Annotated in this window: 58 protein-coding genes and 2 riboswitches (2 of these 60 only partly in view); of the genes, 23 read left to right on the forward strand and 35 right to left on the reverse strand. The window is 64.9% G+C overall.

Translation table 11 applies throughout. From position 1 onward, the window contains the following. The 4 genes from gcvP to ABD791_RS07390 all read right to left on the reverse strand — a co-directional run. Positions 1-672, reverse strand: the 5' end (the start) of a protein-coding gene (gcvP, locus tag ABD791_RS07375; protein WP_345064029.1) for an aminomethyl-transferring glycine dehydrogenase. The gene continues 2,292 nt to the left of window position 1, outside the view; 672 of the gene's 2,964 nt are visible here — the first part of the coding sequence; the start codon lies at positions 670-672; its stop codon lies off the left edge, out of view. 58 nt (positions 673-730) lie between these two features. Next, positions 731-1,102, reverse strand: coding sequence for a glycine cleavage system protein GcvH (gene gcvH, locus ABD791_RS07380; RefSeq protein WP_345064032.1), 372 nt, complete (start codon positions 1,100-1,102; stop codon positions 731-733). A 63-nt stretch (positions 1,103-1,165) separates the two neighbouring features. Next, a complete protein-coding gene (gcvT, locus tag ABD791_RS07385) occupies positions 1,166-2,305 on the reverse strand; it encodes a glycine cleavage system aminomethyltransferase GcvT (protein ID WP_345064035.1) in 1,140 nt (379 codons plus the stop codon). Positions 2,306-2,375: 70 nt separating this feature from the next. After that, a riboswitch (glycine riboswitch) is annotated at positions 2,376-2,480 on the reverse strand. 1 nt (position 2,481) lies between these two features. Then, positions 2,482-2,579: riboswitch (glycine riboswitch) on the reverse strand. Positions 2,580-2,783: 204 nt separating this feature from the next. Beyond that, positions 2,784-3,719: an NADP-dependent oxidoreductase gene (locus ABD791_RS07390; RefSeq protein WP_345064038.1), complete on the reverse strand. Its 936-nt coding sequence runs from the start codon at positions 3,717-3,719 to the stop codon at positions 2,784-2,786. Positions 3,720-3,867: 148 nt separating this feature from the next. Here ABD791_RS07390 and ABD791_RS07395 point away from each other — a divergent pair, with 148 nt between their 5' ends. Further along, complete coding sequence (locus ABD791_RS07395; RefSeq protein WP_345064040.1) at positions 3,868-4,344, forward strand: MarR family winged helix-turn-helix transcriptional regulator; 477 nt, start codon at positions 3,868-3,870, stop codon at positions 4,342-4,344. A gap of 73 nt (positions 4,345-4,417) precedes the next feature. On the opposite strand, the gene ABD791_RS07400 is transcribed toward ABD791_RS07395, so the two are convergent. Together ABD791_RS07400 and ABD791_RS07405 are read right to left on the reverse strand one after the other, a co-directional pair. Then, complete coding sequence (locus tag ABD791_RS07400; RefSeq protein ID WP_345064043.1) at positions 4,418-4,858, reverse strand: SRPBCC family protein; 441 nt, start codon at positions 4,856-4,858, stop codon at positions 4,418-4,420. 114 nt (positions 4,859-4,972) lie between these two features. Beyond that, complete coding sequence (locus ABD791_RS07405) at positions 4,973-5,773, reverse strand: helix-turn-helix domain-containing protein (RefSeq protein ID WP_345064046.1); 801 nt, start codon at positions 5,771-5,773, stop codon at positions 4,973-4,975. 76 nt (positions 5,774-5,849) lie between these two features. Here ABD791_RS07405 and ABD791_RS07410 point away from each other — a divergent pair, with 76 nt between their 5' ends. Continuing rightward, positions 5,850-6,368, forward strand: a complete 519-nt coding sequence (locus ABD791_RS07410) for a VOC family protein (protein WP_345064049.1) — start codon at positions 5,850-5,852, stop codon at positions 6,366-6,368. Between the two features lie 91 nt (positions 6,369-6,459). Here ABD791_RS07410 and ABD791_RS07415 read toward each other — a convergent pair whose 3' ends face one another. After that, on the reverse strand, positions 6,460-6,672 hold the full coding sequence (locus ABD791_RS07415; protein WP_345064052.1) for a hypothetical protein: 213 nt from the start codon (positions 6,670-6,672) through the stop codon (positions 6,460-6,462). Further along, a complete protein-coding gene (locus ABD791_RS07420; protein WP_345064054.1) occupies positions 6,669-7,277 on the reverse strand; it encodes an ArsR/SmtB family transcription factor in 609 nt (202 codons plus the stop codon). The genes ABD791_RS07415 and ABD791_RS07420 overlap by 4 nt, the downstream gene beginning before the upstream one ends. A 302-nt stretch (positions 7,278-7,579) precedes the next feature. Between ABD791_RS07420 and ABD791_RS07425 the strand changes: the two genes are divergently transcribed. Continuing rightward, positions 7,580-8,710, forward strand: coding sequence for an N-formylglutamate amidohydrolase (locus ABD791_RS07425; RefSeq protein ID WP_345064056.1), 1,131 nt, complete (start codon positions 7,580-7,582; stop codon positions 8,708-8,710). Between the two features lie 150 nt (positions 8,711-8,860). Continuing rightward, positions 8,861-9,499, forward strand: a complete 639-nt coding sequence (locus ABD791_RS07430; protein WP_345064059.1) for a MepB family protein — start codon at positions 8,861-8,863, stop codon at positions 9,497-9,499. 111 nt (positions 9,500-9,610) lie between these two features. Here ABD791_RS07430 and ABD791_RS07435 read toward each other — a convergent pair whose 3' ends face one another. Then, positions 9,611-9,961 (reverse strand): metallopeptidase family protein, encoded by a 351-nt coding sequence (locus ABD791_RS07435; protein WP_345064060.1) that lies wholly within the window; start codon positions 9,959-9,961, stop codon positions 9,611-9,613. 380 nt (positions 9,962-10,341) lie between these two features. Between ABD791_RS07435 and ABD791_RS07440 the strand changes: the two genes are divergently transcribed. Further along, positions 10,342-10,689 (forward strand): helix-turn-helix domain-containing protein, encoded by a 348-nt coding sequence (locus ABD791_RS07440; RefSeq protein WP_345064062.1) that lies wholly within the window; start codon positions 10,342-10,344, stop codon positions 10,687-10,689. A 93-nt stretch (positions 10,690-10,782) separates the two neighbouring features. Here ABD791_RS07440 and ABD791_RS07445 read toward each other — a convergent pair whose 3' ends face one another. Together ABD791_RS07445 and ABD791_RS07450 are read right to left on the reverse strand one after the other, a co-directional pair. Further along, a complete protein-coding gene (locus ABD791_RS07445) occupies positions 10,783-12,447 on the reverse strand; it encodes an ABC-F family ATP-binding cassette domain-containing protein (protein WP_345064065.1) in 1,665 nt (554 codons plus the stop codon). 39 nt (positions 12,448-12,486) lie between these two features. Further along, positions 12,487-13,071 carry a helix-turn-helix domain-containing protein gene (locus ABD791_RS07450; RefSeq protein ID WP_345064068.1) on the reverse strand — a complete coding sequence of 195 codons (585 nt, stop codon included), beginning with the start codon at positions 13,069-13,071 and terminating at the stop codon, positions 12,487-12,489. Between the two features lie 77 nt (positions 13,072-13,148). On the opposite strand from ABD791_RS07450, the gene ABD791_RS07455 reads away from it, so the two are divergent. Together ABD791_RS07455 and ABD791_RS07460 are read left to right on the forward strand one after the other, a co-directional pair. Continuing rightward, on the forward strand, positions 13,149-14,159 hold the full coding sequence (locus ABD791_RS07455; RefSeq protein ID WP_345064071.1) for an NAD(P)/FAD-dependent oxidoreductase: 1,011 nt from the start codon (positions 13,149-13,151) through the stop codon (positions 14,157-14,159). 9 nt (positions 14,160-14,168) lie between these two features. After that, positions 14,169-14,441 carry a DUF2277 domain-containing protein gene (locus tag ABD791_RS07460; protein ID WP_345064073.1) on the forward strand — a complete coding sequence of 91 codons (273 nt, stop codon included), beginning with the start codon at positions 14,169-14,171 and terminating at the stop codon, positions 14,439-14,441. Between the two features lies 1 nt (position 14,442). Here the strand turns inward: ABD791_RS07460 and ABD791_RS07465 are convergent, their stop codons facing one another. The 3 genes from ABD791_RS07465 to ABD791_RS07475 all read right to left on the reverse strand — a co-directional run bounded on the left by ABD791_RS07465 (position 14,443) and on the right by ABD791_RS07475 (position 15,835). After that, entirely contained in the window at positions 14,443-14,685 is a 243-nt protein-coding gene (locus ABD791_RS07465; protein WP_345064076.1) for a helix-turn-helix domain-containing protein, read from the reverse strand. 243 nt (positions 14,686-14,928) lie between these two features. Continuing rightward, entirely contained in the window at positions 14,929-15,291 is a 363-nt protein-coding gene (locus ABD791_RS07470; RefSeq protein ID WP_345064079.1) for a zinc ribbon domain-containing protein YjdM, read from the reverse strand. Then, on the reverse strand, positions 15,284-15,835 hold the full coding sequence (locus ABD791_RS07475; RefSeq protein ID WP_345064081.1) for a GNAT family N-acetyltransferase: 552 nt from the start codon (positions 15,833-15,835) through the stop codon (positions 15,284-15,286). The genes ABD791_RS07470 and ABD791_RS07475 overlap by 8 nt, the downstream gene beginning before the upstream one ends. A gap of 271 nt (positions 15,836-16,106) precedes the next feature. Between ABD791_RS07475 and ABD791_RS07480 the strand changes: the two genes are divergently transcribed. From ABD791_RS07480 to ABD791_RS07490, 3 genes are all read left to right on the forward strand, one after another. After that, complete coding sequence (locus tag ABD791_RS07480) at positions 16,107-16,517, forward strand: GNAT family acetyltransferase (RefSeq protein ID WP_345064084.1); 411 nt, start codon at positions 16,107-16,109, stop codon at positions 16,515-16,517. A gap of 304 nt (positions 16,518-16,821) precedes the next feature. Then, positions 16,822-18,468, forward strand: a complete 1,647-nt coding sequence (locus ABD791_RS07485) for an HNH endonuclease signature motif containing protein (protein WP_345064087.1) — start codon at positions 16,822-16,824, stop codon at positions 18,466-18,468. A gap of 527 nt (positions 18,469-18,995) precedes the next feature. Then, positions 18,996-19,865, forward strand: a complete 870-nt coding sequence (locus ABD791_RS07490) for an alpha/beta hydrolase (RefSeq protein WP_345064090.1) — start codon at positions 18,996-18,998, stop codon at positions 19,863-19,865. An 85-nt stretch (positions 19,866-19,950) separates the two neighbouring features. Here the strand turns inward: ABD791_RS07490 and ABD791_RS07495 are convergent, their stop codons facing one another. Continuing rightward, positions 19,951-20,511 carry a dihydrofolate reductase family protein gene (locus ABD791_RS07495; RefSeq protein WP_345064093.1) on the reverse strand — a complete coding sequence of 187 codons (561 nt, stop codon included), beginning with the start codon at positions 20,509-20,511 and terminating at the stop codon, positions 19,951-19,953. Positions 20,512-20,673: 162 nt separating this feature from the next. Here ABD791_RS07495 and ABD791_RS07500 point away from each other — a divergent pair, with 162 nt between their 5' ends. Next, the gene (locus ABD791_RS07500; protein WP_345064095.1) at positions 20,674-21,012 is read left to right on the forward strand and encodes a metalloregulator ArsR/SmtB family transcription factor; all 339 of its coding nucleotides are present in this window, start codon (positions 20,674-20,676) and stop codon (positions 21,010-21,012) included. Between the two features lie 62 nt (positions 21,013-21,074). Beyond that, positions 21,075-22,043 carry a proline dehydrogenase family protein gene (locus ABD791_RS07505; RefSeq protein ID WP_345064098.1) on the forward strand — a complete coding sequence of 323 codons (969 nt, stop codon included), beginning with the start codon at positions 21,075-21,077 and terminating at the stop codon, positions 22,041-22,043. A 128-nt stretch (positions 22,044-22,171) separates the two neighbouring features. Here the strand turns inward: ABD791_RS07505 and ABD791_RS07510 are convergent, their stop codons facing one another. The 3 genes from ABD791_RS07510 to ABD791_RS07520 form a co-directional block, all read right to left on the reverse strand. Then, entirely contained in the window at positions 22,172-22,744 is a 573-nt protein-coding gene (locus ABD791_RS07510; RefSeq protein WP_345064100.1) for a hypothetical protein, read from the reverse strand. A gap of 66 nt (positions 22,745-22,810) precedes the next feature. After that, on the reverse strand, positions 22,811-23,605 hold the full coding sequence (locus tag ABD791_RS07515) for a Gmad2 immunoglobulin-like domain-containing protein (protein WP_345064105.1): 795 nt from the start codon (positions 23,603-23,605) through the stop codon (positions 22,811-22,813). 36 nt (positions 23,606-23,641) lie between these two features. Beyond that, a complete protein-coding gene (locus tag ABD791_RS07520) occupies positions 23,642-24,349 on the reverse strand; it encodes an esterase/lipase family protein (RefSeq protein ID WP_345064108.1) in 708 nt (235 codons plus the stop codon). A 204-nt stretch (positions 24,350-24,553) separates the two neighbouring features. On the opposite strand from ABD791_RS07520, the gene ABD791_RS07525 reads away from it, so the two are divergent. Next, positions 24,554-25,033 carry a methyltransferase family protein gene (locus ABD791_RS07525; protein ID WP_345064111.1) on the forward strand — a complete coding sequence of 160 codons (480 nt, stop codon included), beginning with the start codon at positions 24,554-24,556 and terminating at the stop codon, positions 25,031-25,033. A 72-nt stretch (positions 25,034-25,105) separates the two neighbouring features. Here ABD791_RS07525 and ABD791_RS07530 read toward each other — a convergent pair whose 3' ends face one another. From ABD791_RS07530 to ABD791_RS07540, 3 genes are all read right to left on the reverse strand, one after another. Further along, a complete protein-coding gene (locus ABD791_RS07530) occupies positions 25,106-26,548 on the reverse strand; it encodes a hypothetical protein (protein ID WP_345064113.1) in 1,443 nt (480 codons plus the stop codon). Between the two features lie 81 nt (positions 26,549-26,629). After that, positions 26,630-27,232: an RNA polymerase sigma factor gene (locus ABD791_RS07535; RefSeq protein WP_345064116.1), complete on the reverse strand. Its 603-nt coding sequence runs from the start codon at positions 27,230-27,232 to the stop codon at positions 26,630-26,632. A gap of 90 nt (positions 27,233-27,322) precedes the next feature. Beyond that, complete coding sequence (locus ABD791_RS07540; RefSeq protein ID WP_345064119.1) at positions 27,323-27,943, reverse strand: hypothetical protein; 621 nt, start codon at positions 27,941-27,943, stop codon at positions 27,323-27,325. A 91-nt stretch (positions 27,944-28,034) separates the two neighbouring features. Between ABD791_RS07540 and ABD791_RS07545 the strand changes: the two genes are divergently transcribed. The 4 genes from ABD791_RS07545 (at position 28,035) to ABD791_RS07560 (ending at position 33,118) form a co-directional block, all read left to right on the forward strand. Further along, positions 28,035-30,146 carry an FAD-dependent oxidoreductase gene (locus ABD791_RS07545; protein WP_345064122.1) on the forward strand — a complete coding sequence of 704 codons (2,112 nt, stop codon included), beginning with the start codon at positions 28,035-28,037 and terminating at the stop codon, positions 30,144-30,146. A gap of 167 nt (positions 30,147-30,313) precedes the next feature. Next, positions 30,314-31,354 (forward strand): LLM class flavin-dependent oxidoreductase, encoded by a 1,041-nt coding sequence (locus ABD791_RS07550; protein WP_345064125.1) that lies wholly within the window; start codon positions 30,314-30,316, stop codon positions 31,352-31,354. Positions 31,355-31,783: 429 nt separating this feature from the next. Continuing rightward, positions 31,784-32,611: a polysaccharide deacetylase family protein gene (locus tag ABD791_RS07555; RefSeq protein WP_345064128.1), complete on the forward strand. Its 828-nt coding sequence runs from the start codon at positions 31,784-31,786 to the stop codon at positions 32,609-32,611. A 111-nt stretch (positions 32,612-32,722) separates the two neighbouring features. Further along, positions 32,723-33,118 (forward strand): PNPOx family protein, encoded by a 396-nt coding sequence (locus ABD791_RS07560; protein ID WP_345064131.1) that lies wholly within the window; start codon positions 32,723-32,725, stop codon positions 33,116-33,118. Positions 33,119-33,258: 140 nt separating this feature from the next. Here ABD791_RS07560 and ABD791_RS07565 read toward each other — a convergent pair whose 3' ends face one another. From ABD791_RS07565 to ychF, 5 genes are all read right to left on the reverse strand, one after another. Continuing rightward, entirely contained in the window at positions 33,259-34,176 is a 918-nt protein-coding gene (locus ABD791_RS07565; RefSeq protein ID WP_345064134.1) for an alpha/beta hydrolase, read from the reverse strand. 25 nt (positions 34,177-34,201) lie between these two features. Next, positions 34,202-34,579: a type II toxin-antitoxin system VapC family toxin gene (locus ABD791_RS07570; RefSeq protein WP_345064137.1), complete on the reverse strand. Its 378-nt coding sequence runs from the start codon at positions 34,577-34,579 to the stop codon at positions 34,202-34,204. Continuing rightward, positions 34,576-34,773, reverse strand: a complete 198-nt coding sequence (locus ABD791_RS07575) for a type II toxin-antitoxin system VapB family antitoxin (protein WP_345064139.1) — start codon at positions 34,771-34,773, stop codon at positions 34,576-34,578. The genes ABD791_RS07570 and ABD791_RS07575 overlap by 4 nt, the downstream gene beginning before the upstream one ends. Before the next feature lie 215 nt (positions 34,774-34,988). Further along, positions 34,989-35,684: a hypothetical protein gene (locus ABD791_RS07580; protein ID WP_345064141.1), complete on the reverse strand. Its 696-nt coding sequence runs from the start codon at positions 35,682-35,684 to the stop codon at positions 34,989-34,991. An 89-nt stretch (positions 35,685-35,773) separates the two neighbouring features. Next, positions 35,774-36,847 carry a redox-regulated ATPase YchF gene (ychF, locus tag ABD791_RS07585; protein ID WP_345064143.1) on the reverse strand — a complete coding sequence of 358 codons (1,074 nt, stop codon included), beginning with the start codon at positions 36,845-36,847 and terminating at the stop codon, positions 35,774-35,776. Positions 36,848-36,979: 132 nt separating this feature from the next. Between ychF and ABD791_RS07590 the strand changes: the two genes are divergently transcribed. Both ABD791_RS07590 and ABD791_RS07595 read left to right on the forward strand, forming a co-directional pair. Beyond that, on the forward strand, positions 36,980-37,597 hold the full coding sequence (locus ABD791_RS07590) for an exonuclease domain-containing protein (RefSeq protein WP_345064146.1): 618 nt from the start codon (positions 36,980-36,982) through the stop codon (positions 37,595-37,597). A gap of 309 nt (positions 37,598-37,906) precedes the next feature. After that, entirely contained in the window at positions 37,907-39,280 is a 1,374-nt protein-coding gene (locus ABD791_RS07595) for a DNA recombination protein RmuC (RefSeq protein WP_345064151.1), read from the forward strand. 399 nt (positions 39,281-39,679) lie between these two features. Here ABD791_RS07595 and ABD791_RS07600 read toward each other — a convergent pair whose 3' ends face one another. From ABD791_RS07600 to ABD791_RS07620, 5 genes are all read right to left on the reverse strand, one after another. Beyond that, positions 39,680-41,452 (reverse strand): dipeptide ABC transporter ATP-binding protein, encoded by a 1,773-nt coding sequence (locus ABD791_RS07600; protein WP_345064154.1) that lies wholly within the window; start codon positions 41,450-41,452, stop codon positions 39,680-39,682. Beyond that, positions 41,449-42,246, reverse strand: coding sequence for an ABC transporter permease (locus ABD791_RS07605; protein ID WP_345064156.1), 798 nt, complete (start codon positions 42,244-42,246; stop codon positions 41,449-41,451). Before ABD791_RS07605 ends, ABD791_RS07600 begins: the two co-directional genes overlap by 4 nt. Continuing rightward, entirely contained in the window at positions 42,243-43,325 is a 1,083-nt protein-coding gene (locus ABD791_RS07610; RefSeq protein WP_345064159.1) for an ABC transporter permease, read from the reverse strand. The genes ABD791_RS07605 and ABD791_RS07610 overlap by 4 nt, the downstream gene beginning before the upstream one ends. 53 nt (positions 43,326-43,378) lie before the next feature. Beyond that, positions 43,379-44,962 (reverse strand): ABC transporter substrate-binding protein, encoded by a 1,584-nt coding sequence (locus ABD791_RS07615; protein ID WP_345064162.1) that lies wholly within the window; start codon positions 44,960-44,962, stop codon positions 43,379-43,381. Positions 44,963-45,054: 92 nt separating this feature from the next. Next, a complete protein-coding gene (locus tag ABD791_RS07620; RefSeq protein WP_345064164.1) occupies positions 45,055-46,290 on the reverse strand; it encodes an amidohydrolase family protein in 1,236 nt (411 codons plus the stop codon). Between the two features lie 532 nt (positions 46,291-46,822). On the opposite strand from ABD791_RS07620, the gene ABD791_RS07625 reads away from it, so the two are divergent. Beyond that, positions 46,823-47,284: a PPC domain-containing DNA-binding protein gene (locus tag ABD791_RS07625; protein WP_345064167.1), complete on the forward strand. Its 462-nt coding sequence runs from the start codon at positions 46,823-46,825 to the stop codon at positions 47,282-47,284. 33 nt (positions 47,285-47,317) lie between these two features. Here ABD791_RS07625 and ABD791_RS07630 read toward each other — a convergent pair whose 3' ends face one another. From ABD791_RS07630 to ABD791_RS07640, 3 genes are all read right to left on the reverse strand, one after another. Next, positions 47,318-48,868 (reverse strand): helix-turn-helix domain-containing protein, encoded by a 1,551-nt coding sequence (locus tag ABD791_RS07630; protein WP_345064170.1) that lies wholly within the window; start codon positions 48,866-48,868, stop codon positions 47,318-47,320. A 57-nt stretch (positions 48,869-48,925) separates the two neighbouring features. Next, complete coding sequence (gene glpX / locus ABD791_RS07635; protein ID WP_345064572.1) at positions 48,926-49,858, reverse strand: class II fructose-bisphosphatase; 933 nt, start codon at positions 49,856-49,858, stop codon at positions 48,926-48,928. Between the two features lie 141 nt (positions 49,859-49,999). Then, positions 50,000-50,959 (reverse strand): class II fructose-bisphosphatase family protein, encoded by a 960-nt coding sequence (locus ABD791_RS07640; protein ID WP_345064173.1) that lies wholly within the window; start codon positions 50,957-50,959, stop codon positions 50,000-50,002. A 112-nt stretch (positions 50,960-51,071) separates the two neighbouring features. Here ABD791_RS07640 and fbaA point away from each other — a divergent pair, with 112 nt between their 5' ends. Further along, positions 51,072-52,097, forward strand: coding sequence for a class II fructose-bisphosphate aldolase (fbaA, locus tag ABD791_RS07645; RefSeq protein WP_345064176.1), 1,026 nt, complete (start codon positions 51,072-51,074; stop codon positions 52,095-52,097). 14 nt (positions 52,098-52,111) lie between these two features. Next, positions 52,112-52,777, forward strand: coding sequence for a DUF6264 family protein (locus ABD791_RS07650; RefSeq protein WP_345064179.1), 666 nt, complete (start codon positions 52,112-52,114; stop codon positions 52,775-52,777). A 116-nt stretch (positions 52,778-52,893) separates the two neighbouring features. On the opposite strand, the gene ABD791_RS07655 is transcribed toward ABD791_RS07650, so the two are convergent. Further along, positions 52,894-53,955 carry a 4-hydroxy-3-methylbut-2-enyl diphosphate reductase gene (locus ABD791_RS07655; RefSeq protein ID WP_345064575.1) on the reverse strand — a complete coding sequence of 354 codons (1,062 nt, stop codon included), beginning with the start codon at positions 53,953-53,955 and terminating at the stop codon, positions 52,894-52,896. A gap of 90 nt (positions 53,956-54,045) precedes the next feature. Between ABD791_RS07655 and xseA the strand changes: the two genes are divergently transcribed. Next, on the forward strand, positions 54,046-54,621 hold the start of the coding sequence (gene xseA, locus ABD791_RS07660) for an exodeoxyribonuclease VII large subunit (protein ID WP_345064182.1). It continues 669 nt past the right edge of the window; only the first 576 of its 1,245 coding nucleotides appear in the window; it begins with the start codon at positions 54,046-54,048; its stop codon lies off the right edge, out of view.

Here is a 54,621-nt window from a genome sequence, read left to right on the forward strand (position 1 = left end):
GTCGCCGAGGATCTCGGCGGTGGTCGACTCGTCGAGCGCGACCTCGACGAGCTCGATGCCGACGGCATCCGCCCGGTTGGCCAGCAACGCCTTGGTCTGCGGCAGCGCGTCGGCGTCGACGATGAATCGGTGCGAGAGCGACTTCGAGGCACGACGCGTGAGCAGCATGCCCTCGACGACGGCGGTCGACTCGTCGAGCATCGACGCGTTGGCCGTGTTCAAGCCGGTCAGGTCGGCGATCATCGTCTGAAAGTTGATCAGCGCTTCCAGGCGTCCCTGCGAGATCTCGGGCTGGTAGGGCGTGTACGCCGTGTACCAGCTCGGGTTCTCGAGCACATTGCGCTTGATCACGGCGGGAGTGATCGTGTCGTAATAGCCGAGACCGATCATCGATCGCTTGACGGTGTTGCGGCCGGCCAGAGCGCGCAGCTCAGTGATGGCTTCCCGTTCCGTCGCAGCGGGCGGCAAGGCGCTGTCGCCCTCCACGCGGAAGGCATCGACGTGAATCGACGCCGGAACTGCCGCGTTGACGAGCGACTCAACCGAGTCGTAGCCGAGCGTGGCAAGCATGTGTGACTGGGCGGCGGCATCCGTGCCGATGTGGCGTGCGGCGAATTCTGCGGGTGAGAATTCTGGAGTTGAAACTGCCGAAGTGGGGAGAGCCTGTGACATTGAGTGAAAACCTGCGCGTTCTGGTTGGCCGGTGGTGTCTATCTGCGGGGTGGGAGGACTACTCGCCGACGAGGGCGGAGTACTCGGCGTAGCTGAGCAGCGTCGGCAGCTCGGTGAAGGAGACCTTGATCAACCAGCCGGCGCCGAACGGGTCGCTATTTACGAGCTCTGGGCTGTCGACGACGGCGTCGTTGATCTCGGTGACGGTGCCGTTGACCGGGGCGAAGAGCTCGCCGACCGACTTGGTCGACTCGATCTCGCCGACGACGGTGCCGGATGCGACATCGGAGCCGACCGCAGGAAGCTCAACGAAGACGACATCGCCGAGCTTCTCCGCCGCGTAGGCGGTGATGCCGACGGTCGCGACGTCGCCGGAGATGTCGAGCCACTCGTGCTCTGCGGTGTACTGGAATTCTGTCTTGTCTGCCATGGGGTGTCCTTTCGAAAGCGGATGGAGGGGTGCTGATGATGCCAGGTTCTTCTGGCGCCGATGCTACTTCTGGCGCTTGTAAAACGGGAGCTGCGTGACAGTGGCGGGAATGCGAGTGCCGCGCACGTCAACGTAAACCTGGGTGTCGGGGCGGGCAAGCGCCGGCGCGACGTAGGCCATCGCGATCGGATGTCCGAGCGTCGGCGACAGCGCGCCGCTTGTGATCATGCCGGCCGGCTCCGTCGCATCCGCGCTGGCGAAGATCGCGTAGTCGGCACGGCCGGCACGCTTGCCCTCTGCCACAAGGCCGACGAGCACGCGCGCTTCGGCGCTCGGGCCTTCTTCGCTCGCGGCACGGCCGATGAAGTCGGTCTCCTTGGCCAGGTTCACCACGCGGCCGAGGCCGGCCTGAGCCGGGAAGGTCTTGGTGTTGAGCTCATGCCCGTAGAGCGGCATGCCGGCCTCGAGGCGCAGCGTGTCGCGGCTGGCGAGTCCGGCCGGAACCAGGCCGTGTGCCTCGCCGGCCGCGGCGAGCGCCTGCCAGAGCGCCAGGGCGTGAGGCACATCGATGTACAGCTCGAAGCCATCTTCACCGGTGTAGCCGGTGCGCGCGATCAGCACCGGGATGTCGGTGAACGCGCCACGCATGGCCCGGTAGTACTTGAGCGGCTCGAGGTCGCCGTCGACGGTGAAGCCCGCGGTCGCCTGCAGGATGGCGAGGGCGTTCGGGCCCTGCACGGCGATCAGTGCGACGTCGTCGCTCGTGTCAGTGACGCTCACGTCGAAGCGGGCGGAGCGGGCAGTGAACGCCTCGACGGCCGGGAACCTGTTTCCGGCATTGGCGACGACGAGGTAGTCGGTCTCCCCCGTGCGGTACACGACGACATCGTCGATGATTCCGCCGGCCTCGTTCAACAGCAGGCTGTACTTGGCCTGGAGCGGTTCGATCGCCGAGAGTTTGCCGGCCAGCGCGAAGTCGAGGTAGGCACCGGCATCCGGCCCCGACACCTCGATCTCCGCCATGTGCGACAGGTCGAACAGGCCGGCCGCTGTACGCACGGCGTGGTGCTCGGCGAGGTCGCTCGAATAGCGCACCGGCATCTGCCAGCCGGCGAAATCGGTGAAGCTGGCACCGGCGTCGACGTGAGCCTGGTGAAGCGGGGAAAAGCGTTCTACTGGCTGGTTTTCTGATGCAGAGGTCATGAGTTCTCCGGTCGTCACCATCCGTGAGGGATGGCAAGAGTCGCAGGGTTCGGTTGAACCCCGTGGGAACTCCCCCTCTGTCGTCGGGCCTGAGAGCTTCGTCGTGCACCTGTGTGGGGGTGGGCGACTTTCACCTTGGGCGAGCTGCCGTTGTCGCAGCTTCTTTTCAGAGTGGCCAGTTCGATGCGGTACGCGTACCTGAGAGATTGTCGGGGAGGATTGCTCCTTCGGTGTTCGCTCGTCTTGCGACGTCGAATTCTCCCGCATCGACCGTAATGGCCAGTTGTTCAGTTATAGGTACAGCCAGTTATAGGTGCAGCCGGTTATAGGTGCAGCCGGTTGTGGGCACTGCCTGTTGCGGTGATGCGAAAAACGGTGCGATCACAGCCTAGCGGGAGTTGCGTGACTCTCCCTCGGTGGAACCGGCTGAAACGGAGGATGACTCTGCGTGTTCCGCAGAGCCATCCTCCTCCATCCCCTAGCTGACCGTCAGTACGGTCTTGCCGAGGAGCGTGCCGTTGGCCGCGTCGTCGTGAACGGCGCGCAGCTGCTGCAGCGGACGGCGGTCGACGATGTTGAGTGTGATCCGGCCCTGATCCAGGCGCGACACCAGGTCTGCCAGGTGGGAACCGTTTGGCGTCACCCAGACACTCGCCGTGCGCACGGCGCGCTCGTCGTCGGCCGGTACGGCCCCAGCGGAGCTGACAGCAATACCGCCGTCGGCGACGTAGGCCGTCAGCTTCGCCAGACCTGCCGGGTCGAGACGCACGTGGTTGATCACGACGTCGAATGGCCCGCCAACGGCCGATGGGCCCGCGTCGAGATCCAGCGGGCCGACAACCGTGGAGGCGCCGTGCTCGAGCAGCCGGGTGGCATGCTGCGGCCCGTCGACGGCGGTCACCGTCGCACCGGCGTCGGCGGCGAGTTGCACGACGATGCTGCCCACTGCGCCACCCGCGCCGTTGACCAGCACGCTCTGCCCGGCCTGGATATCGGCCAGCTCAATGGCGGCCTGCCGGGCCGCCAGCCCGGTCAGCGGCAGTGCCGCGGCATCGGCCAACGGCAGTGTGCGGGGTGCAGCGGCGACGAATTCGGCTGCGATGACCGCGTACTCCGCAGATCCGCCGTGCTCGTTCAACGGGAACATCCCAATGACGAGGTCGTCAATCTGGAGCCCGGTGACGCCCTCACCCAGTTCGACGATCGTGCCGGCAACATCCAGGCCTGGCGTGATCGGCAACGGGGTCGGGATTGCTTCCGCGAGCACGCCCAGACGAATGTGATCGTCGACCGGGTTGAACGAGGTGGCGGCGACCTTCACCAGCACCTGACCGGGGCCGGGAACGGGGAGTTCCACCTCCTCTGCACGCAAAACCTCGGTGCCGCCGAACTGGTGATAGCGAATTGCCTTCACAGAACTCTCCTCATGCTGTTTGTTGTGAGCGGTCCTGCGGTAATGAGGACCGGATGCCGCACTGGGACTTGCCTAGGCAACTGAGAAGACTCTGCCTGACTTGCCTCGGCAAGTCAAACCGGAGCAACCACGGGTATGCTTTCGTGTCATGACCAATTCGCCCCGATGGCTCGACGAGCACCAGCAGGCGGTGTGGCAAGACCTGCTCACCATCGTGATCGCGCTGCCGACGCTGCTCGATCGGCAGCTGGAACGCGACGCCGAGACGACGAACTTCGAATACAGCGTTCTCGCCCGTCTCTCTATGGCCCCGGACCTCACCATCCGCCTCAGCGACCTGGCTGCTCAATGCGATAGCAGCCTGCCCCGGCTATCGAAGGTCATGGTCCGCTTCGAGCAACGAGACTGGGTCACCCGTCGCCCCGATCCGGACAACGGGCGATACACACTCGCCACGCTGACCGAAACCGGAATGCAGAAAGTCGTCGAGAGCGCCCCAGGTCATGTGAATCGTGTGCGGGAGCTCGTGTTCGACCCGCTCAACGCGACTCAGCAACGCAACCTTGGAATTGCGCTCTCCCGCATCGCCGGGACGGTCCGCGAACAACTCGACACCCGCACGTGATGCTGGTTCCGCGATAGCACCCACGCGGCATCCGCCTCGGAGGACTCACCTATCTAGCGAGTGGGCAACTCAGCTAGATGGGGTGCCCCTCGACGTGGGCCTTCAACGACTTCATCGTGCGCTCGCTTTCAGCGGCCGCCATCCGCAGAAGGATCGGCTGCACGATATGGAGCATCCCGTGGGTCGTCAGCTCGCCGACCCGGGTGAGGTGCGTGCCTGTTCCGGCGGCACTCACCTCGTAGCGGATGAGCGCATCCAGGCTGCCGGACGGCTTTCTCTGGTGAAACTGCAGCGCGTGATCGGGCACGTCTTCGACGACCTCGCCACGCATCCGACCGACCATGGTCGAGTCTTCGTAGCTGAGCGATTTCCCGGACTGCGGCGTTCGCATCTTCGTTCCGCGGTACACCGTTGAGTGCCTGAGCCAGGTCGGGTAGGCGTCAAGGGCTCGGAGGGCCGCGTAGACCTGCTGAGTCGATGCGTCGATGTCGATGGTGTTCGTGATCCGAACCATGGCACCGGTTTACACCCCGCCGTGAACCCGCACCAGCCCCGGCTGCGCCGAATATATCGACGCACTCACAATGTCGATCCTCCGGTCCGAGAGCCGGGAAGCAGACAGTCCCGCCTAGAAGCCTCGTCCGCCGGGGTTGCTACGTCGATATCTACTGGCCGTGAAACCGAGGGCGTCGCGGAATTCGTTGGCGAGGTGTGCGTGATCGGCGTATCCGAGCTCCGACGCGATAGCGGCGACGGATGTGCCGGGTTCGGTGCGCAGCAGTTCCGCTGCCTCTTGGAGCCGACGTCGGCGGATCAAAGTAAGGGGTGGCAGCCCGAAATAGCGCTCGGCCAGTCGTTGAACTGTTCGCACTGACATGCTGAGTCGGTCGGCAATGTGTTCGACGCGGGTGATTGACGGATCGGTGTCGATCAGGTCTGCCATGGCGTTGCCGATGGAGCCCGAGGGCGTTGGCGCGCCGATGTTTTCGACGATCCACGCGCTGAATGCGGAGACAGCCTCGCCGCGATATGTCTCACCATCGCGGTCAGCGGTCATTGCCGCCGTGACCGCCACGCGCAGATCTGGTGCGTTGAACTCTGCAGTGGTGTCGCGCACCTCACTCGGTCTCGCAACGAAGTACGGCACAGCGGCGGGGCGCAGGAGTGCGCCAACTGCCCATCCCCGACCCTCAAGGTCTCGAAACGATCGCTGTGTCGGAGGACCGGAGAATCCGACGAATCCCGGATCAACAACCAGGTTGCACGCCGCAAACGGGAGTAATTCTTGCCGTGAAACGCGCCCGGGCGCGATGTCCCATTCGGGGATCCAGAACCAGCGCACGAGGCCCGAAATCTCTGCGGGCGCGGCGAGACGGTGCAGCGTTGGCAAGCGTGCCGGGTACAGCGTCCCGCGCGATTCATTCTCCACACTGGTCTCCAGATGTCACGCGAATGCTGTCGTGAATCATCAAGCCAAGCCTCTCATCGGTTTCTAGATTGGCTTCATGACTGAACACGATATTCACACAGTAGCTGCGCACGGCGAGCACACCACCCGCGGCGTCCCGAACGGGGCATCCAGCTTGACACCGTTCTTGACGCTCCCTCGGGCCAAAGAGGCGGTCGAGTTCTACCGCGACGTGTTCGGAGCGCGAGTTGTAGACGTGGTTGAAATGGGTGACAGCGTCGTCCACGCCGAACTCGATTTCGGCAACGGTCGATTACAGCTTGGCGAACCGAACGGCGCCTACGGTTTGGTTCCTGCGCCCGCCGGTGAAGGCGACTGCTACTCCCTTGGCCTGTATCGCGAGGATGCGGATGCCGTGGTGCGACGAGCGGAAGCCGCCGGCGCAATCATCCGTGAACCGCTGAGCACATTCGTGTCCGGAGACCGGTTTGCCAGGATCCGTGATCCTTTTGGAGTCCGATGGTCGATCATGACCCGGGTTGAAGACATCTCCGAAGAGGAGAGCACACGTCGAGTCTCAGCATGGGCAGAGACTCAAAATCCGCCGAACAACTAACCATTTCGCCCGTGGTGCCCGCGGGTCAGCCGGAACGGGATGCTTTCCTGGCTTGCGGCTTCAATCAGGAACTCGAAGAGTCCGCAGCTGGCTAGACAACGCGGGCGGCTCGCTTGGCGAAATCGTGTTCGCGCCGCTGCAGTTCAGCAGCCTGCCCGAGCAGCCGATTGTGCCGGTCGCGGCTGATGAACGCCCGATCGGCCCTTCTGCGCGCCCAGTCGAGCATCGCGAGGCTCAACGTGACAACGAAACGGTCGATCACCCGAGGCTGAGCGGGAGTGACTGCTGCGGTCATGGTCGTCACACACTCTCCTCCCCGTCTACAACGGGGAATGCGTTGAAGTGAATCTGTACGGGGCGCAGGTGCGGGCCGGTCTGGCCGCGATACTGATCGATGTGCGCTTCGACGAAGAGGTCCCACTGTTTGGAGACTTCCTTGAGTTGTTCAGTCGTCAGTTTGAGACTCATCGTGGAGACCACGCTGCCGACCAACCACTCGTGAGGCAGCACATCCAAACCCCGATCCTGAAAATCGCTGAGCAGACCTGAACGGCTTCGTTCAAACTCGCGCACGACGGTCTTGGTGACGGCCCGGTTCGCTGGGGAGTCGAACAGCTCATCCGAGTCGAGGTTGATCGCCCCCGGCATGCGAGCCCACCAGCGCTCGCGACCCGTGCCCTTACCCGTGACCTCCCGCACGAAACCGTGGCGCTCAAGTTGACGCAGGTGGTAGCTGGTGGACCCGCTCGACTCCCCCAGTCGCTCGGCGAGGCCACTGGCGGTGAAATCACCGTAGGTCGACAGCGTGTCGAGAATCTTCACCCGCAACGGGTGCGCAAGTGCCTTCAGGCTCTCCATGTCCAGCTGGCGGCCGGCTCGCATCTCTGGCCGAGTGTCGTTGTCTTCCATAATGCAAAGATAGCGCTGCAAAGATACCTTTGCAACTGTTTCTTTGCATCACTCAGAAGTAGAGCTCGCGAAGATCTCTCCCAGAGGTAATTGGCACCTTCACCGATTTCGGCGCCAACAAATCCACCGACAACTCCACCGACGACGCCTCCTCCTACAATGCCGCCGACGAGAGTGCTGCCCGTGACTGAGATCAGAGCACCGTACCCCGATTGGGGGCCATCATCGGCGAGTAGTCGGGCGAGCCGCTTTCTCAGCCACGGGGCCTCGCGCTCCGGCTGCCACGTCGCTAGCATCAAGCCATGACGGACTCCGCTCCCCTGTTGATTCCCGCCGGAACCGTGTTCACGGCGTCCGACATCACCTTCTACGCCGACCCTGACGACCGCGACCTCGAGCAGGCCATCGAAGAGGCCGACCTGCTGGTCAGCTGTCCGCACTCGGGAGCTGCTATCCCTGCGGAACTCGCTCCGTTTCTCGCCCCTGAGTTCACGCGTCGCCTGCAATTCGACTTCTCCGACTGTTCGACCAGCGCGATCGTGCGCCGCTGGGCCGAGATCGACCAGCGCATCGTCTACGTCGAAAACCCGCATCCGCGGATGATCCGTGACCCGAACCGGGAGAAGCCGGCCGACCTGCGGGCTACGTTGCGCGAGGCATTCGCGCGGGTCGCTGCGGCGGGTCCCGGTGTGCGCACTGACCTCACCGGTGTTGATGCCGTTCGACCCGTCACCTTCTCGTTCTTTCCACTACTGCTCGCGCCGACCGATGAGACTGAGCTGAACCGCCTGGCCGACACCTTCACCGAGGTCGCGACGCACGGGCTCGGCATCTACGAGACCACCAGGGATGCCCTGATCGAACGCTTCGTTGAGACGAAGCTCGAGCGGGCTCGCGGCGGCGACACCCCGCACAGTTTCAGCACGTTGTCGTTCCACGACACGATGAACCACACCACGACGCCGGATGGCGCGGTGAGCGTGGCACGTGACGAAGCCGACCGGCTGCCCTCGGTCGTCGCGCTGTCGAACCGGGGCGACGCCGACGGCGAGCCGCGCGGCGACGACCCGGTGACGATGCGGCCCGATCTGGTGCGGGATCTCGCCGCCGCGCATCGCCTCGGTTTCGCGGTCGACTCTCCCGATGCTGTCGCGCTGAACAAGCCGTATCTCGGCAGTTTCGAGATCATCAGGGCAGGTTCCCGTTTTCGCGAGCTGGCCTCGGTGGCGGATGCCGCTGGCCTGGTACTCAGCGCAGTGCAGGCCGAGTTTCGGCGCGAGTTTCTGCTCGGCCGCGCCAACACCGCGGCGATCATGCAGCCCGGAACCGGCTGGGTCGACCCCGATCCGCAGCGCGTCGACCGGATCGCGCAGGCCTGCAAGGCCTCCTGGGATCGGTACCGAGAGGCGACGCGCCCCTCGGCATCCGTCTGACCCGACCATCGGTGCCGCTAGCCCCAGAGCACCCCGAACAACGAACCGAAGGCGAGCCTCTGCCGACGCTGCTGCCGAACACCGTCAGCTAGGGATGCGTCGCCGCCGCCGGTGTCGGCAAAGATGGTGAGCGTGAAGACTGCGGAATCAATGAGTGTCGAAAGTGGCTCGAGTGTCGAGAGTGGCTCGAGTGTCGAGAGTGGCTCGAGTGTCGAGAGTGGCTCGAGTGTCGCGAGCGGCTCGAGTGTCGCGAGCGACTCCTGGGCGCACACCGTCGGACTGCCGGACGACCTGACCGCGGTGAAAGCGCTGGTCTACGACCCGTGCGGGTTCGTCTGCACTGCTGCGAGCGTCGGTGGCGACAATGCGCAGTACGGTTCGGTCAATTTTCGACTCGACGGGCGCGACATCGTGTCGCGGGTGGCGAAGCTCACTCCGACCAAGAACGGTCTCTTCGTGGCGGTGTGGAAGCGAGAGGCCGATGGCGCCACGCATCCGCTCGACGCTGCAGACCGGTGGGACCTTCTCACGATCTCCGTGCGCGAGGGTGACCGCTTCGGGCAGTTCGTGTTTTCGCGCGAGGTGCTGCGCGAACACGGGGTCGTTTCGGCCCAGGGCGACGGCGGCAAACGCGGCTTTCGGGTCTACCCGCCCTGGGTTGACGTGGCCAGCCACCAGGCCGCTGCCTCCCAGTGCTGGCAGGTCGAGTCATTTCTGGAGATCGATGACGGAACCGCCGTCGACGTCGCGCGGGCGCGGGCGCTCTACCACGTTGGCTCCGCGAGCTGACGAAACGGCGCTGACGACCGCCGCTGATGACCGCCGCTGATGACTGGCGCTGACGACCGCCGCTGATGACTGGCGCTGACGACCGCCGGGATGACTGGCGCTGAAGATCGACTAGGCCCAGCCCAATTCGCGCAGCTTCGCGTCGTTGAGCCCGTAGTAGTGGCCGATCTCGTGCACGAGAGTGATCCGCACGCGTTCACGCAGCTGCTCGAGAGTGTCGCTGTGCTCCTGCATATTGTTTTTGAAGAGCGTGATGCGGTCGGGCAGCTCTCCGTAGCCGTACAATCCCCGGCTGGTGAGCGGATGCCCGGTGTACAGCCCGAATAGCCGTGGCCGTTGTTCGATCGGCTGGTTTGCAACCAGGATCGCGACGTTCTCGAGCTCCCCGACCATGTCGTCGGGAATGGCGTCGTATTCTTCGACGACCATCTTTTCGAACTCTTCATCGGAGATCTCGATCATGCGAACATCCTGCCACCACCCGGTGTTTCGCGGATGTGTATCCCGTGGTCGAGCTTGTCGCGACCGGCCGTCCGGGGGCCCGTTTCGCACGACGAGGGTTGAATGCCGCAATGCCTACTGAGTTCGGTCGGCGCGGCGGCTTTCGACCCTCGTGGCGCCAGATTCGGCAGGCGGATGCCGCCACGCGGGTCGGCTGCCGCGGCGCGGGTTGGCGCCGTCGCGCGCAGCGGCGCCCGACGCGCGCGACGCCAACTCCGTCGCCAGATCTCTGACAGGCTCGATCAACGAGAGGGTCAAAGACAGCATCGGGCGGACTCCCGGGCGAAGGCGCGTAGCCTAGAGTCGGACCGCGATTCGCGCGGACCTCAGAAAGGCTCCCCGTGAACATCACCCTGCTTCGGCATTTCGTCGCAGTCGCCGAGGAGTTGCATTTTCCGCGTGCGGCAAACACCCTCGATATTCCGCTCGCTTCGCTCTACTCGTCGATCGAGAAGATCGAAACTGAGGTCGGCCATCCGCTCTTCACCCGCGACGACAACGGAACCCGACTGACCAAGATCGGAAACCTCTTTCTCGCCGAGGCGAAAGAAGAAATCGCCGCGGCCCCCGCCCCGGCGAAGAAGCCTTTCGTGCCGGCCGGCGGCAAGGCCAAGGCTTCGAAAGGCAAGGGCCGCACCCCAGCGGTCAAGGGCCAGCCGAAGCCGTTCAAGAAGCGCCAGGGGCGCTAAGGCACGCTCACGGCACGCATCTGTGCTAGCGGCACGCGTTCTACCGCGTGCCCGCTTCGCGAACACGTGCCGCGAGCGAGATCTGCCGAATAGCTACAGCTCGGTGACCTGGCCGGCCTCCACCCGCCAGTGCCGGTCGGTCTGAACCGTGGCAAGCATCCGTCGGTCGTGAGTGACCAGCAGCAGCGTGCCGTCATAGGACTCGAGCGCTTGCTCCAACTGCTCAATCGCGGCCAGGTCGAGGTGGTTCGTCGGTTCGTCGAGCACCAGCAGGTTGATGCCACGGGCTTGCAGAAGCGCGAGTCCAGCACGCGTGCGCTCCCCCGGCGACAGTTCGTCGACCGCACGATTCACGTGGTCGGCTTTCAGCCCGAACTTCGCCAGCAGGGTGCGCACCTCGCCTGACGCCAGGTCGGGAACGAGCTCTTCGAAGGCCGCCGCGAGCGGCTGGGAACCCGCCAGCAGCGAGCGCGCCTGGTCAATTTCGCCGATCCGCACGCTTGCGCCGAGACTCGCGGTTCCCTCGTCCGGGAGCTGTTGTCCGAGCAGCGCCCGCAACAGCGTGGACTTTCCGGCACCGTTCGGGCCGGTGATTCCGATGCGCTCCCCCGCGTTCACCTGCAATGACACCGGGCCGAGCGTGAACGATCCCTGCCTGAAGACGGCGTTGCTGAGCGTCGAGACCACCGAGCTTGAGCGGGGCGCCGAACCGATGGTGAACTCGAGCTGCCATTCCTTGCGCGGCTCCTCGACCTCGTCGAGCCTGGCGATGCGGCTTTCCATCTGGCGCACCTTCTGGGCCTGCTTCTCGCTGGACTCGACGGATGCCTTGCGCCTGATTTTATCGTTGTCCGGCGCTTTCTTCATGGCGTTGCGCACGCCCTGGCTCGACCATTCGCGCTGGGTTCTGGCTCGCGAGACGAGGTCGGCCTTCTTGTCGGCAAACTCGTCGTACTTCTCCCGCTGGTGACGGCGATTCGTCGCGCGCTCTTCCAGATAGGAGTCGTAGCCGCCGCCGAAGACCCGGTTCGCGCCCTGCGCCAGATCGAGTTCGAGCACCCGGGTCACGCAGCGCGCCAGAAACTCGCGGTCGTGGCTCACCAGCACGACACCGCCACGCAGGCCGCGCACGAAGGTTTCGAGGCGCTCGAGGCCGTCGAGGTCGAGGTCGTTGGTGGGTTCGTCGAGCAGCACGATATCGAACCGGGAGAGGAGCAGTGCCGCCAGACCGACGCGGGCGGCTTGCCCACCCGAGAGGGAGGTCATCATAGCCTGCTCGGCGAGATCGACGCCGAGTTCAAGGCCGAGGTCGGCGAGCACGACCGGGAGGCGTTCGTCGAGGTCGGCGGCACCGCTGGCCAACCAGCGGTCGAGTGCACTCGAATAGGCGTCGGCCGGGTCGATACCGTCTGCAGCAAGCGAGGGATCGCCGAGTGCTGCTGCCGCGGCATCCATCTCACGGGTCGCTTCTGCACATCCCGTGCGGCGGGCGATGTAGTCGGCGATCGTCTCGCCGATGACGCGTTCGTGCTCCTGGGGAAGCCAGCCGACGAAAGCATCGGCCGGGGACAGCGTGATGGTGCCGGCCTGCGGCTCGTCGATGCCGGCGAGCAGTCTGAGCAGCGTGGATTTGCCGGCGCCATTCGCGCCGACGACCCCGACGACGTCGCCAGGGGCGACGGTGAGATCAAGCGAATCGAAGAGGGTGCGGTGGCCGTACCCGCCGGCCAGGCCTTGGGCCACGAGTGTTGCGGTCATTGTTCAATCTTGTCATTGGCGTGGGCGGGTGGATGCCGGTCAGTCTGTGCCGGGGCGGGCGCGCACGTGCATCCGTTCCCCCTGGCGCCCGAACAGGCTCAAGAACTCGACGCCCTCGGCGTCGGCGCGCCCGAACCAGTGCGGCGTGCGGGTATCGAACTCGGCGGCTTCACCGGCGGGGAGCACGAAGTCGAGTTCGCCGAGCACGAGTCGTAGTCTGCCGCGCAGAACGTACATCCACTCGTAGCCTTCATGCACCTGCGGGTTCGGCTCGGTCTCCGGTGCACCGGCAGGGATCACGGTCTTGAACGCTTGGAGACCGCCGGCCCCGCGGCTGAGTGGCAAAATCGTCTTGCCGTAGCGTGAGATGGGACGAATGTGGATGCGGGGATCCCCGGTCGCCGGGGCCCCGACCAGCTCATCGAGCGGAACGCCGTGCGCGCGGGCGAGCGGAAGCAGCAGTTCCAGGTTCGGGCGTCGCTGGCCGGATTCAAGTCGCGAGAGCGTGCTGACCGAGATGCCGGTCGAGGCGGAGAGATCGGCCAGCGTTTCATGGCGGGAGAGGCGCAATGCCTTCAGTCGCGGCCCGACAGCGGTGAGTACTTCTTCGGTCGAGTCATCCATGTGCACATTTTGCCAGACCGGCAACAGAGCTTGTCAACTGCGCCCGTGCGGGCCGACCATGAAGAAGGAGGTCACACATGACGAACAACACGCAGGATCAGAACCGCAACGAAACGACCGATCGGTACGACGCGGTCATCATCGGCGGAGGCGCCGCCGGCTTGAACGCAGCAGTCGCACTCGGGCGCGCCCGCCGCCGGGTCGCGGTCGTCGATGCGGGCGAGCCGCGCAACGCGGCCGCCGCCGGAGTGCACAATTTTCTCACTCGCGACGGCATCGCTCCGGCCGAACTGGTGCGAATTGGCCGGATGGAGGCCGAATCCTATGGTGGCGTCGTTTTCGAGGGAACCGCTGCGAGTGCGAGCCGTGACGACGACGGCTTCACCGTCACTCTCGACGATGGAACCCGCATCCGCGGTCGCCGCCTGCTCATCGCGTCTGGTCTTATCGACGAGCTACCGGATGTCGTTGGACTGCGGGATCGCTGGGGTGTCGATGTCTTGCATTGCCCGTACTGCCACGGCTGGGAAGTGCGTGATCAGGCGATCGGAATCCTCGCGACGGGGCCGATGGCCGTGCACCAGGCTTTGCTGTTTCGGCAGTTGAGTTCACGCATCACCGTCTTTCTGCACACGGCACCGGCGCTGTCCGATGAGCTGGCTGAACAGCTCGCCGCCCGCGGAATCGCTGTGATCGAGGGGAACGTCGAGTCGGTCAGCACGACGGATTACGCGCTGAGCGCTGTGGTGTTGACCGACGGATCGGTGCATCCGATTCAGGCCATGGTCGTGGCGCCGACGTTCACGGCCCGCACCGCGGTGGTCGAGAGCCTCGGCCTCGACGTCAGCACAGACCCGCGTGGAATCGGAACGTTTGTGGAGTCGGATGCGACGGGTCTGACCCGCATGCCCGGGGTTTGGGTGGCCGGAAATGTCACCGATCTCACCGCTCAGGTGATCACCGCAGCGGCGGCCGGCTTGATGGCCGGCGCCGCGATCAACGCCGACCTGATTGCCGAGGAGCTGGAGGTTGCGGTGCAGGCCTACCGCGCGGCTCAGAGACTTCCCCACAGTCGCCAGGCTGGCTAGCCTTAATGCATGTGCCGGAGCATCCATACCCTTCACAATTTTGAGCCTGCTGCCACCGATGATGAGGTTCACGCGGCTGCGCTGCAGTTCGTGCGCAAGATCAGCGGGTCGACGAAGCCCTCGAAGGCTAATGCGGAGGTCTTCGAGCGGGCTGTCGAGGAGATCGCGCATCTCACTCGACACCTGCTCGAAGACCTGGTGAGCGCGGCACCGCCCAAGAACCGCGAGGTGGAGGCGGCGAAAGCGAGAGCGCGCTCGGCCGAGCGATTCGCCGGCGTCTGAGCTATAGAGAAGGAGAAGCCGCAGGGCAGGAGAAGCCGCAGGGCAGGAGCCGGAGGCCTCCATCCCCTACTTCGAACGTGTGCGGCCAGGTCTGAAAGCGGCGGCGGCGATACTCGCTGGGGCTGACGCCGAACTGTCGTTTGAATGCGGTGCTCAGGGCGAATGGGCTGCCGTAGCCGACGTCGGTGGCGATTTGCGCGGTCGTCACCAGAAGATCAGCCAGCGATTCACTCGCCAGCATCATTCGCCACTTCGTCTCAGGTAAGCCATCGGTGGCTCACCGATGACGCGGCGAAAACGCCCCGCCAGAGTGGCGCGCGAGACATCGAGGAGCCGGTCGACGGCGGCGCTCTGTGCCGGAGCCGCAGTCGTGATCTCGGCGTTGAGTATGTCGAGGAGTGCCGGCTCGATGTGGCCGGCCGGCACCGTGGCGACGCGCGGCAGATGGTGCTCGCGGCGTCGCTCGCGCGCAGTTCTGGCTGACCAGTTAGACCTTCTTCACCACGCTCGACTTCAGCTGCATCTGCACGCCTTCGATCCGGCAGTCGATGTCGTGGTCGCCGACGCCATCGGTCAAGCGGATGCCGCGCACCCGCGTGCCGACCTTGATGACGTTTGAGCTGCCCTTGATCTTCAAGTCTTTGAGCACCGAGACGGTGTCACCGTCGGCGAGAATGTTGCCGACGGCATCGCGGATGACGCGCTCCCCAGTCGTGTCATCGGCGTCGGCGTCAGAGTCGTCCGGCGTTGCGGCCCATTCGTGAGCACACATCGGGCAAACCAGCAGCGCACCCATCTCGTAGGTCAGGTCGCTTGAGCATTCGGGGCAGGGCGGGAGCGTCTCATTCACGTGTCAACCGTAGTCGAGCGGGTGGAGTGGCGTCTGCGTCTGCGGCGGCCCGCGGCACACCCTCGGTCAAATCGAGAATGAAAGTCTGACTGGGCAGTCCGCTGAGTGGATGCGCGAACGCGGCGCCCGCTGCGCGCCAGCCTGTCGAGAGGTAGAGCTGCGTTGCCGCCACATTGCTGGTCAATACGTGAAGCACCGCCGTGGCGTGACCGGCCTTCCGGGCATCCGCCAACAGTTCGGTGAGGAGTGCGGCGCCGTGACCGCGGCCTTGCAGAGCGGGGTCGATCGCGAGCAGGGAGACGTAGACGGCGGCGGGCGGGTCACTCGGGGAACCGGTTGCGGGGGCCGTGATCAGCCCGAAACCACACACACTCCCCTGCTCGTCTCTGAGCACACGCCATGACACGGGGTCGTGCGCGAGCTTGCCGCGTGCACGCTCGGCCGTTCCGACAACGGGAGGGGCGGCCTCGCGGGCGGTGAGGGCGAGAATCCACAGCGCGACACACGCATCGAGGTCGTCGGCATGGCCGGTGTCGATCGTCACTGGTGCAGAAATCTACTTCTTCTTTCGCGTTGAAGTCTTTCGAGTTGCGCGCCTGCTCAGAACACGCCGGCGAGCAGCGCGAGGGCGATGGCGATTCCAATTGAGATGTCGATGGCGTCGCCGTGCAATCGGCGTCTCGCCGGGGGCTGTTGTTCTCACAGGCTAGCCGTCGCATCCGCTTGGCCCCGTCAGGTCGCATCCGTTCGGCCCCGCCATCGTGATGTCTCTCGCCCCGCGGCGTCGGCTGCCACCGGTAGACAAAGATGGAGAGATGCAGATCTCCGGCCTGATTCCTGCCCACTGTGACGACGCGGCTGCCCTGTGGCACCGCGCCGGCTTGACCCGCCCGTGGAATTCGCCGGAAGGTGACTTTCGACGGGCGCTCGACGGAGAGACGTCGACGATTCTCGGCGGCTTCGACGACGGATGCCTGATCGGCACCGTCATGGTCGGCCACGATGGGCACCGGGGCTGGGTCTATTACCTCGCCGTCGATGAAGCACGACGCGGCCAGGGCCTGGGCGTGCAGCTGATGGCGGCGGCCGAAGACTGGTTGCGAGAACAGGGAGCCGTCAAAGTGCAGCTGATGGTGCGCTCAACCAACGAGGCAGTCGTCGGTTTCTACGATCGGCTCGGCTATGAGGATGCCGACGTCACGGTGCGGGCGAAGTGGTTGGTCTGAGCGGCGTGCGCTCCTCGGAGGCCTCGCCGCCTCGGTAGTCGAGGCTCTTTCGCTGGTTGAGGAGCGAGCGCCAGCGAGTGTCTCGAAACCCCGCGAGCCGACCTCTCAATCTGGCCATCTCGCGCCTCGTTTGAGCCCGACCGGTCTCGGTGGTCGAGCGTGTCGAGACCCGGCGAGCCGACCCCTCAGCGCGCCCAACGTCGCCCGTCAGGCCGCAGTTATCCACAGAACACACGTTAGAAAAGTTATCCACCGATCCTGAGAAATGCTCGCATTCCAGTTCCCATTTTGAGAGAATTGGGTTATGGAATCAGAGCCTGTTTCCCCCATCATCGCCCCGACCACCGACACTCCGGTGGCCGCGGTCATGCTGCAGGTGCAGGCTCTCACGGCCGGGCTTTCGACCGCTGAAACCCTCGAGGTGACGACGCAGATGGCGGCCCGGTTCTCCACCGCTGACTCCCTTGAGCTCGCCGACACCGTGATGTCCGGAGCGATGACCGAGCTCAACCCCCACCTCCGCTCCGACGACGACCTGTTGGCTCTGCTCGGGTCGATGGAGGCCGTGGGCCGTTTAGCGGATGCGGGCCGGGTCGCCCTGGCGGCCGATGTCGAGGTGCGCTCGGACACCCGTATTCAGACGGTGTCCCTGGCGCGCACGCGCGGCAGCGTCACCGGCACCGACTTGATCACGACGCTCACCCGGGTCTCGGCCCGGGAGGTGAAGCGTCGGGTCAAGCTCGGTGAGAAGACCCGGGTCCGTCAGATGGGCGGCAGCATGCTGCCACCGCGCTACCCCGTCGTCGCCGCCGCCCTGACCGCCGGAACCCTCGGGGTCGATGCGGCCGAAGCGATCGTCACCGGGCTTTCCGACCTGCCCAGCTACCTCGACCCCACGGATGTCGAGGCCGCCGAGCGGGGCCTGGTCTCCTCCGCGACCGGTGCCATCACCGCGGAGAACGAGGGCCTGCCGAATGCGGGGTTCGCGTTTTCCGCTGACCTGATCCGCGGGCAGATGCAACAGTGGAAGGCGCTCCTGGACCCGGACGGCACCGCGCCGACTGAGGGCACCGTGCTGGCCGCCCGCAGCAGCTTCGGCTTCGGCCAGTTCCGCGACGGGCTCTATCCGCTGCGCGGTGGGGTCACGCCGGAGCTCCGCGGAATCATGAACGGCATCTTCGACACCTTCCTCAGTGCTCACTCAACCCTCAGTGCTCACTCAACCGCAGCTCATGCGCAGCCGGTCCCGGCGGAGCCGGGCCGGTTCCCGACCACGGAGGAACAAGCCCACCACGAGGCCGAGGAGCGGGCCCGCATCGATGCCGGCGAGGTGATCCCCGGCGCCGACCAGCTCGACGACCTCGATACCCGCACCGGCGGGGAGAAACGTGCCGACATCCTCCGCGGCGTCTTCGACGCGGCCGCCCGCGACGCCGGCACCCCCACCCTGGGCGGCGCCGCCCCCGTCGTCGTGGTGCACGTGAACGCGACCGACCTCCTCGACTCCACCGGCGTCGGCTGGGTCGACGGGGTCGACGCCCCGGTCTCGATCAGCACCGTGCAGCATCTCGTCTGTGCGGGCGGGATGCAACGGATCGTCTTCGCCGAAAACGGCGAAGTGCTCCACTCCGATTTGAAGCAGCGCTTCTTCACCCGGGCGCAACGCCGGGCGATTATCGCCCGCGACGGCGGTTGCGTCGTCTTCGGCTGCACGTCACCGCCGGGCTGGGCCGAGATGCACCACGTGGTGCCCTGGTATCGCGGCGGTAAAACCACCATCAACAACGGCGTCGCCCTCTGCTGGTATCACCACTCCACCATCGACACCTCCGGTTGGCTGATCCGCATCCTCGACGGCGCCGTGCAGGTCAAAGCCCCACCCTGGATGGCCCCCAGCGGCGACTGGATACCCGCCCGCAAGCACCGCGCCCACACCACGCTCGGCCGCTGACCAATCTCGTTGGTCGAGGAGCGCGCGAGCCTGCGAGCACGCGTCTCGAGACCCCGCGAGCCGAACCCCGAACACAACCCGAGTTCAAGGATCGGCTCGCCGGGTCTCGAGACGCGGCCGACTCCGTCGGGCGCTCCTCGACCAACGGTGGGTGCGATCCCGAAATCGGGCCGCCCAGTCTCGAGCTTCCGGGCCGCTACGCGGCATAGTGGTGAACGAATCTGACCATTCCGTTGGTCGAGGAGCGAGCGCCAGCGAGTGTCTCGAGACCTCGCGAGCCGATGTTCGAACTCAAGCCGAGTTCAAGGATCGGCTCGCGAGATCTCGAGACGCGGCCTCCTGCGTCGGCTGCTCCTCGATCAACGAAGCGGTCATATGCCTAATAGACGCGGCCTCCTTCGTCGGCTGCTCCTCGACCAACGAAGTGGTCGATATACCTCATAGACGCGGCCGACTCCGTCGGGCGCTCCTCGACCAACGAGGCGTGCGATCCCGAAATTCCCGCCATGTTCCTCGACAATTGCTTCATGGACGTATCAATTCAGGATGATCAGGTCGACGGGCCCCACGGTTACATCCCGGTGCGCCGATATGAGCCCGTGCGTACGAACGGCTTGACCACGGCGCCGACGGTCGTTTGGCTGCACGGCGGGGGGTTCTTTAAAGGCGGACTCAACCAGCCGGAATCCGACAGCGTGGCACTGGCGCTGGCAGCGAGAGGCTATCCCGTCGTCACCGTCGACTATCGCTTGGCACCTCTCCCTGTCGTGGGGCGCCTGAGTGTGCGGCAGCGAAAGCTGTCGAATCGCTACCCGGTTCCTGTCGACGACGTCCTCGCTGTGGTGCAGCACGTCAGCGACCGCTGTGGGGGTGCAATCGTATTGGGAGGCGCCAGTGCCGGTGCGTGCCTCGCCGCCGGAACTGCACTGAGGTACCAGCACGACGGCGGTCGTTTAGCCGGTGTCCTCCTCGCCTATGGCTTCTTCCATTTCACGCATCCCCGATCTGATAAGAAACATCCCCGACCCCGAGGGCACCGCCGCATCACGCACTCTCGCTGGGGACTCAATGCGATGAACCGCAACTATGTGGGCCGAATATCGGGCCCGACTGACCACTACGCCTTCCCGGGTGGTGGTGCATTGCAGGGCTTTCCGCAGGCTCTCCTCATCAACGCTGAGCGCGACAGCATGCGCGTCTCAGCGGAACGCTTCGCCACCGAGCTCTCGGCTGCCGGCTCACAGGTCGAGCGACATCTCGTTACCGGATCGAGGCACGCATTTTTGAACCATCCGAATGGAGAACACTTCTCGGCTGGAGTCGAGCTGATGGCCGCGTGGCTTGAAACCCTTCAGCTCAAGCCGCTGAACGAGCCAGATCGCACAAGCGTCCGATAGCGGCAGGCAGATTCCGGTCTACGAGTCGGACGGAGTAACCCAGATCGGCACGTTCAACGCCGGCTGAGCCCGCCCAACAGGATTGCTACGCCGTGACGCGATAATTCAGATAGACCACACCGCTGGCGAAACGGCGCTCAGACACGAGGTCAAGCGGCTGACGATTCTCGTCAGGAAACGCCCGCGTGCCGCCACCGATCAGAATCGGCACGACAAACAGCTGGTACTCGTCGACCAGACCTGCGGTGATCGCATGAGCGGCGAGCGTCGGGCCGCCAATGCCTATGTCGCGTTCGGAGGTCTGCTTCAGCTCTCGAATCATGGCCGGGTCAAACCTGCGCTCGATGCGCGTGCGAACGCTGGATGCCGAATCCAAAGTCGTTGAGAACACAATCTTGTCGGTGGCCTGCCAGATCCGAGTGAAGTCCTGCACGGCCGGGGGAACCTCGGGCAGCGTGTGAGCTGTCTCCCAAAAGAGCATCACCTCATACATCCGCCGCCCGTACAGGTACGTTCCAACCGGGCGCTCGAGGTCGTTGACGAAGGCATGAACCTCTTCACTCGGCGCCGCCCAATCGAATTTGCCGGTCTGATCCGCGATGTAGCCATCCAACGACAAGATCACCGAGTAGATGAGCTTGGCCATAGTGAACCTCCGTTGGTGGGCGGGCGACGAAGCGGTGTCACGACGAAGCGGTGACACGACGAACCTAAGTCCGCCTCGCTCAGCTGACAACCCGGTCAGCGAGATCGGTGTGCACGGCCGTCTCCCTTTGCCGCAATTTAGCACTGGTGCTAGATTGCGAATATGCCCGAGTCGACCGCCGATATCTTCACCGCCCTGGCGCACCCCACCCGCCGTCAAATTCTGCAAGATCTGAAGGATGGCGAGAAGGCGGCCGGCGATATTGCCGCGCGTTTCACGAGCTCCGGCCCCACCATCTCCCGACACCTCTCGGTGTTGAAAGTCGCCGGTTTGGTCACCGAACGACGCGATGCGAACCGCATCCTCTATTCGCTGGTCGGCGATCGACTCGCGCTTTCGGTCGGCGAGTTTCTCTCGTCGGTCTGCCCCGAGCAGATGCTGCTGCGAAGCATCCGTCCACATCCTGAGTCCACGGAGCCAACGAAGCCCCATTCGGTCTGAGAGCCTCACGCTCCAATAACCCGCAACGTCGACGCCAGCAACCTCGACAATACAATCGGGTCATGACTGTTTCTGAGACTGACTTTCATCGCGCCGCCGACACTCTCCGCAGTTGGGCGCTCGACGAAGACCTCAAGCAGCGAGTGATGTCCTCGCCAGTGCTGGCCGCACAGGCCGAACGTGTAGCCCGCCGCTACACGGCCGGCGAAACGGTGGCGGATGCGATCACCGCGGCAACCGCAGCAATGGCACGTGGTCATCTGCCGAGCATCGAATACGCCGGCGAGAGCATCAGAGATGCCGATCTTGCACGGTCAGAAACCGCAGTCTTTCTCGACCTCGCACGTGCGATTCACGCAGCGAGTCTGCCGAGCACCATCTCGTTTGATCTGTCACATGTTGGGGCCGTCATCGACCGCGATCTCACCCTGCACAACGTGCGCCAGCTTGCGGAGGCCACCGCACCACTCGGCACCGCCCTCATGATTTCTGCCGAAGGCTCCGACCGCACCGACCTTGTGCTCGACCTCTACGACGAACTCCCCGCAGAGTTTCCGCACATCGGAATCACCCTCCAGGCTCGCTTGCACCGCACTCCCGACGACCTCACTCGCGTACTTCAGCACCCCGGAACCGTGCGCCTGGTGAAAGGTGCCTTCCTCGAATCTGAAGACACCGCGTATCCCCGCGAGAGCGAGGAGCTGACCACTGCGTACCTCGATCTCGCTCGCCGACTCATCACATCCGGCAAGAAGGTCGCCATCGCCAGTCATGACGAGGCTCTGATCACCGCGATCATCGCCGAACATGGCGATCAGCTGCGTGCCGCAACCGTCGAATTTGAGATGTTGCTCGGCCTCGGCACCGAGCTGCTCGACCGACTCCACGCCGACGGCTATGCCACGCGTGAATACGTCGTGTTCGGCTGCGAATGGTGGCTCTACGTGCTGAACCGTATCGCCGAACATCCTGAGCGCATCATCACTGCGCTGGCAGATCTGAACCCGGAGCGTTCCCGAAAGCTAAGGTGAGCGCAGAAACGTTATGACCATCGCGCTCGGCATCGGCCTCGCCCTCAACGGAATCGCCGCCACCCTGCGCCGGTGGCGCGACGCGGTGAACCACAACTGGTGACAACTGCGACTAGTTCGGCGAGCGGTCAGGCGCCCCCGGGCGGATCGATGAGCAGACTCACCCGCTCGGCGAGATAGCTGTCAAAGTCGATGGCCAGCTCATCGGCCACCGACGTGTTCCAGCGCACCAGTGCACGCCCGCCACTCAGAAAGAGTGGGCCGGTCGACTCACGCAGACTCGCGGCATCCGTTGCGATCTCTGGCGCATCAAAGTTCACCGTCTCCCCCTTCGCAAACCGTCCTTTCAGAGCGGCCGCCCGATAGGCGCGACGTTCCTCGGCCGAGTGGGATTGGTAGCCGGCCCGCCCCGGTTCGACAGCCCGGGTGGTGGTTCCCGTCGCATACAGCGTTCCGTTGCGACCGAGCAGAAAAACGCCGAGTCGCCAGACGCGACCGGCCGGCGCCAACGCCGCATCCTTCGTGAAGAACAACACTTTGTGCGGCGCGATGTACCTGCCCTGCGCTTCGTCGCGAGCGCCGGCGGCGGTGAGGGTTTCAACGGCGCGATTCAGACGGTCACGGATGTGCGCGGCCAGCTGGTCGTCGTTGCTCGCGTCAGCGCTCCGGTCGGCGTTGTCGACAGTGGTCTCATCGTTCACGCCTTCCAGCCTAGGGTTCTACGCCCGCGCTCAGAGTGACGGTATGGGTGGACCCACGACTCCGGGCTATGACCTCACCTGGATCTGCACCGGAAACTCGTTCTGAATGCTGCCATCCACGGCACTGGTGGTGAACGCGACGACGTCATAGCTCCCGGCCGCGAGACCCGCCGGAACGGAGAGCAGAACGGCAAAATTGGACTCCACACAGCACTCATCAGCCACGACCTGCTGGGCGAGCAACGCCGTGCCCGACGCGTCGCGCAACTCGATCGTGAGTGCTGCTTCAAACACCTCGGCCCGCCCCGTGACCGCCAGCAGTTGGCCGGCATCGACGATGTCGCCGCACACCGGGGTGGTCAGAAATATCGCGGGCCGTTCTGCCGAGACCGTGATGGTCTGCGCCACGAGGTCGGTCGGCGAGCCATCCTTCGCGCTGTGAGCGTAGGCACGCAGCGTCACCGACCCTGCCGATTCTGGCGGAGGAAACGCGATCGTGCCCTGCCACGTTCCGGGTGTTCCTGAGCCCGACGTGGCCAGGAGATCGAGCGCGCACAGGATGCCACCGCCGGCAACCGATGCCTCAACCGTGAGCGCCGCTTCGAAGGTGTTTGCGCTGCCGGCGACAAGGAACGGAACCGAAACGGTCGTCCCCTCGACAGGGCGCTCGAACGAGATGAGCGGGTCCGCTTCCGCAGTCGGCGCGGAGCTCGGCTTGGAGGTGGGCGGTCGCATCTCCGTGGACGTGGATGTTGATGTTGATGGGGAGACCGGGCCCGCGCTCTGCCCCGCCGAGCACCCGATCAGAATGCCCACCACGCTGAACAGTGCCGCTCCAGCGAGAAGTCGTCGCGCGATCATGACGGAGTTCACCTCCCAATTGCAGACCCGATTTTATCACCGGTGTGCGAAAGCAGTGACTTCGCGCTCGACGGTTTCGATCAGGAGATCGCTCTGCAGAATCCGAAAGTGTCCGGAGAGGGGAAGCTCAATGTTGTGTGCGCCGTCGAGCCCGCTACCGCCGGGGATGTGTGGGTCAAACTCGCCGTAGATCGAGACAATCCGCTCATTGATCTGCTGCTGTTCGAGCAGTGCCCGCACGATGCTGTCACGCGGCGAGAACGCCCGCAACGTGCGCGACGGCAGAAACTGCGCGTAGTGGGACCCCGAAAACGGCGTCGCAATCGCCACCAGACCCCGAATATCGAATTGCTGCGATTCTTCGTCGGAATGGTCGAGCATGAGGTGTTTACCGATCAGTCCACCCTTGCTGTGAGCAACGAGCACAAACTCGGTTGTGCCGTGGTTGCGGTGAAGCCGGTTCAGAACCGAAGCGACGATCTCGGCGGAACGCGGGATCGACATCCGGTTGAAGCTCAGTTCCGGCACCGTGAAGACGCGAAACCCGCCGGCGTTGAGTCGTCGTGCGACCGGCTCGAGAAAGAGCCACGTCTCGTAGACGCCGGGCAGCAGCACGATCGCGGGCAACGCGGGATCGCCGTCGGCGAAGCACTCGGGGCTGCGGCGGTGGGTGAGCGAACGCGCCTGCTGCACGCCGGCATAGACGTAGTCGAGACCCCAGGCGGAGAGCTGGCGCACTGACATGGCTTCATCATGGCGCATGCTGCATCTCGCCGTCGCCCCTCTGCCAGCAGATGCCGTCGATCTTGCACAACTGTCACCAGAAACCGCACCGATCGTGCGGCATCCGCCAATGATTGCGGTTTCTGAAAGCGCTACCGACCCGCGGCATCCGGTGACACATGCGTTTTCTGAGACCGACCAGCGCACCCGGCGTACGCTCACAGCATGAAACGTGCGCTCGCGTTCGGACTCGTCACTCTGCAGATCGTGCTGCTCGCAGCGCTATTCCTGCTACCCCACGGCTTGCTCTGGCCACGCGGCGCACTCCTCGTGCTCACGTCGGTCGTGCTGGACGCCGCCGGCCTGATGCTCATGCTGGCCGGAACTCTGGCTCTCGGCCCGGCGTTCACCGCGAGTCCGATCCCGCGCGAGCACGTACCGCTGGCCACCCGTGGCGTCTACAACTACATTCGCAATCCGATCTACACGGGGTTTCTCGCGCTCGGCCTCGGCCTCACCCTCTACGGCGCATCCATCTGGCACATTCTGCTGTGGCTCATGCTCGTGGCGCTGCTCTCGTGGAAGGCCCGCTGGGAAGAACGGATGCTGGCAGCCGCGCACCCGGACTACCGCTACTACGCGGCGCGTGTCGGGCGCTTCGTGCCGGGTCTCGGCCGGTTGCGGCCGCCGCCCGATCGGGAATGAGCTCGGCGGGTCTCCCCGCAGTATTCCTTCGCCACGGTCGAGCTGGCGCTCGTGCTGCTCGTGCTGCTCGTGCTACTCGGTTCCGAAATCCAGCTTCGAATCGTCGACGGCGATGACCGACCAGGTTCCGCCCTCGGCATCAGTGAACTCGTAGGCAGGCACGACCAGCACGCCTCCGTCTGGCTGCCACTGGCTTGCCAGGCCGAGCCGGGCACTGACGATGTCGACCATGTTCACCGGCCACGAGAGCGAAGTGCCCGCTGCAGGGGTCGTCGGCGGCTCGGTCGGCGGAACCCAATCAGTGGATGCTGCAGGTCCGCCATCGGTTTGCGCTCGCATAGCGAGCGGCATGGCCGTCATCTGGGCGCCGAACCGGGGATCCGACAGGCGCTTGAAGCCGTCCTGCTCGCTGACGATGGGGTAGTCGCCGAGGGGCACAATGCTCGCGAGAGCACCGTTGGCGCTCACCACACCGGCGTCGGTGAGTTCCACGGACCACGACTGGTCGAGGCGCTTTCCATCGACGACGGGCCAGGCCTGAGCCGTGCGGGTGAACGCGCCATCCCAGGTTTCAGAAGTGAACTCGAATGCTCCGGGATCGCCCCCTGCCGATGTGATGAGCGAGCGCAGGGCATCGATCGCAGCATCTTCGCTCGGAAGGGTGGCGGGCGGCTCACACGCGACGGTGCCGTCGCCGCACTGCCATGGGTTGATCCGGTTGTCTGCGAAGTAGAAGCTCAGCGTTCCGTCAAGACTCACCGAAAGTGACGGCGCGGTTCCGTCCTGCGGCCCCACCATCCAGGAGCCATCCTTCAGCTCGGCCGTTCCCTCGACACCGAGCGCCGCGGCGAGCGCGGTGATCGTTTCGGCATTCGAAGCCGTGTGCGCGTCGAACGTGTACGTCGACGCGGTGCCTGCGTCTGTCGAGAGTCCCGACGCGCTGAAATTGTTGCGACCAAACCAGCTGGGAGAGATTGAGTCCGACGACATCTTCGATCGCGAACCCGACGCATTGTCAAAGCCGTTCTGAACCATTCCTGGCTGCACCGCGCCGCTTTGCACAGCACCGTCCTGAGATGAGCTTTCATTGGTTCCCGCACCGGATTGCAGCGAGATCGGCAGAGCCGCACCGTCAGCCGTGATACTCGGTCTGCCCGTCGCGGCGCCGATGCCGAATCCGGCACCGCCGACCAGCGCGAGCGAAGCGGCGACAGCAACGTACGGAAGCCAGCGGGGGCGACGACGCACTCGCTCGGAGTTCAGATCGGCCACCGGGGCTGACTGGACCGCCGGTTCTGCCGTCTCTGCCACGGGTTCTGCCAATGTTCGGGCGACGACGTTTTCGGCGAATCCGGCACTGGGTTCGAGATCGGCTGCGGGGTCCGCGTCACGCAGTCGCGCGACAAGGTCGTGTTCGTTCAGCTCGTGTTCGCTCAGCTCGCGTTCGTGCTGTTCGCGTTCGTGCTGTCCGCTTTCGTTATCGTCGTTCGTGTTGGAGTTCATGTCGTCGTTCATGTCGGTCACCCTCCGTGAGTGCGGTTCACCTACTGATATGTGGGCTGCGGCCCAAATCTTGCATCCGCGCAGCAAAGCGCTTTAGAACGAGAGGCGTTGCTGCCATGCCTCGCGCAGACGCTTGCGGGCGCGCGAGAGTGCGGCATCCGCTCCGGAACGTGAAATGCCGAGCACCTCGGCAAGTTCCTCACCATCGAGACCCTCCCACGCGTGCAGGAGCAGAATCTGACGGTCGCGTTCCCCCACGCTCGTCAGGGCACCACGCAGTTCGGCGTCAAACAGCGCGGCCAGCTCAGGGTCCTCGCTGACGCGCACTCTGCCCGTCTCCGGCACCTCGTCGACGGGAATGTCGACATGCTTGCGGCGATGATTGGCGAGCGTGAACCCGGCGGTGCGATAGAGCCACGGCAGAACCGCCTCAAGCGGTACGTCGCCGCGGCGACGCCAGGCGACCGCGAAAACCTCGGCGGCGAGATCCTCTGCGTCCTGCAGCGGGCCGCGGCGAGCGAAGTAACGCACAAGCGCGGTCGAGTGCTCGTTGACGACGGCGGTGAACCACGCCGTGGCCGCTGGCGTCACAGGCGAGGCGATGCCCTCGGGCAACGCCTCCCCCTCGGTCGCAGTGGCGTCGGTCGCATTGTCGTCGGTAGCATGGTCGGCTGGCGCGGCGCTGTCAGTCTTCACAACTTGAATGTGTCACATCGAACGCAAACCTTGCACGGCATCACGAAAACTTCGCAGATCGAGAAAACAAGACAGATCAGTGGGGTCGTGCTAGTCGATCGAATCAAGACCTTGCTCGTCGCGCAGCTGCTCCGTCTCAACGTCGAGCACATCGAGAGGCTTCTCGGCCTCGCGGCGAACGCGATACCGGCCGGAGAGCAACGACAGTCGATCGAGCGGGCTCTCCAGGCCGACCCGGTCAAGCGCGCGGAGCGCGATTGCGAACCAGCGCTCGGCGAGCGTGAGCTCTCCGACAAGTTCGAAGCTTTCGGCGATCGACTCGTAAATCCCGAGCTCTTCGGCGCCTCCCTTGCGCACCTCATCGGCGAGCGCCAGGGCGGCATCGAGTTCGTCACTCTCCAAGTGCAGACTGATTAGCGTGGGATGCGCCTCGAAAGGCCGCGCCGACGGGTGCTCCCGCGCAGCTCGCGCCAGCCGAAACGCCTCGGTCGTGTCATTCGCCATCTGCAAGTGCTCAGCGGCTACGACGAGCAGATATGCGGGCGTGACGCCGTCGTCGAGTGTGTAGCTGTCTGCATCCGTCGCCCACTCCTCAAAGATCGCGGCCTTCTCGAGGTGCTCGGCTACTCCCCCGGTCGCGCTGCCCGTTGCCTCGTCAAAGTCGCGAAGCTCAAGTTCGTCAATGTCGTCTTCGGTGATCTGCGTGGTCATGATTCGAGGCTAGTGCCGCTGGCTGTCGGGCGCAGGGGCCAGACTCTAGCGAAAGGCAATAATAGTGTCGTGAAGACACTATTATTGAACCATGAGCACCAAGACATTTCCGCATCTGATGGCCCCCGGACGAATCGGCCGCATGCAGACATCGAACCGCATCGTCCTCCCGGCCATGGACATGAATGTCTCCGAGCATGGCGAGATCGAACAGACTGAGATCGACCACTACGTGGCGCGCGCTGCGGGCGGGGCAGGCCTGATCATCACGGGCGCGTGCGCCATCGCGTTCCCCTACGGCGCGGCATCCATGAAGGAGCCGGGGCTGTCGGAAGACAAATTCATCCCCGGGCTGAAGGCATTGGCCGATGCCATCCACGCGGCGGGCAGCAAGCTGTGCGTTCAGTCCACTCATCACGGCAAGGTGGCCCGCGTCGACACCGCAAACGACCGCGCGGTACTGGCGCCCAACAAGCCGGACTACAGCTACAACATGTCGGCCCTGGCCGACAGCACCCCTGACGAACTGCGCAGGATGGGCGCGGCCACCGCCGGCAAGCAGACCTCGTACCACGAGATGACCTCCGAGGACATCACCTGGCTGATCGACACCTGGGCGGATGCCGCGGAACGCGTCGCCAAGGCCGACGCCGACGCGATCGAGATCCACGTAGCCCACGGCTACATCCTCGGCGTGTTCCTCAACCAGCGGGACAACAAGCGCACGGACGAATATGGCGGCACCTTGGTCAACCGGGCACGCCTGGCGTGCGAGGTCATCAGCGCAGTGAAGCAGCGGGTGGGCGACCGCCTCGCCATCCTCGTGCGAGTATCCGGTGAGGAGTATGGGCAGGAGGGTGGACTCACGCTCGCGGAGTCGATCGAGGCCTCCGCACTGTTCGAACAAGCGGGCGCCGACGCAATCCACGTCACGGGCTGGGGACGCAACCCCTTCGACAATTTCACCGATGGCCCGCTGCCCAGCAAGGTGGGCGCCTACATTGCGAACGCCGCCGAGATCAAAAAGCATGTCAGCATCCCGATCATCGCAGTGGGTCGCATGCTTCCGGAGGTCTCAGAGAAGGCCCTCGCGGCCGGCCAGATCGACTTCGCCGCCATGGGGCGCCAGCTGCTCGCCGACCCTGAACTGCCAAACAAGCTCCGCGACGGCAAGTTCGACCAGGTGCGCCCCTGCATCAACTGCTACCTGTGCGTCGCCGAGAACTTCTTCGACGACACCCCGTTCTGCGCGGTGAACCCCGCGCTCGGCAACGAGGCGGTGCTGCCACTCAAGCCTGCCTCCGCATCCAAGCACGTGGTGGTCGTGGGCGCAGGCCCGGCCGGCCTCGAGAGCGCCCGCGTGCTCACCGAGCGTGGCCATCGCGTCACCGTGATCGACAAGTCCGACCGCTTGGGCGGCACGATGTGGTTCTCCACCATGACCACCCCCGACAACGAGCGCCTGTTGCGCTGGTTCAAGGCAGAGATCAAGCGTCTGCGCATCGCCGTCAAGCTCAACACGCCGGCGACCGTCGAGACGATTCGAGCCTTGCGCCCCGACCACGTCATCGTGGCCACCGGCGCCATCCGCCCCAAGCCCGATTTTCCGGGCGGCGACTTGCCGAATGTGCAGACCGGCGACACACTGCGCGCCATGATGCTGGGCACCGCAACTGCTGACGAGGCTGGCCTGGTGCTGAGCACCCTGGGCAAGGTCGGGCGACTTTCCGGCGTCACGAAGAGCCCCGAATTCGTTCGTCAGTTCACGAAGTTCTGGCTGCCGATGGGTAAGGACGTCGTCGTGATCGGCGGGTCGCTGGTCGGTCTGGAGCTCGCGGAATTCCTTGCCGAGCGCGGGCGCCAGGTCACGCTTTTGAATGAAAAGCAGCAGTTGGGTCTGCCGCTGGCGATGCCGCGGCGCTGGACCGCGGTCAAGGACTCTCTGGCTCACGGCGTGAAGATCCACCGCAACGTCTCGATCACGCGCATCACGCCGAAGAGCGTCGAATGGACCGAGGGCGAGCAGAGCTTCTCCGCCCCCGCGTCGATGGTCGTCTACGCCGACGGCACGACCGCCGCCGCGCCGCTGGCCGATGAGCTGCGCGCCGCGGACTTCAGCGTTGACGTCATCGGGGATGCCGGCGAGGTCAACTACATCCACGGCGCCATCCACTCGTCGTGGAAGGTGACCACCGCGCTCTGAGCCGGCCAGTCGCCCATGGTCGATCCAGATCGAAGTATCAACCAGAAGCTCGTCATCGATGTTGACCATGGTCCTCATGAGAACCTCCTTGTGGCATCAAGATTTGGTATTCATTGAGTACCCTGGGGGCGAAGAATTCAGCCGTACTCAGACCAATGAAGGAAGCCATGCCCGACTCTTCACGTCCTCTACGCAAGCTCGGATTCCTCACCATTGGCACGTTCGATCCGGCCGACCCAGCCGTGGGTCACGAATCAACGTTGCAGGTCATCGAACTGGGCGAACGGCTTGGATTCGACAGCGCCTGGCTGCGCCACCGCCATCTGCAGTTCGGGATCTCCTCCCCCATTGCGATCATGGCCGCGGCCAGCCAGCGCACATCCCGGATCGAGCTCGGAACCGCGGTAACCCCGATGGGTTGGGAAAACCCGTTGCGGCTGGCCGAAGACCTGGCCACCGTTGATCTGCTCGCCGGCGGCCGAATCAATCCGGGACTGAGCGTAGGTGAACCAATGCACTACGACACCGTGCAGCACGAGCTGTACCCCGATTCCGCCGAGCTGGAGGATTTCAGCTACGAACGCGTAGCACGACTCGCCCGGTTGATTGCGGGGGAACCGGTAAGGGAATTTTCCGGAAAGCAGGGTGTCGTCGAGGAGTTTTCCAACCGCGTCGAGCCGCACTCGTCCGGGCTGCGCGAACGCCTCTGGTATGGAGCGGCAAGCACCAAATCGGCCATCTGGGCCGGGGCAAACGGATTCAATCTGCTCTCCAGTAGCGTGATCTTCCCCGACGTCAATCAGGAGCCGTCGTTTGCCGAGATCCAACGATCGCAGATCCGTGCCTACCGTGAAGCCGCCGCGACATCCGCTCAGGCGCACGGACCCGCCCGTGTCTCACAAGGCCTCGTGGTGATTCCGACAGATTCAGCCTCAGCGAAACAGCAGGAAAAGTACCAACGGTACGTCGATGAACGCACTGCACGTACCAGATCGCCACAGGGGCCGAAACGGATGCTGTTCGCCCCGGATCTCATCGGCACGAGCAAACAGATCGCTGAACAGCTCTACGCCCATGCCGGGTTTCAGGAGGTCGATGAAGTGGCGTTCGCGCTGCCCTTCAGCTTCGACCACGAGGACTATGTGCAGATCCTCACCGACATCGCCACCACATTGGGGCCAGCGCTGGGATGGGCACCGGCCGACTAAGCGTTGCGGCAGCAGCTCCCCGAAGACTCCGACAACCCTCCGCTCAACCACCCTGTTGAACTGTTTTGAATCCGTTTGGCCCCCTTGACTGGCTCGTTTCGACGAGGTGAACTGATGGCTTCCACGTCAATGGAGGCAGCCATGCCCACACTTGATCACATTGTTTTTCCGGCCGCGCTCACTTCAGCGCCGACGCCGTTACGCGCGTCAACGAATCCCTTCAGAACACTCGCCGGCCGCCGGAGCCGAAGTCTCTGACACACCGCTGCAGCGTGTCGCCGGCGTCTGCTCCCGACACATGTTCCGATGATCGAATGCGAGTCGCAACTCGGTGGGCCACACCAGCAGCTTGGATTCGATGCCTCTGCCACACCACGGTGCCCGATCGGTCATCGTGAGCCGCGACAACGTGTAAAGAGTGACACTCGCATGATTAAGACACGCAGACGCAGTATTTTGCTGCAGTCGACAATAGCCTTGACCGGGGTTCTGCTTGCCCTTTCTGCCGGCACCTTTGCGGCCCAAGCCGCAACTCCAGTTGTGAGATCGGCGGTCCCCGGCCCGAGAACAGTCGTCAGCCTGACATTCGACGACGGCAACGCCGACCAGGTCGTCGCTGAGCAAGTATTGAAAGCCAATGGACTGCATGGCACATTTTTCATCACCACGAGCTGGATCGGCCAGCCGACCTGGCTGACCCAAGCCGATCTGCACACCTTCGCCGCCGACGGCAACGAAATCGGCGGTCACACCGTCACCCACCCCGACCTGACCACGCTCACGAGTGCGCAGGCAACCGCCGAAATCTGCGACGGCAAGACGACCCTGGCCTCCTGGGGTTTCAATGCCACCGACTTCGCATATCCCTTCGCCGCTGAGAACGCCAGTGTGGAGTCCATCGTGAAGGGCTGCGGTTTCCAGAGTGCACGCGGTTTGGGTGACGTGCGCTCCCCCGCCAGCTGTGCGACCTGTGAGTTTGCGGAAACGATCCCGCCGGCCAATCCGATGGATACGGCTGCTCCAGACGAGGTTGACAGCACCTGGACACTTCAGAACCTCCAGGACGTGGTGACGAATGCGGAAGCCAACGGAGGCGGCTGGGTCCAACTGACCTTCCACCACATCGCCGTCGGAACCGATCCCACCTTGACCATTAGTCCCCCCCTGTTCAACCAGTTCATCACGTGGCTTGCGGCACGGGGCGCCACGAACAACACCGTGGTTGAGACGGTCAGTCAAGTCATCGGAGGCCAGTAACGCCTGCCGCTGATGGAACCCGACCAGGGACTCTGCCTCGCGGGGCCACGCACATGACCGTGAGGTCGGGAGCTCTGGTCGGGAGCTTGGACCTTGTGACATGCTGACCTCATGGGTCTCGGATCGAAGGTGCGCCGTGCCTGGCTGTTCACGATCAAGCACAGCCTGAACCGACTGACCGGCCGCATGGCCCGCCGCGGCAGCGAGCGCTTCTCTATCGTGCGTACTGTGGGCCGCACGAGTGGCAAGACCTTTGAGACACCGATCATCGTGCAGCCGGTCGAGGGTGGATTCGTTTGCGAACTCACGTACGGTCCCGAGGTCAACTGGTACCGGAACTTGGTCGCGGCCAACGGCGGCGAGATCGTGCGCGGCGGCGTGACCACGAAGATCGTGGGGCTCGAACCGATGACGACCGCCGCGGGTATCGCCGCGTTCACCCCGTTCCAGCGGCGGGTGCTCAGAATGCTCAATCGCACCCATTTCGTGAAGCTGATTGCCGCCTGAGCACCGACATACCGGCCACATTCCAGGTACCAGCACTTGATCGCAGATCAACGGATGAAATCGGTAGTCGACAAGATCGCCGCGCTGGACGAGCCGGACACGACGAATGCTGAGCGGATACACGCGCCGCGCGAGTCGAGCTAGACCGTCTCTCCGATCTGTCCTCGGAGCCATTCGTCGATCGTCTCTAGTGCGGCTGTTGCCATCGACGTTGCGTGACCCGTGAACGCATGGGGTGATGCGGGATACACGCGCAGGTCAACGTCGACACCGGCTGTGAGGAGCCTCGCTGTCATGGCGAGATTGTCTTCAAAGAGAACGTCGTCTGTGCCGATCACCATCAGGATCGGCGGGAGGTTCGTCAGCTCGGCGAAGATGGGAGACATGTCCGGGTCCGTGCGATCCGGCGCGTCACCGGCATATGCGCCGAGGAAGTATTCGTCGGCGATGAGACGTCCGGCCGGCGTCTGCGCAGAGAGGTCATACGTGCCGCATTGAACGACCGCGCCTCCGAATGCGTCGATCCCGCGATCGCGCAGTCGTATCAGTGTCGCGGCCACCAGCGTGGAGCCTGCGGAGAATCCACTCATGGCCAGTCGTGTCGTGCCAAACCGCGCTTCGGCGTTCTCCACGAGCCACAGCGCCGCGGTCTCACAATCGTCGGGCGCTGCTGGCCATGGATTCTCAGGGGCGAGTCGATAGTCCACGCTCACCACCGCGATGCCCAGAGCGTCGACGAGTCGCCGATTCCGAACATCGCTTCCCGCGGCGGAGCCCAGGTAGAAGCCGCCCGTGTGAATCTCCAACAGCACACCTGCGGCGGGCCGACCCGATGGTGTGTGTATCCGCACGGGCACGCTGCGGCCACCAGTACTCACCGTCTCCACCGACGGGAATGGCTCGCACTCAGCAGGCACGGGCATCGCTTCACGCACCGCAATGAGTTCACTCACGCTAATCGGCCCGTGGCCAGGGCGTCGGCGTGCATAGAACGCACGAGACTCGTCAACGAGCGCCCAGAGCACCGGATCGATCAGAGAAGTCACCTCAAGTCGCATGAGAGAAACTCTACGAGCCGTGGGCCTAGCTGTCGGACTCGTCGCGGTAGGCGATACCCATTTCTTGGCACGCCGCGATCAGACGCTTGTCGCGCGTCCAAAGTCGGGCCCCGCCAACCAGGGAGACGGCGCCAAGGAGATGACAGTCCACTGCGCTCAGACCGCGCCCCCAGAGACGTCGAGCGCTGACAATCGTCATCATTTCAGCGTGATCAAGCACTGGGAACTGGTGCAGGCTCTCCAACAACTCCACCATTGCCTCGCGGTCCTGGATCGACCCGAGCGCCAACTCTTCAACTACGTACGGATGGCATCCGACCTCGTCGTCAGCGAGCAGCGTGTTGAGTTCAGGCTCGAGTGCATGCAGATGGTCGATCCAGATTGAAGTATCGACCAGGATCACGCGGCATCTTCTCGCCGCCGAGGCGCCGAAGTTGCAGAGCCGTCCGTGCCACCCAGCTTTGCGAGACGCCTGGCGCTCTCAACGCGAATCAACGTCGTAAGTCCGTCGCGCAGCAGCGTCGCTCTCTCTGTGATACCCGTCAGCTCACTAGCCCGAGCCAGGAGCTCGTCATCGATGTTGACCGTAGTCCTCATCAGAACCTCCTTGTGACACACGCACACTAGCACCAAAAGATGCTGATAACCATGCCTACATCGTCAGTCGCCTCACGCAGTATTCATGTGATCGCCGTACCCGGTGTCGACCTTCCATGGCTGTGCTGAAGTCGTCACCGCTCGATGCGGGGGCGGTCGCGCGCCTGGGCGCCGAGGCGGTGAGCGGCTTCATCGACGGGGTCGTCTGATGCGCGCTACGCGCCCCAGTTCATGGCCGGGGCGATGATGCGAGAGACAACGTCGCTGTGCTCAGAATCGACGACGAGCACAGAAAGGGCCGGCACGATCTCGACACCGTACCCCTCGGGAAACTTCGGAAGTTCTGTCCATTCCAGCTGCAAGGGCCCGTCTGCGTAGCTCCGGACGTCGTCCGGGTGCGCCGCGACTACATCTGAAAATGAATCACCGACTGACACGCCATCGCTGGTCGAGAGCGTGAGTCCGCCTACCGTCTCGGCGGTCAGTAAGACATAGAACTCCGAATAGTACGGGGCCTCAGTCGTCCACTCGCCGTCCTGAATGGCAAACCCGCCCCAGTCATATGAAGTGCCTGGCGGAATGTCCGCATGCCCGTCATAGTGGCTGACTGTCGGTTCGGTACCGAAAGCGTCAGTGAGCACGGCAACGACGTCCGCGGTCGGCTCAAAATAGTCGTGCTCGCTCAGTACGGCGCCAGAGCTGCCAACGATCTGGATCGACGACACCGAGAACACGATCGACGCCGCAGCGGCGGGCGCCGGGCTCTCCGTCGCTGTCGGTGGCTGAGTGGTCGGTGAGTTAGTCTGACTGGATTGATCACTGGGCTCGGCGAACGGTGAGCACCCGGCCAGTACGAGCACTGCAATCCCCAGCGCAGCGATGACACATGTCGGACGCGTTGTCTTCCCCATTCGCACAGCCTAGGGGCTCAGGGCGTCGTCCAAGGCCGAAACGGCCCCGTCTGCCGAAGCAGAAGGGGCCGTTTCAGGAGTGCGAGTGGCTAAACGTTGAATCTAAACTCCACCACGTCGCCATCCTGCATGACGTATTCCTTGCCTTCCATGCGGGCCTTGCCCTTGGAGCGAGCCTCGGCAACCGAACCGGTCTCGATCAGGTCGTCGAACGAGATGATCTCGGCCTTGATGAAGCCCTTCTGAAAGTCGGTGTGAATGACACCGGCCGCCTGCGGCGCCGTGGCACCCTTCGGGATCGTCCAGGCGCGGGTCTCTTTCGGACCAGCGGTCAGGTAAGTCTGCAGGCCGAGGGTGTCGAAGCCGATGCGGGCGAGCTGGTCGAGTCCGCTCTCGGACTGGCCCGTCGAGGCGAGCATCTCTGCGGCATCCTCGTCATCGAGCTCGGCGAGCTCTGACTCGAGCTTGGCGTCAAGGAACACGGCGTGGGCCGGAGCTACAAGGTCGGCCAGGGTCTTCAGCTTGTCGGAGCTCTGCAGCACAGCCTCGTCGACGTTGAAAACGTAGATGAAGGGCTTGGCGGTAAGCAGTCCGAGCTCCTTGATGGGCTCGAGGTCGATGGTGGAGGCCGACAGCGGCTTGCCGGCGTCGAGGAATTCCTGCGCCTTCTTCGCCGTGTCGAGCACGATCGGCTCAGCCTTCTTGCCCTTGACCTCTTTCTCAAAGCGCGCGACGGCCTTCTCGAGGGTCTGCAGATCGGCAAGGATCAGCTCGGTGTTGATCGTCTCCATGTCGCTGGCCGGGTTGACGGCACCGTCGACATGCACGACGTCTTCGTCTTCGAATCCGCGGATGACCTGAGCGATCGCATCCGCTTCACGAATGTTCGCCAGAAACTTGTTGCCCAGGCCTTCGCCCTCGCTCGCGCCGCGCACGATGCCGGCGATGTCGACGAACGACACCGGAGCCGGCAGCAGCCGCTCGCTACCGAAGACCTCGGCGAGTGCCGCGAGACGCTTGTCCGGCAGGTTGACCACACCGACGTTCGGCTCGATCGTGGCGAACGGATAGTTCGCTGCGAGCACGTTGTTCTTGGTGAGTGCGTTGAAGAGGGTGGACTTGCCGACATTGGGCAGACCGACGATTGCAATAGTGAGAGCCACGAGGGTCAATCGTACCGGCTCCGACGGCTTTCGGGGCTGCATGTGGGCTGAGCGGATGCCCGCCGGCCGCGCGTTCAGCTCTCTGCAGCACTTTCGGGCGGCATCCTCAGCGGCGCGTGAGAGCATTAACCTGTGCCTTTGAACTTCACTGCCATCGATTTTGAGACCGCCAACTCATCGGGCGCTTCTGCGTGCTCCGTCGGTTTGGTCAAGGTGCGCGATGGCCGGGTGGTGGACAAGGTCGGCTGGTTGATCCAGCCGCCGGCCGGACACGACGCATTCCTGGAATGGAATACGAAGATTCACGGCATCCGCGCTGAGGATGTCATCGGTGCGTCGACCTGGGCCGCTCAGCTGCCCGACCTTGTCGCGTTTGCCGACGGCGACCACCTGGTCGCTCACAATGCCGGCTTCGATCTCGGCGTGATCAAGACGTCGACGACGGTCTCCGGACTGGTCGTTCCCGACTTCCAGTACGTCTGCAGCCTGCAGGTGTCCCGCGCCACCTACCACCTCGACTCCTACCGTCTGCCGGTTGTGGCGATGGCCGCCGGGTTCGAAGATTTCTCGCACCACGATGCCCTGGCCGACGCCGAAGCCTGCGCCGCGATCATGATCCACGCGGCGGCCCGGCACGAAGTAGCCACGCTCGAGCAGCTCGCGCACGTCACGCGCGTCAAGATCGGCGTGATCGGCCCGGTCGCCACCAAGGAGCACGCGTCGACGCACGGCCCGATGGCGCTGAACTAGCGAGCCGCCGCACTTTTCCTCTCGGCGCACTCCCGCAACTCGCACCTCGCACCTCGCACCTCGCACCGTGCAACTCCCAAATCCCACCTCCCACCTCCCACCTCGCACCTCGCACCTCCCACCTCGCACCTCGCACCTCGCACCTCGCACCTCGCACCTCGCACCTCGCACCTCCCATTCGACGGAGATTATTCGTTGCACGTGTTTTGTCGCCGCGGAATTCCGGGGGAACGCTGTCACACCGGCAAAAATCTCCGTCGAATGGGCGCTGCGCCGAGCTCTGTCGGTGGCCGCTGACAGGATTGAGACATGGAACCCATGCTCATGCTCGTGCTCGGACTTCTGCTCGGCGCACTCGTCGGCGCACTGCTGACGTTCGTCGTACTGCAGCGACGCGCCACCGCGCACTCATTCGGTGAAGACCCCGCGATTGTCGAGTCGCGCCACCAGCTCGCGCTGGCCGAAGTGCGCTCCCGCGAGGCCGCGGTGGCGTCGCTGCTACGTGAAGAGTTGGCCTCGGTTCAAGCCACGACCGACGCATTGCGCACTCAGATTCAGGATGCCCAGCGTCAGTACCGCGAATTGGCCGAGCGTCACCGCTCCGACCAAGAAGAACACAGCGAACGCGAGCGACAGGAGAGCCGCGTGCTGCAGGCGCTGGCCCCGGTACGCGAGAGCCTGCACGATATGCAGAAGAAGGTCACCGAGTTGGAGACCCAGCGCAGCCTGCAGCACGGCGAGCTGAGTCAGCAGCTGCGCTCGGCCACCGAGTCGGAGGAGCGCCTGCGCAGCACCGCCGAATCGCTCGCATCGGCCTTGCGCGCCAACAACACGCGTGGGGTCTGGGGCGAAACCCAGCTGCGCAGCGTGGTCGAGGCCGCTGGTCTCATCGAACGGGTCGATTTCGACCTGCAGTCGAGCATCACCTCAGACGCCGGCGCCGGCCGCCCCGACATGGTGGTGCACCTGCCCGGCGGCAAGAACATCGCGGTCGACGCGAAAGTTCCGTTCACGGCGTACCTGGAGGCGAGTCAGATTCCCGCCTCGGCGACCGGCGCCTTGGGCGCTCAGCGCGCCGAGCTCATGAAGGCGCACGTGAAGGCAGTGCGCGACCACATCACCACGCTCGGCAGCAAGGCCTACTGGCAGGGCCTCGACGCCTCGCCCGAGTTGGTCATCGCGTTCATTCCGAGTGAATCGCTGGTCTCGTCGGCGCTGGAAGCCGACCCGTCGATCATGGAGTTCGCCTTCAGCAAGCGGGTCGCGCTGTCGTCACCCGTCACCCTCTGGTCGGTGTTGAAGACCGTTGCGTTCAGCTGGCAGCAAGACGTGCTGACTCAGGATGCCCAGGTGCTGTTCGATCTCAGCAAGGAGCTCTACTCGCGGCTCGGCACCACCGCCACCCACATCGAGAAGCTCGGCCGGTCGATCGAACGCACGGTCAAGGACTACAACGGTTTCGTCGGCTCGATGGAACGCCAGGTGCTCCCCACCGCCCGCAAACTCAACGCCCTCGATGAGTCGAAGGTGTTGGCACCGCTGGTGGGCATCGAAGAAACGCCGCGCGAGCTGGTGGCCTACGAGTTCGTGGCCGAACTGGAGGCTGCGGAATTGGACTCAGCAGAGCGTGCAGCGCGCGGCGACGAGCATCCGGTGGCCGTTCCGCTGGTCGTCGTCGACTGACGCGTCGGGCCCACCCCTCGAGCCCGACCCTGCGCGTGACGCGACCCTCGCGGGCGACGAAACCATCGTCATCCGCTTCGCCGAGCTCTGAGAAAGTGTGGGTGTTGCCCCGGGCAAACACCCGCACAAACTCACAGGTCGCGGGGCGGGGTGGCGGGCAACGGATGTCGGAAGGCGCGCTCCAGCATCCCAGCCGAAATCCTTCGCCGAACTGTGGCAGTTGACCATTTTCAGCGCTGAAATCGGTAATCTGCCACAGTTCGGCGCAGAACGTGCGGTTGTCGAGCCTATCGAGTCACCCCCGCGAGATGGCTGAGTTCAGAGGTTGCCTCGCGGGGTCACTTCGACAAGCTCAGTACATCGCTCGACAAGCTCGACCATCGGTGTCGTCGAAACGGGTTAGCGCGCCGCCACGAGCTCGTCGGTCGCCCGACGTCCGGGAATCGCTTCCAGCAGCTCGCGCGTGTACTGCTCGGCCGGGTTCGACAGAATCTGGTCGGCCGTGCCCAATTCGATCAGCTTGCCGAATCGCATCACAGCGATCTGGTCGGAAACCTGACGGATCACGCCGAGGTCGTGCGAGATGAACAGGTAGCTGAGACCGAACTCGACCTGCAGGTCGACGAGCAGCTGCAGGATCTGTTCCTGCACCGAGACATCCAACGCCGACACCGGCTCGTCGAGAACCAGAAGCTCCGGCCCGAGGGCGAGGGCACGCGCGATCGCGATGCGCTGACGCTGACCGCCCGACAGCTGCGTGGGCTTGCGCTCGGCGAGTGCCGGATCGAGGCGCACGGCGTTCAGCAGCGCCCGAACCGTCTCCGAACGCTCGGCCCGCGAGCCGATCCCGAAAGCGCGCAGCGGCTCGGCGATGATGCGCTCCACCGACATCGTCGGGTCGAGCGAGCCGAACGGGTTCTGGTAGACGACCTGCACCCGACGACGCAGCTGGCGCAGCTCCTCGCCACGTAGGTCGCTGATGTCGACCCCGTCGAACTGGATGCGACCCGAGTCGGGGGCGATGATCCGCGCGGCGATCCGCGCGGTGGTGGTCTTGCCCGAACCGGACTCCCCCACAATCGAGAAGGTGCTGCCGCGGGGCACCGCGAACGAGACAGAATCCACGGCGGTGAGCGTCGACGCTGCACCACCGGACGGCCGCAGCGTGTAGGTCTTGGTCAGCTCGTCGACGAGCAAGATGTTGTCGGCCGGTGCGGAATCCACGGCAGAGGCCGCCGTCGAACGGAAGCCGAGAGTGAGCCCGGTGCGCGCTGCGGCCGCTGCGACATCGCTGGCGTCGACCATGCTCGGCACCAGGCGTTTGCTGGAGAGGCCCGGCGCCGCGGCCACCAATTCTTGCGTGTAGGCGTGACTCGGCGATCCCAGCACATCGAGGGGGGTGCCCTGCTCGACGATGCGACCCTGCTGCATCACGATGATGTGGTCTGCCCGGTCGGCGGCGACGGCGAGGTCGTGAGTGACCAGGATCACCGAGGTGCCGTGGTCGCGGGCGAGCGCTTCGATCCGGTCGAGCACCTGGCGCTGCACTGTCACGTCGAGCGCACTGGTGGGCTCATCCGCGATGACCAGGCGCGGGGTGCAGGCCCAGGCAATGCCGATGAGCACCCGCTGCTTCATGCCACCCGACAGCTCATGCGGGTATTGCGCCGCACGGCTGGCGGCATCCGGGATACCCACCTGGTCGAGAATGCGCACGGCCTCGGCCGCGGCATCCGGCTTGCTCAGCTTGAGATGCAGACGCAGGGTCTCAGCGATCTGCTCCCCCACCTTGAGCAGCGGGTTGAGCGAGTTGCTCGGGTCCTGCGGCACGAAGCCGATCTCGGCGCCACGGATGCGACGGAGCATCCGCTCCGGCATGGTCGTGAGGTCGTCTTCAGCGAAACTGATCGACCCTGACACGATGCTTCCGCCTTCGGGAAGCCGACGGATGAGCGCCTGCGAGAGGGTGCTCTTGCCCGAACCCGACTCGCCGACGATGGCCACAATCGCACCGCGCGGCACGCTGAAGTCGAGGCCGCGCACCGCATGGGTGACGGTGCGGCCGTTCGTGTAGTCGATCTGCAGGTCGCTGACGCGGAGTAGAGGGGTGTCGCTCTGTGCTCCCCCTGCAGCGTTCGCGCGACCACTGGCATCGCTGTTGTGCACGATCATCGTTCTTCTCCGATCAGGCGCGCCAAACGATTGACGGCAAGGACTACGACCAAAATCACGGCGCCGGGAATGATGCTGAGCCACCAGGCCGTCGCAACGAAGTCACGTCCCGATGAGACGAGGGCTCCCCACTCGGGCGTCGGCGGCTGTGCGCCGAAACCGAGGAAGCTCAGCGCTGAGACCGCGAGAATCGCCGTGCCGAGTTCCAGTGCGGCCAGCGCGATGACCGGCTTCGCAGAGTTCGGCAGCACGTGTTCGAGCAGAATCGACGGCCACTTCACGCCGAGCGTGCGCGCCGCCTCGACATATTCTTCATTGCGGATGCGCACCACCTGCGACCGCATGATGCGCGTGAACGATCCCGCGGCGCCGAGCCCGACGCCGAGGGCGACCGACCAGGGCCCGAAGCCGAGTCCGGCGACGACGATGAGAGCGAGCAGCACGCCGGGAACCGCGATCAGCACATCGACGAAACGCATCACGACGAAGTCGAGCTTGCCACCGACGAAGCCGGAGATCAGACCGACGATCGCACCGACGATGACCCCGACGAGTACCGCGGCGCCGGCCGAAACGAGCGAGAGGTAGGCGCCGTAGACGACGCGGGAGTAGACGTCACGGCCGAGGTGGTCGGTTCCGAACCAGTAGCTCTCCGAGGGCGGCAACAGTTTGTCGGCCGCCACACCCTCGAATGGGTCGTGGGTGGCGAACAGCGATGGAACGAGCATGGCGGCGAGGGCGGCCAGGAGCACCAGTCCGGCGATGATCACGCCGGGTTTCTGCAGATTTCTCATGACTCAGTCCCCGCTTCGGTCAGAGCGGTTTCGGTGGCGGGGGCGGATGCCCCGGCGGGAGCAGAGACGACGGCTGAAGCGACAGCAGGCACTGCGGCAGAACCTACAGACCTGCGCCCACTCAACGCACCCCGGGTGCGCGGGTCGATGACTCCGTAGGACACATCGACGATCAGGTTGACGACGGAGTACACGAGGGCGACGACGATGACGACACCTTGAATCACGGTGGCATCACGGGCGAGCACCGCGTCGACGGTCAGGCGGCCGATGCCATCGCGGGAGAACACCGTCTCGACGACCGCGGTTCCACCGGCGAGATAGCCGATCAGCAGGCCGAGGATGGTGATCGACGGCAGCAGGGAGTTACGCAGCACGTGGCGCAGAAAGATGCTGCGCGGCGAAACGCCCTTGGCCACCGCGGTGAAGACGTAGGGGCTGCGCATCGCGTCGAGCACAGCCGAGGAGAACACCTGGAAGAAGATCGCACCGATCGGCAGCGCCAGGGTGATCGCGGGCAGGATGACCGCAGCCGGGTTGCGCGTGCCGGAGGCCGGCAACCAGCCGAGCCCGAACGAGAACACGCTGACCAGAACGAGCCCGCTGAGGAACGCGGGAATCGCCACGCCGAGCGGCGGAATCTGCAGCAGCGTCTGGCGCACCCAGCGCGACGGGGTGAGGAAGGCCAAAAAGGTGAGTACCACCGAGGTGACGACACCGAAAATCAGGGCGAGAACGGCAACGGATGCCGTGTTCGGCAGCGCCCGGGCGATCATCGCGTCGACCGGCTGGCCGGTGGCAATCGACACACCGAGGTCGCCACGAAGTGCGGCCAGGAAGTTGCCGAGGTACTGATCCCAGAGCGATCCGTCGAGGCCGAACTTCTCGCGCAAAACAGCGAGCGTTTCGGGATCGGTGGTTGTCGCATCCCCGCCCTTGACCGACAGTGCGGCGAGGAGCGGATCACCGGGAAGCAAGTGGATCAGCAGGAACGTCACCGTGTAGGTCGCCCAAATCACGAAGGCGAATTGGATGAGCTTGGGTGCCACATAGCGCAGCACCGCCAGAGTTCTCTGCACGGGTGACGTTCCTACTGATTCCACGAACTAACTATCTTGAGGTTGGCGTGACGCTACTCGGCGACGCGCACGTCGTAGAGCAGCACACGAGCAGCGGAGTCGAAGGTGACTCCCTCGACACCGGCGCGCGATGCGTGCAGCTGCACGGTCTCGAGGGTCGGGATGAGGTACGCGTTGTCGATGACGATCTGCTGAGCCTGCGCGACGAGCTTCGCACGTGCGTCGGGGTCTGCCGTCTTCACCTGTTCGGTGAGCACCGATTCCAGCTCGGCGTCGTCGACGATGCCCCAGCGTGCCTTGCTGTCCTTCGAGAACAGCACGCGCAGCGCGTCGGGGTCGGTGCGGGTGAGGCCGGCACCGAGGAAGTCGTAGTCGCCCGTGGCGATCGCACCGAAGAAGTCGCCGGCGGTGACCATGTTCAGTTTGAGGTCGATTCCGATCTTCTTCAGCTGCATCGCGGTGGCCTCGAGCACGTCTTGGGCGTAGAAGCCGGTGACGGTGACGGAGAGCTTGGTGCCATCCTTCTCACGGATGCCGTCGGCGCCCATGGTCCAACCGGCCTTGTCGAGCAGCGCTTCGGCGGCCTTGGGGTCGTACTCCATCGCCTTCGCCTGGCTGGCGAAGCCAGGGGTCGTCGAGGTCAGCGCACTGGCCGGCTGAACACCGCTGGCCGCGCCGGTCAGCTCGTTGATCTCGCCGCGGTCGGTGCCGAGCAGCATCGCCTGACGCACTGCCGCGTCGGAGACGATCGGGCGGGACGTGTTGGCGATCAGGCTGTTCGGGATGCCCGGGTTGGCCTTCGAGTAGATGTTGAAGTCGTCGGTGGTGAAACGAGCCTCGTCGGCGTACGGGAGGTCCTGGATGATGTCGAACTCACCCGAGTCGAGGCCACCGGTGCGCACACCGTTCTCAACGATGATCGGAAACTCGATGGTGCTGACGAGTGCCTCACCGGAGTGCTCACGCAGGCTGGACGCCCAGTCGTAGCCGACGCGCTTCTCGATCACGACGGAGTCGTTGGGTACGTAGGACTTGTAGGTGAACGGACCGGCACCGATGACGCTCTGGCAACGCTCTTCCGGAGTCAACACGGTGGTCGCCTCTGAAACGAGTCCGAGCGTCATGGTCGACGCACCCTGCAAGAACTGTGCGTTCGGCTGCGTGAAGTTCACGGTGAAGGTGTGGTCGTCGGCAACGTCGACGCTGTCATAGCCGGCGAGGTACTGCGAGGCCAGCGAAGCGGATGCCCCCATCGCGTAGAGCGCATCGAGGTTGGCCTTGACGACGTCGCTGGTGAGCGCGGTGTCATCGCTGAACGTGACGCCGTCCTTGAGCGTAAAGGTGTACGCGGTGAGGTCGGAGTTCGTCTCAAACTTCTCGGCGAGCCACGGCACGATCTCGCCGGTCTCAGCGTTCTGGTCGACGAGGGAGTCCACAACCTGGCGACCGACGTTCAGGGCCGTCGTGACGGTGGTCTGCTGCGGGTCGAGGCAGGTCGGGTCTTCCTTGAGCGCGAAGATGACGTTGTCCTTGGCCGATTCGATGCCGGCGCTGCAGCCGGCGAGAAGGCTGACTGCTGCCAATGCGCCGATCGGTGCCGCTGCCCAACGCATGGCACGGGTGGTCTTGCTGCTCACTGTGGATCCCTTCAAAGTACTGCTCGCTGTGTGGGTGGTGCAGGTTTTTGAGCGCGGCACACCGTCAGATGCGCGGCCTGTGGCGCGGGTGGTTAGAAACTCTGGGGCGCGGATCGCCCCGGCAGAGCGCCGGAGATGACGGCGCCTCTGGAGACGACAGCCACGATGTTCTCGGGGCGCAGCGTGTCAAGCTGCTCCCACGGACGCCCCTTGATCACGACGAAGTCAGCGCCGAACGACGGGGCGATGGTGCCGACGGTGCTGCCCATGCGGATCGCGTCAGCCGCGTCGGAGGTCGCGGCGATGAGGGCGCGCTCGGCAGTCCAGCCGAACATCTCCTTCATCAGTCGCACCTCTTCGAGCTGGTCGCCGAACTGCACGAACACACCGTTGGCGTCAGTGCCGAGCACGAAACGGACACCGGCCTGACCTGCAGCAGTGAAGTTGCGGTTGCGCTCTTCGACAACGCCCTGCGCCTTTTCCTGCGCCTCGGCCGACACGTCGACGCGGCCTTCGGCGATCACGTCGTTGATCATCAGCGTCGGGGCGACCGGGATGTTGCGCTCGAGCAGGCGGGCGAAGTGCGACTCGACAATGCCGGTGCCGTGTTCGAGCGAGTCGACGCCGTGGTCGAGCGCGATCTCGACGCCGATCTCGGTGTGCGTGTGCGCGGCCACGAGCATCCCGAGGGCGTGAGCCTCGTCGACGGTGGTGCTGATCTCGGCGTTGGTCTGGTTGCGCCAGCCCACTTTGTCGCCCATCGAGAGCACGCCGCCGCTGGTGTAGATCTTCACGCCGTCTGCGCCGGCACGGGCCCACTCGCGCACGCGCTTGCGGCATTCGTCTGGGCTGTCGGCGACGGGGTCGCGGTGCGGGTAGTGCGGCGGGATGAAGAGGTCGCCGTGACCGGCCGTCATGCCGACCTGACCGTTGACGACGATGCGCGGGCCCTGCTGGATTCCCTCGTTGAACACGCGGGCGACGGCGAGCTGACGCTCATCGCCGGCCAGATCGCGCAGGGTGGTAACGCCGGCGCGGGCGGCACGCTGCGCGTTGGCGGCGATGTGAAAGACCCGCTCTTCGGTGGGGGTGATCAGCGGCCAGCTCGACCAGTCGACCTTGCGCTGCCCGGCGTAGGCGCCGAGGTGCACGTGGGTGTCGACCAGCCCGGGGATGATGCTGTACTCACTGAACTCGGCCGCGGCATCGGCCGGCTCCACCGAGACGATGTTGTCGCCGCTCCAGCGCACCGTGCTCGCGCCGAGGGCGGTGTGGCCGTTCCAGATCTGGATGCCCTCGAGGGCGTTCGCCGCGTTGGCGGCGCTCATGCGTGGGTTCCGTTGGGGCGCATGAGTGACGTGTTGGAGAGCATTGAGGGTGAACCTTCCGCGTTGGCCTGCTGACACAGTGTGAGAACGTGTGACGGCCACGCTGCCGCGAAAAAGAGAAAGAGACAAAAGAGGGGTGAAGACGGTGACCATCGGCCACTCTTTGGCCACTCTTTAGTAAAGCCGCCGACGGGGTGCAATCTCTACGACAACGACTACAAAGAATCGGGAGCCGACGACCCCTTGACTTTGGTGGATCATCCGAATGCCAACTCCCAGTGTGCCAAAAGTTGGCTGAGAACTCGACTTTTGTGGGAATCGCCAGCAGCGCACGACAGCGGGACCCGCGAACCTTGGCGGATCCTCCGTGTACCTCGGGCAGGCCCTGTGATTAGCTCGAATGGATGCCTCATCAACGGTGATGTGCTGGGCATTCATCCGCACACCCTGTGCTGCAATCACTCAGAGGAACCCGCACCGTTGTCTCAACTCGCTCCGTCACTCCCCGCCATCCTGCTCCCCTGGGCCGCTGATGTTCAGCGCTGAGTTGACCGCCGGGCGCCGGTTCGCACTCGTGCTGCAGCCGGGCGACGACGTCACCGACAGCCTGACCCGGTTCTGCCGTGAGAATGGCGTGGAGCAGGGCTACCTTCCGGTCTTTCTCGGCGCGTTCAGCGCCCTCTCACTGATCGGCACCTGCGAGCCCGTCGATGACGAGTTCGAGCCGATGCCCAAGTCGGTGCACCTGACGAACGTCGAGGGGATCGGCTCTGGCACCATCGCGTGGGACGGCGACGGGCTGCGGGTTCTGCCCCACCTGCACGTGGCGGTCGGCCTCAAGTCGTATTCGGCGACGGCCTACGCCGGTCATCTGCTGGCCGCGACGGTTCAGTATGTGACCGAAATCGTGGTCGAAGAAGTCACCTCCCCACGGTTCAGCCGAGTGCCAGACCCGGCGGCGCGGGGCATCCCGAACCTCAGCTTCACTGCGTGAGCGTCAGCGTGAGCGTGAGCGCGAGCGTCAGCCTCACGGGGTGAGAGACAAAGCCAGGTAGAGGTCGACGCGGTCCTTCATGCTGGACAGGTCGCGATCGGTCAGCGCCTCGATGCGCCCGATGCGATAGCGCAGCGTGTTGACGTGCACGTGGAGCAGACCGGCGGCCTGCTGCCAGGCTCCCCCTGAGTCGAGAAAGACCCGAAGCGTCAGCACGAAATCCGAGCCGTGCCGTTCGTCGTACTCGGTCAACGGAGCGAGCAGGCTCTGTGCAAACGAGCCTCGTACGCGCTCGGGCAGCATCGAGAGCAACGCCTCATGCGACGGTGGGGTCGAGCCGGTTCCCCAGGTGATGGGGCCGGTTCCGGTGACCGACAGCATCCGCGCCCTGGCGGTCGTCACGGCATGCGCGAGTTGATCGATGGAGGTGATCTGCTCGCTCACCCCCAAGCGCAGCCGACGGGAGCCAAGCATCATGCTCTGCGCCTCGGTGTGCCGGTCGGCCAGTTCGATCAGACGTTCCGGCGTGGCATCGTCGCCGCTGATGACCACCGTCGCCTCGGCGTCGCGCTGCGTGCCGAGCAGGGTGTGCGGGTCGCCGCCGACGAGGGCAGTGACCGCGCCGAGCACCGCGAGCGGCGGATAGTCGCGGTCGTCGATGGTGGCGGCGACAACGATCAGCGGACGCGACGGATCGACGCCGAGCAGACGCAGACGCGCCGACGCCTCCCCCGGCGACACCGTGTCGTCGATGAGCATGGTGACCAGCTCGCCGACCTGCTCGAGTTCGGTCGACCGGCGGTAGTTCGCCAGTTCGAGTTCGACCCGCACCACGGCGATCAGGGTGCGGATGACGCGTTCCAGGTCGGCGGGCCACTCGCGGTGGTCGCCGGAACAGACCAGAAACCCGACCGGGTGATCTCCGTCGCCGATGATCGGCCAGACCGACGACGGGCGGCCCTCCTCGTCGGGAACGACCGCCGCCGAGCGGCCGGCCCCGAGCATCCGGTTCCAGACCGCGGCCCGCCAGTCGATGCTGGGTTCCGCCCCGACGACGGCCGTGAGCGCTCCTCCGGATTCGAGCACCCAGCATCCGACCGCGAACTCCTGGTGGAACAGGCGCAGCGCGCCCTGCGCACCCGGGCCTGAGGCCAGCGTGTCGAGTAGTTTGCGGTCGAAGCCGATGCTGCGGGAGATCTCAGGCCACTCGCCGGTGGCCACCGATGACTCGATGAACTGGGCGATCGACTTGAACGAGACGGTTTTCGAGACGGTGAGCAGGGCGACCCCCCAGCGGCGGCAGGCATCCTCCACGTAGTCGGGGATCTCGCCGATCACGATGCGACCGACCACCACCGCCGGGGCTTTCTTGCCGGCGAGCTCCGAAATGAAGACCTCGGCGCTCTCGGGCCCCTGAGCCCAGAGCGCACTGGTCAGCACGAGATTGTTCGCGGCAAGAAAGTGCCCTGGACTCGGCAGGTCGAGGATGTAGGCGCCCTCGACCGAGAGTTCGAGCAGTTCTGGAGTCGCCCAGACGACGGACAGGCCCAAGTCGGGGCGTTCCAGCAGGTCGGCTACTCTCACCGGCACTCACTCATTCAGGGTTGTCGATCATGTCGGTGTTCTACGGGGACGTTCGAGCTAGAGCCACTTCGAGGCGAGGTGCTCGGCCACGACGCGACGCACGGTGCCCGAACGCGAGCGCAGCACGATGCTTTCGGTGCGGATCATCGGACCCTTGCGACGCACGCCGTCAACGAGGCCACCGTCGGTGACTCCGGTGGCGACAAAGAAGGTGTTGTCGCCGCTGACCATGTCGTCAAGTTCGAGCAGCTTGTCCACGTCGAGGCCGGCGGCCAGCGCGTTGGAGCGTTCGCTGTCGCTACCGGGCGCGAGACGACCCTGCATGAACCCGTCGAGTGCTTTCAGGGCGCACGCGGTCGTGATGCCTTCCGGGCTGCCGCCGATGCCGACGCACATGTCGATGCGGCTTTCGTAGCGGGCCGCGTTAATGCCGCCGGCAACGTCGCCGTCGAGCAGCAGCCGGGTGCCGGCGCCGGCGGTGCGGATGGCGTCGATGAGGCCTTCGTGGCGCGGGCGGTCGAGCACCGCGACGCTCAGCTCGCCGACCGGTTTGCCGAGCGCCTTGGCCAGTTCGCGCAGGTTGTCGCCGATCGACTGGTCGAGGCTGACGACGCCGCGGCCGGCTGCGGCGGTGACGATCTTGTCCATGTAGAACACGCTGGAGGCGTCGAGCATGGTGCCGCGGTCGGAGACGGCGATCACCGAGATCGCGTTCTGGCGACCGGTGGCGGTCAGGCTCGTGCCGTCGATCGGGTCAACGGCGATGTCGCAGGCCGGCCCGCGGCCGTTGCCGACGTGCTCACCGTTGAAAAGCATCGGGGCGTGGTCTTTCTCGCCCTCGCCGATGACGATGACGCCGTCGAAGTTGACGGTGCCGAGAAATTTGCGCATCGCGTCGACGGCTGCGCCGTCTGCGGCGTTCTTGTCGCCGCGTCCGATGAAGGGCACTGCACGAATTGCGGCGGCTTCTGTGGCGCGAACGAGCTCCATCGCAAGGTTGCGATCGGGGTGCTCGAAGAGGGTGGCGGAATCGGTGCTGGTCACTAAATGGTCCTTCCCGGACGAGTCGTGTGGCAGTGGCGAGGCCCATCATTGGGCCGGCGCTGGAAACCCAGTGCCGCCGACTTCAGCCTACTCGCGTGTGACCCGACGGATGCCGCCGCCCGGCGAGACGACGAGGGAGGCGGTCCGAGAACCGCTCGCTCCGTGCGCCGCACGGGGCAAGTCGTCGACGCCCAGGTCAGCCAACCCCGTGACGTCGGTGACGGCGGTGAGAAAGAAGTAGCCGTCGGCGGCGGCCAGGTCGGCCAGGTCGAGAACGCGATCGATCGAGATGCCGGCGGCGTGGGTGCGCTCGCGCTCGGCGGGAGTCTGCGGGGCCAGGCGCGCCTGCATCCAGCCCCCCAGTGCCCGCACCGCCACCGCGGTCAGCACTCCCTCTGGCGCCCCTCCGGTGCCGAGGAGCAAGTCGATCGGCCCGCGCGGGTGTGCGGCCTGCAGCGCGGGGATGACGTCACCGTCTCGAAAGCTGACCACCGCGGCACCGACCGAGCACACGGCATCCGCGTAGGCCTGATTGCGGGGTCGGTCTTGAACCGCGACGCGCAGCGACGCGACAGGGCGACCCAGCCGGTTGGCGAGTTCGTGGAGGGTGTCACTGGTCGGTGCGTCGATGCGGAGGCCCTCCCCTGCCGCGCTGGTGATGAACTTATCGAGGTAGAAGACCGGCCCCGGATCGAACAGGCTGCCGCGCGGGGCGACCGACATCACCGCGATCGCGCCCGGCCGATTCGAGGCGGCGAGCCGGGTGCCATCGACGGGGTCGACGGCGATGTCGACGCGGGGTCCCGCCCCGGTTCCGACGCGTTCGCCGGTGAACAGCAGGGGCGCTTCGTCTTTCTCTCCCTCGCCGACCACGATGGTTCCGTCGATCGGCACGCGTGAGAAGGCCACGCGCATCCCGGCCACTGCCGCGCCGTCGACGGCGTTGCGGTCGGCCTGGCCGACGAGCGGTGCGGCGGCGAGCGCAGCGGCCTCCGTCACGCCCAGGATCTGGAGGAGAAGGTCATCGTTCAGGGTGAATGAAGGCACCCGTCAATCCTGCCGGATGCGCCGGTGCGCGGGCACAAGACGCCAAGTGTCAATAGACTTTGAGCATCTCGCCTGAATAGGCAGCCACATCCGCACGTCACGAGGAGAAGCAATGCCCATCGCAACCCCCGACCAGTACGCAGAAATGCTGAACAAGGCCAAAGACAAGGGTTTCGCCTACCCGGCGTTCAACGTCTCTTCTTCGCAGTCGATCAACTCTGTTCTGCAGGGTCTGACCGAGGCCGGCTCCGATGGCATCATCCAGGTGACCACCGGTGGCGCCGACTACTTCGCCGGCCACACCGTGAAGAACCGCGCATCCGGTGCGTTGGCCTTCGCCCGTTTCGTGCACTCGGTTGCCGACAACTACCCCGTCACCGTGGCCCTGCACACCGACCACTGCCCCAAGGGTGCCCTCGACGACTTCGTCATGCCGCTCATCGTGGCTTCCGAAGAAGAAGTGAAGGCCGGCCGCAACCCGATCTTCCAGTCGCACATGTGGGACGGCTCCTCTGTGCCGCTCGGCGAGAACCTCGAAATCGCCAAGGACATGATCAAGCGCACCAAGGCGATCAACGCGATCCTTGAAGTTGAGATCGGCGTCGTCGGCGGCGAAGAAGACGGTGTCAGCCATGACATCAACGACAACCTGTACACGACCCTCGACGACGCCATCGCCATGGTCGACGCGCTCGGCCTCGGCGAGCAGGGCCGCTACATGGCCGCGCTCACCTTCGGCAACGTGCACGGTGTCTACAAGCCCGGCAACGTGAAGCTGCGCCCCGAACTGCTCAAGGACATCCAGGAAGGCCTGCAGGCCAAGTACGGCACCGCTGCAAAGCCGCTCGACCTGGTCTTCCACGGTGGATCCGGCTCGACCGACGCTGAGATCGCCGAGGCCGTCGCCAACGGTGTCGTTAAGATGAACATCGACACCGACACCCAGTACGCGTTCACCCGCGCCATCGCCGATTACATGCTGAAGAACTACGACGGCGTGCTCAAGGTCGACGGTGAGGTCGGAAACAAGAAGCTGTACGACCCGCGCGCCTGGGGCAAGGTCGCCGAGTCGGCCATGGCCGCACGCGTCGTCGAATCAACCCGTCAGCTCGGCTCAGCCGGGCACTCGAACAGCTAGTACAAAGGATGACGATGGCCGACAATCCGGGAACGCCTCCGGCAGGTTCTGAACCCGCTGAACCTCAACCGACGACTCCTCCCGCAGATCACCGGCCACGCCCGAAGTATGGCGAGCTCGCGCCGGAGGGGTGGACCTGGAGTCCGCCCCCTGGCGCGAACCCGCACAGCACCGTCGTTCCGGATGGCGCCCAGCAGCCGGTGAATTCGGCCGCGAGCTCGTCGACGTCGTCGCTGAATTCGGCGCGACAGTCGCGGCAGGCTCCTGCTCCCCAGCCGCCCTACCTCGGTGCGGCAGCCACGAAGAAGCACGGCAGCACTCCCGCCTGGGACCGCCCGGTCACTCTCGGGCTTCTCGTGCTGGGCCTGCTCGGGCTCTTCTCCGCTCTCGCGATTCTCGGGTCGGTGCCCGACGCGATTCAGATGCTCTACACGCAGGAGAATCTCGGCACCTATTCCCCGGCCGCCGGAGTGGACAGCCTGATCCTGGCTGGCAAACTCACGCAGGGCGCGATCTGGGTCGTGACCGCCGCGCTGTCCGTGTTCGTGATGAGTCGGCGTCGCCGGGCGTTCTACCTGCCGCTGATCGGCGGCGTGGTGTCGATCATCGCGATCTTCGTCTTCTTGTCGGTCATCTTGGCGACCGACTCGACGCTGCTGGACTTCTACGGTCAGCAGTAGCCCGGCGCTTGATCCCGCCGAGTTTGACACTTCCGGTCGAGACCCCCTGTTGTGCCGGGGAATCTCGACCGGAACGGTCAAACTCGGCGAAGCGAAAACAGTCGCGACGCTCGGCGTTACAGGTCGTTGCAGCCGGGGTCTGACGACGCCGAACTACGCCCACCGAGCGCACGCTCATCGGTCGTGCCACTGCGCGTCTTGCGCAGCTCCTTCGGCAGCGAGAAGATCAGGTCTTCTTCAGCCGTCTTGACTTCCTGCACATCGCCGTAGCCGGCATCCGCCAGATCGGCCAGCAGCTCTTGCACGAGTTCGTCAGGAACGGATGCCCCGCTGGTGACACCGACGGTGTTCACGCCGTCGAGCCACTCCTGCTTGACCTCGCTCGAGTAGTCCACCCGGTAGGCGGCCTTGGCGCCGTATTCGAGTGCGACCTCGACCAGACGCACCGAGTTCGAGGAGTTGGCGGATCCGACGACGATCACGAGGTCGGCATCCTTGGCCACCTTCTTGATCGCCACCTGGCGGTTCTGGGTGGCGTAGCAGATGTCGTCACTGGGCGGGTCTTGCAGGTTCGGGAAGCGGGCGCGCAGGCGGCGCACCGTCTCCATCGTCTCGTCGACGCTCAACGTGGTCTGTGACAGCCAGACGACTCGGTTCGGGTCGCGCACCTGAATGGTGTCGGCTTCGTCTGGGCTACCGACGATGGTGGTGTGCTCTGGAGCCTCACCGGCAGTGCCTTCGACTTCTTCATGGCCTTCGTGGCCGATCAACAAGATTTCGTAGTCGTCGCGGGCGAAGCGCACGGCTTCGCGGTGCACCTTGGTGACCAGCGGGCAGGTGGCGTCGATGGCCTGCAGGCCGCGCTCGGCGGCCGCATTGACGACGGCCGGCGAGACGCCGTGTGCGCTGAAGACGAGGTGCGAGCCGGTGGGAACCTCGTCGACCTCCTCGACGAAGATGGCGCCCTTCGCCTCAAGCTCGGTGACGACGTGAATGTTGTGCACGATCTGCTTGCGCACGTAGACCGGAGCACCGTAGTGCTCGATCGCCTTCTCGACGGCGATCACGGCGCGGTCGACGCCGGCACAGTAGCCGCGCGGCGCGGCAAGCAGCACCTTCTTTGGCCCAACGACGGGGGTATCCTTGAGCCTGTTGCGCAGGCTCGGGATTCGAGGCATGCCGAGGCCGATCACGGGCGAATTCGTACGAGTGGTCACCCCCTCAGTCTACGGCGCAGCCACCTGAGAGTCCCCCAGAAGGAGGCCGTGATGAGCGACGCCGTCGCGAGCGATGCCCCACCCACCGTCGACACGCCGTGGCCGGTCGGTCTGCTGTCAGCCAAGATCCGCGGCTACATCGAGCGACTCGGCACCGCCTGGGTCGAGGGCGAGGTCACCCAGTGGGGTGTCAGCGGCGGAAACGTCTACGGCAAGCTCAAAGACCTGAACGAGGATGCGACGGTGAGCTTCACGGTCTGGTCCTCGGTCAAATCGCGACTCACCTCCGATTTCAAGCAGGGTGACCGCGTGATCGCTCTGGTCAAACCCAACTACTGGGTCAAGGGCGGCACCCTCACCATGCAGGTGTTCGAACTGCGCCACGTCGGGCTCGGCGACCTGCTTGAACGTCTCGAGCGTTTGCGCAAGCAGCTCGCCTCCGAAGGCCTGTTCGACGCGAGCCGCAAGAAGCCGCTTCCGTTCCTCCCCCACTGCATCGGCCTGGTCACCGGCAAAGATTCGGATGCCGAGAAAGATGTGATCCGCAACGCCCAGTTGCGCTGGCCGGCCGTGAGCTTTCGCGTGGCGCACGCCGCCGTGCAGGGCGACCGTGCCGTCGGGGAAGTG

This window comes from Glaciibacter kafniensis (assembly GCF_039538945.1).
Classification (GTDB): Bacteria; Actinomycetota; Actinomycetes; order Actinomycetales; family Microbacteriaceae; genus Cryobacterium; species Cryobacterium kafniensis.

Bases quoted from the DNA above. Each gene is read 5' to 3' on its own strand.
- gcvH (WP_345064032.1), bottom strand. From the start codon at position 1,102: ATGGCAGACAAGACAGAATTCCAGTACACCGCAGAGCACGAGTGGCTC.
- gcvT (WP_345064035.1), bottom strand. From the start codon at position 2,305: ATGACCTCTGCATCAGAAAACCAGCCAGTAGAACGCTTTTCCCCGCTT.
- ABD791_RS07395 (WP_345064040.1), top strand. From the start codon at position 3,868: ATGACCAATTCGCCCCGATGGCTCGACGAGCACCAGCAGGCGGTGTGG.
- ABD791_RS07400 (WP_345064043.1), bottom strand. From the start codon at position 4,858: ATGGTTCGGATCACGAACACCATCGACATCGACGCATCGACTCAGCAG.
- ABD791_RS07410 (WP_345064049.1), top strand. From the start codon at position 5,850: ATGACTGAACACGATATTCACACAGTAGCTGCGCACGGCGAGCACACC.
- ABD791_RS07420 (WP_345064054.1), bottom strand. From the start codon at position 7,277: ATGGAAGACAACGACACTCGGCCAGAGATGCGAGCCGGCCGCCAGCTG.
- ABD791_RS07425 (WP_345064056.1), top strand. From the start codon at position 7,580: ATGACGGACTCCGCTCCCCTGTTGATTCCCGCCGGAACCGTGTTCACG.
- ABD791_RS07430 (WP_345064059.1), top strand. From the start codon at position 8,861: ATGAGTGTCGAAAGTGGCTCGAGTGTCGAGAGTGGCTCGAGTGTCGAG.
- ABD791_RS07435 (WP_345064060.1), bottom strand. From the start codon at position 9,961: ATGATCGAGATCTCCGATGAAGAGTTCGAAAAGATGGTCGTCGAAGAA.
- ABD791_RS07445 (WP_345064065.1), bottom strand. From the start codon at position 12,447: ATGACCGCAACACTCGTGGCCCAAGGCCTGGCCGGCGGGTACGGCCAC.
- ABD791_RS07450 (WP_345064068.1), bottom strand. From the start codon at position 13,071: ATGGATGACTCGACCGAAGAAGTACTCACCGCTGTCGGGCCGCGACTG.
- ABD791_RS07455 (WP_345064071.1), top strand. From the start codon at position 13,149: ATGACGAACAACACGCAGGATCAGAACCGCAACGAAACGACCGATCGG.
- ABD791_RS07460 (WP_345064073.1), top strand. From the start codon at position 14,169: ATGTGCCGGAGCATCCATACCCTTCACAATTTTGAGCCTGCTGCCACC.
- ABD791_RS07465 (WP_345064076.1), bottom strand. From the start codon at position 14,685: ATGATGCTGGCGAGTGAATCGCTGGCTGATCTTCTGGTGACGACCGCG.
- ABD791_RS07480 (WP_345064084.1), top strand. From the start codon at position 16,107: ATGCAGATCTCCGGCCTGATTCCTGCCCACTGTGACGACGCGGCTGCC.
- ABD791_RS07485 (WP_345064087.1), top strand. From the start codon at position 16,822: ATGGAATCAGAGCCTGTTTCCCCCATCATCGCCCCGACCACCGACACT.
- ABD791_RS07490 (WP_345064090.1), top strand. From the start codon at position 18,996: ATGGACGTATCAATTCAGGATGATCAGGTCGACGGGCCCCACGGTTAC.
- ABD791_RS07495 (WP_345064093.1), bottom strand. From the start codon at position 20,511: ATGGCCAAGCTCATCTACTCGGTGATCTTGTCGTTGGATGGCTACATC.
- ABD791_RS07500 (WP_345064095.1), top strand. From the start codon at position 20,674: ATGCCCGAGTCGACCGCCGATATCTTCACCGCCCTGGCGCACCCCACC.
- ABD791_RS07505 (WP_345064098.1), top strand. From the start codon at position 21,075: ATGACTGTTTCTGAGACTGACTTTCATCGCGCCGCCGACACTCTCCGC.
- ABD791_RS07515 (WP_345064105.1), bottom strand. From the start codon at position 23,605: ATGATCGCGCGACGACTTCTCGCTGGAGCGGCACTGTTCAGCGTGGTG.
- ABD791_RS07520 (WP_345064108.1), bottom strand. From the start codon at position 24,349: ATGTCAGTGCGCCAGCTCTCCGCCTGGGGTCTCGACTACGTCTATGCC.
- ABD791_RS07525 (WP_345064111.1), top strand. From the start codon at position 24,554: ATGAAACGTGCGCTCGCGTTCGGACTCGTCACTCTGCAGATCGTGCTG.
- ABD791_RS07530 (WP_345064113.1), bottom strand. From the start codon at position 26,548: ATGAACGACGACATGAACTCCAACACGAACGACGATAACGAAAGCGGA.
- ABD791_RS07540 (WP_345064119.1), bottom strand. From the start codon at position 27,943: ATGACCACGCAGATCACCGAAGACGACATTGACGAACTTGAGCTTCGC.
- ABD791_RS07545 (WP_345064122.1), top strand. From the start codon at position 28,035: ATGAGCACCAAGACATTTCCGCATCTGATGGCCCCCGGACGAATCGGC.
- ABD791_RS07550 (WP_345064125.1), top strand. From the start codon at position 30,314: ATGCCCGACTCTTCACGTCCTCTACGCAAGCTCGGATTCCTCACCATT.
- ABD791_RS07555 (WP_345064128.1), top strand. From the start codon at position 31,784: ATGATTAAGACACGCAGACGCAGTATTTTGCTGCAGTCGACAATAGCC.
- ABD791_RS07560 (WP_345064131.1), top strand. From the start codon at position 32,723: ATGGGTCTCGGATCGAAGGTGCGCCGTGCCTGGCTGTTCACGATCAAG.
- ABD791_RS07565 (WP_345064134.1), bottom strand. From the start codon at position 34,176: ATGCGACTTGAGGTGACTTCTCTGATCGATCCGGTGCTCTGGGCGCTC.
- ABD791_RS07575 (WP_345064139.1), bottom strand. From the start codon at position 34,773: ATGAGGACTACGGTCAACATCGATGACGAGCTCCTGGCTCGGGCTAGT.
- ABD791_RS07580 (WP_345064141.1), bottom strand. From the start codon at position 35,684: ATGGGGAAGACAACGCGTCCGACATGTGTCATCGCTGCGCTGGGGATT.
- ABD791_RS07595 (WP_345064151.1), top strand. From the start codon at position 37,907: ATGGAACCCATGCTCATGCTCGTGCTCGGACTTCTGCTCGGCGCACTC.
- ABD791_RS07600 (WP_345064154.1), bottom strand. From the start codon at position 41,452: ATGATCGTGCACAACAGCGATGCCAGTGGTCGCGCGAACGCTGCAGGG.
- ABD791_RS07605 (WP_345064156.1), bottom strand. From the start codon at position 42,246: ATGAGAAATCTGCAGAAACCCGGCGTGATCATCGCCGGACTGGTGCTC.
- ABD791_RS07620 (WP_345064164.1), bottom strand. From the start codon at position 46,290: ATGAGCGCCGCCAACGCGGCGAACGCCCTCGAGGGCATCCAGATCTGG.
- ABD791_RS07625 (WP_345064167.1), top strand. From the start codon at position 46,823: ATGTTCAGCGCTGAGTTGACCGCCGGGCGCCGGTTCGCACTCGTGCTG.
- glpX (WP_345064572.1), bottom strand. From the start codon at position 49,858: ATGGAGCTCGTTCGCGCCACAGAAGCCGCCGCAATTCGTGCAGTGCCC.
- fbaA (WP_345064176.1), top strand. From the start codon at position 51,072: ATGCCCATCGCAACCCCCGACCAGTACGCAGAAATGCTGAACAAGGCC.
- ABD791_RS07650 (WP_345064179.1), top strand. From the start codon at position 52,112: ATGGCCGACAATCCGGGAACGCCTCCGGCAGGTTCTGAACCCGCTGAA.
- ABD791_RS07655 (WP_345064575.1), bottom strand. From the start codon at position 53,955: ATGCCTCGAATCCCGAGCCTGCGCAACAGGCTCAAGGATACCCCCGTC.